Source organism: Candidatus Defluviilinea gracilis, assembly GCF_057138825.1.
In genome coordinates this window covers 57,672-111,506 of sequence record NZ_DBNHEF010000068.1, presented here as the reverse complement: position 1 = coordinate 111,506, position 53,835 = coordinate 57,672, and the positions used below count along the sequence as shown (strand labels likewise).

Genomic DNA, 53,835 nt, shown 5'->3' with positions numbered 1-53,835 from the left:
CCTTTTTTTCAAACACAAAGGACACGACGGTCACAAAGGAAAACCCAAGGAATCTAGGCTCTTTTTTGCCTTTGTGTACTTTGTGCCCTTCGTGGTGAAGCTCTTTCCCGTTAATTACGGGAGACCCGGAACTATTCAACTACTCGACTATTCAACTACTTAACTACCATGGATTTCTTTTTTGCCGAAGACAATTTGAAACGCATGACGCCTGCGGAGACGCGGATCACGTCGCTCGCGGCGGAGCCGTACCCCGATGGCTATCGCGCGCGAGTGAACATCGAAGTTACGCCGTTTCAAAAGAGACCGCACATCGAAGTGGCGTTGAAAGACGCGAACGGCGGCGAGGTTGCCTCTGCAAGCATCGTCGAGCCGATGGGATGGAAACTCGAGCTCACCATGCACATCCGCGCTGAGGAGTTGAAGAATCCATACACGCTGGAGGCAAAGTTATATTATCCCGACGGACCTGCGCAAGAACCGGTCAAATTTTCCTTCGACGTAAAACCGCCTCAGCCCGGTTCTAGTTAATCGACATTTTCAATGCGCAAACCTTTTACCAGACTAACTCTCATTATCCCCCTGCTCCTGATTCTTTCATCGTGCTTGCAACCTGGCGAGGATCCGTCCACTCCGCAGGCGTTTTCGCAAACCCCTTCCACAGCCGATTCCGCCCTGCCGATCTCTAGCGGCGCGCGCGAGACGCTCATCTTTTCGATCGAGGAAGACGGCTACGCCCACCTCTTTGCATTCATCCCGAACCAGATGCCGCTCACACGTTTGACCGGCGATAAGTGGGACGACATCACGCCTGCCATCAGCCCGGATGGAACGCGGATCGCGTTCGCGTCCAACCGCAGTGGATACTGGGACCTCTATCTCTTCGACGCCTCCAACGGGGAAGTGACCCGGCTCACCGACACACCGGAATATGAGGGCGCGCCAACCTGGTCGCCGGACGGCTCATTCCTCGCTTTCGAAGCCTACCTCGAGGATAGTCTTGAGGTCGTGATTGGGCCGGCGGGGAATCCGCGAGAGGGCGCAATCTTGTTGACTTCCTCCGCAACCGCAGACCATTCGCCGGCGTGGTCGCCGGGCGGGCGGCAGATCGTATTCGTGTCGGATGGCGAGATCATCCTTGCCGACCTGGATAAAACCGACAACACGCGTTACGCCAACTTAAGCAACACAGCAGACGCGGCGGAATCGCATCCGGTCTGGTCGCAGGATGGGACTCGGTTGATGTGGGCGGCATCCAGCCAGAATGTGGGGAGAAGCGGGATTTACCTCTGGGATTCAACGCGCAACGCGCCCGCCGTCTGGGTCGCTGACGGGAATTATCCCGCATGGAATCCATCGGGAGACAATTTCATCACCACGTTTAACACGCCAAATGAAACCTATCTGGCGAATTATTCGCTGGATGGAAACCTGCTCGAACCGCTGGCAACCTTCCCCAGTTCGTTACGAGGCTTCGACTGGGCAAACCTGATCCTGGCAGAGCCTTTGCCGGCGATCGTTCAACAAACTGCGGGAATCACCCCCGCCCCGCTTTGGGTGTCGAACATTGCCGCGTCCTCCGAAGGCGCGGGGCGCGATTCACTCGTGAGTTTGAACAACGTGCAAGCGCCGTACCCGCAATTGAGCGACCGGGTGGACGAGGCATTCAACGCTTTGCGCGAGCGCGTCATTCTCGAATCGGGCTGGGATGCGCTCGCCAGCCTCGAGAACGCGTATGTTCCGATCACCACAGCGCTCGACCCGGGCTTCGAGGAATCGTGGCTATATACTGGGCGCGCTTTCGCCATCAATTCGTTGATGACCAACGCCGGCTGGATGGTTGCCGCGCGCGAAGATTACGGCGCGCAAACGTATTGGCGATTGTACATCCGAGCGCAGGCGCAGGATGGTTCGCTCGGCGAGCCGCTCCGCGCAAACCCGTGGGACCTCTCGGCGCGATATAACCTCGACCCGAAAGTGTACGAACAAGGCGGCAAGTACAGCGCCGTGCCTGCGGGGTATTGGGTGGATGTGACCGCGCTCGCCCTCCAGTACGGCTGGCAACGCGTCCCGGCGCTCCCCAACTGGCGGACGTTTTATCGAGGCGCGCGTTTCACCGAATTCGCGCTTACTGACGGGCTTGATTTTTATTCGGCGCTTTTGCAACTATATCCGCCCGATGTGTTGCTCACGCCCACGCGTTTGCTCCCGCCCACATTCACGCCGACCGTCACCTCCACCTTCACGCCGACCATCACGTTGACGCGCACGCCGCGGATTACGCAAACCACATCGTTGACGCCGACCATCACGCGAACGACCGCGCCAACCACCACGCCGATTCCAACCAACACAATAATGCCCACGGTCACGCCGCCGACGATCATTCCATGAGGAAGGTATTGAATGTAGGGTTCGCGTGGTCTCGCCTGTTTGGCTACAGTTCCTCCAAGAACAAGAGGATAGGTTTTATTTTCGGGTTGGCGATTCTAAGTTTGCTCGCCTCTTGCGTTCCCGCAACGCCGGGCAACGCGAGCCAGACCCCAACGGGGGTGATTGCCGGGGATGCGAATCAGCTACCTAGCGAGTCGGAAGCGACGCCGCGTCCCACGATCGAACCGTTTCGATTCATCCTGCCAACGCCCGGAGCAGAGCCGGTTTCGGGGTGGCGTCCGCCTCTGTACCCGATACCCTGGTCTGTTTCGCCGTATGATCATTTTTACTTCGCGCGCCCCATCGCGGCGGATAACGTCAACTGGCCCCTGGCGGAATATCGCTATGGCGGCGTGTTCTTCGCGCCGAATATTGTGCACACCGGCGTGGATATCGATGCGGCGGAGGGCGCTCCCATTCTCGCGGCAGGGGCGGGGACGGTTGTTTCGGCGGGTTGGGGCTTGTATACCGAAGTGCCCGGCAACGAGTCGGATCCGTATGGGCTGGCGGTGGTAGTTCGTCACGATTTTGGCTACAAGGGTCAATCGTTGTTCACAATTTACGCGCACATGAGCGCGATCTCGGCTGTTGAAGGTCAACACGTGGACACCGGCGATGTGATCGGCTTGGTCGGCGATACCGGCGCGACGACGGGACCGCATTTACATTTTGAGATCCGCTTGGGGAAAAACTCCTTCTACAACACATTCAACCCGGAGTTGTGGATGGCTCCGCCACAGGGTTGGGGCGTGTTGGTGGGTCGTATCACAGACGAAAAAGGCAAGTTGTTGAATCAATATTCCGTTGAGGTGCGGCCATTGCCCTCTGAAACGCCGTTGCGAAAAGTTCTCACCTACGCCGAAGGTTCGGTCAACGCCGATCCGTATTATCAAGAAAATTTGGTATTAAGCGACCTGCCCGCAGGGGTGTACAAAATCCTGATGGAATACAAAGAGAAGGATATGCAGTTCTTTGTGGAAATCTTCCCGGGGCAGGTCACTTACTTCACGTTTACAGACAAGGACGGGTTTCAACTAACCCCGCCGCCCGTGCCGACGCTGGATTTTCTGCCGGGGACGGCTACCGCCGTACCTTGACGCACAGAACATCTGTGCTATACTCTCGGCTACACAACATTAAGACTCTTACACTGTATTGGAGAAACACACCATGTCCCCTCGAAAATCTAAAACCGCTGTTGAAGAACAGGAACAACCCTCCCGCAATGTGGATGGCGCCAAACGCGCCGTGCTCGATAAAGCGCTCGGAGACATCCTCAAACGCTACGGCGATGGTTCCATCATCCGTCTCGGCGAAGCGCAACACATGCAAACCGAGACCTTCCCCACCGGCTCGCTCTCGCTTGACATTGCCCTCGGCGTGGGCGGCATCCCGCGTGGGCGTGTGATCGAAATCTATGGGCCCGAATCTTCCGGCAAGACCACCATCTGCCAGCACATCATAGCCGAAGTGCAAAAACTGGGCGGCACCGCCGCCTTCATCGACATGGAACACGCCCTCGACCCGGTCTACGCCGCGCGCGTGGGAGTGGATATCGACAACCTGCTCGTTTCACAACCCGATACCGGCGAACAAGCCCTCGAAATCACCGAAACCCTCGTCCGCTCGGGCGGCGTGGATATTGTCGTTGTAGACTCGGTTGCCGCGCTCGTGCCCCGCTCCGAAATCGAAGGCGACATGGGCGACGCCACCATGGGCGTGCAAGCAAGGCTCATGTCGCAGGCGCTCCGCAAACTTTCCGGTGCCATCAACCAGACCAAAACCGCCGTCGTTTTCACCAACCAACTCCGCTCGAAGATTGGCGTGATGTTCGGCAACCCCGAAACCACCACAGGCGGCAACGCCCTCAAGTTTTACGCCTCCGTGCGCCTCGATGTCCGCCGCATCCAAGCCATCAAGGTGGGCGAGGAAGTCATCGGTAACCGTACCCGCGTCAAAGTGGTCAAGAACAAAGTCGCGCCTCCGTTCCGCACCGCCGAATTCGACATCATGTTCAACGAAGGCATCTCGCGCGCCGGCGACATCCTCGACCTGGCAACCAAATTCGAGATCGTCCAGAAACGCGGCGCGTTCTTCTCCTATGGCGATCAACGCCTCGGTCAGGGGCGCGAAAACGCGAAAGACTTCCTCCGCTCGAACCCCGCGCTCATGGCTGAGATCGACGGCGTCATCCGCCAGAAAGCCTTAAGCGGCGAGATCGCCATGCCGCTCGAAATCGGCGGCGGCGAGGATGGCGGCGGATCCGACGAAGAAGCATAAATAATTCATGGGCGGACCGTTGTGTCCGCCTTTTTTATTTTTGACATGCTCCGCTTCATTTCGAAATTCATCCTGATTCTCCTCCCCGGCGTTTTCCTCGCCTCAGCCTGCTCGCCTGCGGATACGCCCACCCCGTTCATTCCGCCAACATCCCAGTCCCTGCTCATCGAACCCACGTTCATCATCCAACCCACACAAAATATCGTGACGGCACAATCTACGCCGTTGCCAACCATCGCCCCAACATCAGAAGCGGAAACCTGCGTCAACGATCTCACCTATATCGAAGACTTGACCATACCCGACAACACCTTCGTCACCTACGGCGCAGTCATCGACAAGCAATGGCTGGTGCAAAACAGCGGCACCTGCGACTGGGACTCAACGTATCGCTTCATCCACATCGGCGGCGCAGACTTGGGCGCCCAAACGGAAGCGTCGCTGTTCCCCGCCCGCGCCGGCATGAACGCCACCATTCAAATCATATTCACCGCGCCATTCACCGATGGAGAGTATGAATCCGCGTGGCAGGCATTCGACCCTGGCGGTCTCGCCTTTGGCGACCCGATCTATATCCGTGTGAATGTTGTTGCGCCATGAGAAAGCGATGCGCCAGCCGTTGAACTGCCGACGCATGATCAATAGGACTTACGCCGTTGAATCTGTTGCGTCGTAGTTGCACTGCGGCGACGGCAGTACAACTGCCCGCCAACCGCGTAAGTCCTGATCAAAATGCCATTATGTTCTTCTCCAGTTCAACTGCGGGAAGAACAGGAGAGAACGCATGCCCCCCCGAACCGACTTCCCCATCGTATTCGAACAATTGAAAAATATTCTCAAACCCTACGCGCCCAAACTCACCGTAAAAATGGATAACCAGAATGTGTTCTATCTCGATGGACCCTACAGCCAGAAATGGAAGAAGGAACTGTACTTCGCGTCCACCCACATCAAGAAAAATTATGTTTCCTTCTATCTCATGCCTGTTTACATGTACCCCGATCTATTGAAAGACATCAGTCCCGCGTTGAAAAAGCGAATGCAAGGGAAATCCTGTTTCAACTTCAAACGGGTCGAACCTGAGTTGTTTAAAGAACTCGCCGCGCTAACAAAGAGGGGCTTCGAACGATTCATGAAAGACGTATCGGTCTCGTGAATGGGTAACTCATGAACAGAACTCGGAGATTTTTGAAATCTCCGAGTTCTGTATAACGGGGCAAGGTCAAACTTTCTCACGATTGAACTGCGTTTCATACAACTGCGCATACAGCCCATTCAACGCAATCAACTCCTCATGTGTGCCGCGCTCGACGATCTTTCCTCGATCCATCACTAAAATCAAATCAGCCGCCAAGATTGTGGAGAGGCGATGGGCAATGACAATGCTTGTGCGTCCCGCCATCACGCGCTTCAACGCTTCTTGAATGAGCGATTCGGATTCGGAATCGAGATGGCTTGTCGCTTCATCCAAAACCAGAATACGCGGGTCTTTGAGGATGACGCGGGCGAGGGCGATGCGTTGTTTTTCGCCGCCGCTGAGACGGTAGCCGCGCTCACCCACAATGGTGTCGTAGCCGTCGGGCAGGTCCATGATGAATTGATGGATGTTGGCGGCGCGCGCGGCGGATTCAATTTCAGATTGAGTCGCGTCAATTTTTGCGTACGTCAAGTTCGTGCGGATGGTGTCGTGGAAGAGATACGTCTCCTGCGTCACCATGCCGATCGCGTTCGCTAACGAATCGAGCGTCACATCTTTGAGGTCGCGCCCGTCAATGCGGATGACCCCGTCGGTTGGATCGTAGAGGCGCGGGATGAGATAGGTGGTGGTTGTTTTGCCCGCGCCAGAGGGACCGACGAGGGCGATCAACTGTCCAGGATGGGCGACGAAGGAGATTCGCTCGAGGGCTACATCGCGGGCTTGAGAGGGCGAGTCAGTTTCCCCGTCGGATAAAGAACCGCTTCTCTCCTCCCGATGATTGGTCGCAGACCCTCGACCATTTCCGCCCTTCGACATTTGTCGTCCATCATCCGCAGTCTTCTTATCCGCCAACGACAAGACCGCGCCGACATCTTCGTGGCGTCCGTAACGTTTTACATCCTTCAACAATTTGGAGGGGTCAATGTGATAGTCGAACGAGACGTTGTCGAATTCGAGTTCGCCGCGCACATCACGCAGAGGCGTCGCATTTTGTTTTTCGACGATGTCCTGCGGCAGGTCAATGACTTCGAACACGCGCTCGAACGAAACCATGCTGGTCGAAAATTCGACGGGCGCGCCCGCGAGACCTTGAAGCGTGCCGTAGAGTTGACCGAGATACGAACCGAACGCAACGATGGTGCCGACAGTGAACGTGCCCGCGATGACGTACCAGCCGCCGAGACCATAAACGAGCGCAGTGCCAACCGCAGTGATGAGACCGAAGATGACGAAGAACGTCGAGCCGACGACGGCGCGGCGGATGCCGATGTCGCGCACGCTCGCGGCGCGTTGACGGAAACGATTCTCCTCTTCGCGCGTGCGCCCAAAGAGTTTGACGAGAAGCGCGCCGCCGATATTGAGGGTCTCGTTCATGTGCGCGTTCATCTGCGCGTTGGTATCCATGGCTTGACGCGCAATATCGCGCAAGGTGTTACCGAGTCGTTGCGCGGTGATGATGAACAACGGAAGAATGACGATGCTGATCAGAGTTAATCGCCACTCCATCGTGAGCATAACCGCGAGCAATGCAATCGCTTCAATTAAGTTCGTCACGATGTTGACGATGGTATTGCTGATGGCATTCTGCGCGCCGACCACGTCGTTGTTGAGGCGGGACATCAATTCGCCCGATTTTGTGTTGGTGAAAAATCGCAGTGACATGTGTTGCAAGCGCGAGAATAACGTTGAACGCAGATCGTAGATCACACCTTCGCCGACGGCTGAGTTCAAACGACGCTGAAAGACGTTAACGACGCCCGTCAGCGCGGGGATCGCCAGCAACGCCACGCCCAGCCAGACGAGTCGATTCACATCCTTGGCGGGAATCACTACGTCAATCATATTGCGGAAAATCAGCGGCGTCAGCAGGGACAGACCTGTGGTGAGGAGGATCGTGACGAGCATCCCTGCGATGTGCCACCAGTATCCGCGCGCATACGAGAGAACGCGCAGTAAAAGTTGTTTGGTTACTTTGGGCTTTTCGTCGCCCGAACGCATGTAGGAAAACCAGCCGTAGCCGTGCATAGGAACTCCTGGGAGGTGGTAATTGGTGATTGGTGATTGGTAATTGGTGGTCGAGTAGCCCCGAATGGTTTTAAGAGGGGCGTATCGAGACTAGAGATTGGAGACTGGAGACTTTTCCAACCTTTGAGAATTGGAGGATTAGAGAATTGTTCGACTATAAGACGAGAGGACTAAATTGGCAACTGGACGAAGGGGGAGGTTAATGAAAGTCTGATGCGATGCAGAGGATGTATAATCGCATCAAGATCTTCGAAAAACCTGGAGGCGCAATGACCGCAAATAATTTATCTTCCGCGACAACTGGCAAGATGGCGATCACAACAGGTATCATATACATCCTCGCGGCTGTTCTTCTGATCATCTTCTTCGCGGTGGGGCAGCCGTTCGGAACGCTGAACGATATCTTCAACGGCTTGGCAGGAATTTTCAGCGGAATTTTGGCATGGATGTTGTTTGTTGAACACCGTGCAACATCGCCTTCACTGTTTCGAGTGGGAATCGTCCTTGCGTGGGTAGGTGTTATCACCGTGGTAATTGGCTCTGTGCTTGTGATCTCACAGATCACAGGCTGGGTTCTTGCAGGGCTGTACTCCTCGGCAGGCAGCGCGTTGATCGGTCTGTGGGTACTGGTATTCAGTTATTCGATGCTGAAAAATAACTTCTTGAATCGCAACCTGAATATTTGGGGGCTAGTCGCGGGCGTACTGATGGTTACTGGATTAGCCGTACTTCCCGGGATATTTTCAGGTTTCGACTCGGAAACGACTGTCCCCTGGTATCTCTACGTTGCTGGTTTGAACGCGCTTGGAGGGATTATGTATATTATCTGGTGCATCAGGCTGGGACGCGCGTTGTTGCGCAAGTAAAATTCGAGTCTGTCGGACTACTTGAGCACTTCCCTCAATTGCAGATCGGAGAAGGCGACATCCAGAGTTGATTTCTCGGTCGGGACGACAGCCAGATAGAGTTTGCCGCGCTTGAATTGATCGTCTTTGAATGAAGTTGCCAGCACCCCGTTCAAGTAGACGCGGAACTGCCCTCCGTCGCAGAGGACGCGCAAACGGTTCGTCTCGTTCATCCCTGCTCGCAGGGCGGTGTGATTCGCCCACGGCAGTAAATCTTCCCATTTCAGTTCGTTCTTCTCATCTTTTTTATAATAGCCAATGGTGTACGATCCCAACACGGAGACCAACACTGCATACCCACCGTTATCAGAGAAGCGCGCATAAAACCCCGCGCGGATGATGTTCTCGTCGCCGCCAGTGAATTTCATGTTGATGCTGGCGTCGAAGTCATCCAAGAACCCCGAACTTTTCAACACATAATAGGAATTGGGACTGGGTTTGTAACTTCCGCGCAACTCGGAGGGACTGCCTTTGTAGAAGGTGAGCAGTTCCTCGTTGATCACTTCCCAGCCTGGCATGGTTTTACTGCTGAAATCCGCGCCGAGGATCAAATCTCCCATGTCGGGTTCGGGCGTGAGGGTCTTCGGCACGCGGAAACTGGTGCCGCAAAATTCACACGAGACCAAGTCCGATGCTTTGATGGCTTTTTGAGGGAGCGCCGCTCCGCAGTTGGGGCAGTTGAGTGCTTGCATAGGTTGCTGGATTGTAAAGCAGAATTGGCATGTGGACAACGTAGAGTAAGTGGCAAGTTGGGTCAACTGGATGAAAGGAGAGGTTAATGAAAGTCTGATAGTGCCATAGGTGGGGATATAATATTCACAAGCAGATTGCGCGTGAAATGAATCAGCGAAAGAATTTGCTTGCTTACTTGCTTGGAGGAAAATTTATGACCGCACAAACTGAGACGAAAGAACGTATTGTTTGCGAGACTTGCGAGCGCTTGACATGGAACCAAATAATCTTTAGTCAAGAGTTTCAGTTCATGGTTTATGATGGTGAAGCATATTTGGGTGACGAAAAATCAACTTGGCAAATTCTCCAATGTCTTGGCTGTGGTTCTGTTACAGCAAGAGAAATGGCTGACCTCAAATTCGGCGATAATGAAACTCACTACGAGAGGCTTTATCCTAAACGTACTGATCATAAAGTGAAATTTTACGTCAAATTATCTGGAAAAATGCGCCGTTTATACAATGAGACATCGGATGCTTTCAATAGCCAGAACTTCATACTCTGCGCTGCTGGATTAAGGGCTTTGCTAGAAAGCGTTTGTTTAGATAAAAGAATAACCGAGGGCCCAAATGAACATGGTCAAATCGTAAAGACGTTGGACGGTAAAATTAATAGTTTATCCAAAATTATTCCACCAGAGATTGTAAAGAACTTGCATAGTTTCCGTTTTCTTGGCAATCAAGCGCTTCATGAATTAGAAATACCAATCGAATCAGATTTAAGGATTGCTTTGGATGTCATTGAAGATATTATGAACGTTGTTTACGAGTTGAATTTCAAGTCAAAGTATTTGTTTCAGAGAACATCTAAGAAAAAAATGAGGCGTCGCAGGGATTAGAAGATACCATCATCTGAACGGGCTTCGTAGGAATAGCCGTGGATTCTGCATATGCCTGTCAGGGTATCTACGGGCAGGGATGAGACTGCAAATTCAGGTGACTGTGACTTTTGAAATGACAGCCATCTTTTGGCTATGTCTGAAACTGAACAAGTGGAGAGGTCGAGGAAAGTAGGACACAAGAGGAGTATAATTTACCGAATAAGTTAATTTTCGGATTAATTCGTTGGGAGAATTTCAATGTCAAAATTCTTGTTTGAAGAAAGCCATTTTTTGGTTGATCCTAATCAATGTTTTCTGATAATGCCGTTTAACCCTGAACTTCGTAACGTTTACGATGCCATAGAAGGAATCGTGGTTGACAAATGTGGATTAAAATGTGTTCGTCCTGATAAACTTTCTGGCTCTAATCGCATTACAAGCGATATATGGAAATTCGTAAACGAGTCGAGATTTGTTATTGCTGACTTAACAGATCGAAATCCAAACGTGTTTTATGAAGTTGGAATTGCGCACGCGCGAAACAAGCCTGTTATTTTTATTACACAGAATCCATCCTTAGAAGTGCCTTTCGACGTAAGAGAAATACGCCATATACCCTATGACCTACAAAATCTTGGCAAGATTGCCAGTGAATTACCTAGCTATATTAAGGAAGCATTAACCACTATCCCTGCAAACTGGAATAAAAATTTCCTTCCCCCAAACCAGTCTGGCTCTTACGTAAAGATTACATCGCTTGAGGTACCAGAAACCGTATCGCAAGGGCAGCCATTTGAGATAACAATTATTGCTAAAAATTATGGGGCACATGCAAAGCAAGGTTATTTTTCTGCCTCTTTTCCATCCATGGTTGATAAGGTAGAGATAATAGAAAGCAGTGAGTCTATTCAAACACAAACAGGAACTAAAGGTGGTCGATGGAGTGGAGGAAGAGTAGTATTAAAATATCCAATTGCTGAGGGCTACAAATATTCAAACGACTCATATAGTTGGGCTAATGGGGAAGAGTTTTTTATGAAAGTTCGTGCTTACTCAAACAAAAGTGGTTTACTAAGATATTTTGTGAATGCATGTGCACAGGATATGTTGTCTGGTCAATGGCAATATGATCCGAGCGATAAAGACAGATTTGATGTTGATCAACGTAATGAGACTGTGTACTCAGGCATAATTCAAGTAATCTAGCACTATTTATTCGCAATAAAAGCGCCTCGATAGATGTTGTCTTTCTCTACATGTTTGAAGTAATCCCCTCCTGGAAGTCCTCCTTCCCCACCGCCCATGCAGGGATTTTGATCACGCGGAACATCTCCATCCCGCTCACCCGCACGGGATTCAAATCCCGTGCTACACATACGAAGCCGACTGAAGTCGGCAAGCCCGCTTGAGCGGACTTTGTATGAATAGCCCGACGATTCATCGTCGGGCGGGCATGACAAAGAGACCTCTCAAATGTTCAACATAACCCCTAACTGGAAATCAACCTTCCCCAACGCCCACGCAGGGATATTGGTCATGCGGAACATCTCCAACCTCTCGCACCCGCACGGGATTCAAATCCCGTGCTACACATACGAAGCCGACTGAAGTCGGCTAGTCCGCTTGAGCGGACTTCGTAAAAATAGCCCGATGATTAATCGTCGGGCGGGCATGTTGAAATCCAGGTGACTGTCACGTCGGACGTGACAGTCACCTTTTTATCGACATGACAGCCAACTTTTAAAAGATATAATCGGGCAACCTCAATTCAACGGAGACCCCCATGCCCAACAAAACGCCCGCCATCATCTCTGCCGTAATAACTTTCATTCTGTTGATCATCATCAGCGCGATGCTTTCATTCGGTCAACTCATCGCGCTCAACGGGTTCAGCGAACGCGTCGGCACGATCTCACTCGCCACATCATTGATCTGTCAGGGCATCGGCAACATCCTCGCGATCATCGTCGCGTGGCGGCTGACGATCCGCTTCATCACAAAATCGAATTGGAGCAACATCGCCGCAACGCTCGTCTCCGCGCTGGCTGGCACACTCACGGGCGCAGGTCTAGCCTTCATCGCGATCATCGTCTCGATCTTCCTCGCCGAGCAAATCCGATGAACCAGCGCGAGATCATCCAAAAGACCGCCGACTACATCAAGCAGAAATTTTCGGACGACTCGTCGGGGCACGATTGGTGGCACATCTATCGCGTCTGGCAAACCGCCCTCCGCATTTGCGAGATCGAACAAGCGGATGCCTTCATCGTCCAACTCGCGGCTCTGCTTCACGATCTGGATGATTGGAAGTTCAACGCTTCGGAAGATGAAACCCCGCTTCGCGCGCAGGGTTGGCTGGATTCGCTTTCCCTCGACCCCTCCACCACTGACGCGGTGTGCCGCATCATCAAGCACATCTCCTACAAGGGTGCAAACGTCGAAAACAAAATGGACTCGCTCGAAGGCTTCATCGTCCAAGACGCCGACAGACTCGACGCCATCGGCGCGATCGGCATCGCCCGCGCCTTCGCGTACGGCGGATACAAAAATCGTCCGTTGTATGATCCCGCGTCCTCCCCACAACTGCATCAGACCTTCGAGCAATACAAAAACAGCAACAGCGACACGATCAACCACTTCCATGAAAAATTATTGTTGCTGAAAGACAAAATGAACACCGCCACCGCCAAACGCATCGCAGAGCAACGTCACGAAGTGATGGTGCAATTCTTGAATCAATTCATGGACGAGATACGGAATGCGGACTTCAGTCCGCTACCATAAAATTTCAGTCCGCTGACATAACAAACTTTTGTTAGCCAGAAAAGCAGACTGAAGTCTGCGCTCCGAAATTTGCACAAATTTTCATGCTCACCTCTCACCTCCTCCGCGCCTACGCATGGATGCAATCCCGCCACCCTGACATCTTATGGCGCGGAGACGCCTCCCGCCGCGAGATCGCCCTCACCTTCGACGATGGTCCGCATCCGCGCGATACGCCTGAGGTGTTGGATGTGCTGGCAAAGCACGCAGTCCGCGCGACATTCTTTTTGATCGGGAAAGACGTTGAGAAGAATCAAAGTCTCGCGAAGCAAATCCACACGGGCGGGCATGAGATTGGAATCCATTGCTATCGTCATGTTCCATTTCCGTTTGAGAAGCCCGATGTGTTACGCAAGCAATTGGAGAAAACGAAAACGCTGATCTCGCAAGCGTGCGGAATCCCACCGATAGAAATACGCGACGTCCGCCCGCCGTATGGAGCGTTCACCTCCAAAACAAAATCCCTGCTCGCCGAGTGGGGCTATCGCCTCGTGATGTGGAATTGCATCCCGCCGCATTTCACCCAACCGCTATCGTGGACAATTCAACAAATCCTGAACGCGTCCATCTCAGGCTCGATCATCGTCCTGCACGACGGGCACGGACACGGCTCGAAAGCCGCGCAGATCGTCGAAACCATCGTGCCGACAATAAAATCGCAGGGGTTCGAATTTGTTACGATCAAGCACATGCAATATAAGACAAGGAGGTGAAACATGCGTCGCCGCGCCAAAGCCGAAAGGGAGATCAAGGCTGGGGTTGGCGCGGCAGGTCAACCCGTCGGAAATGAAGCGGCGTGGGGTCGTCGAAGATTTATCAATCATTGCGTGTTTAGAATTTATGTTCTATAATCAGCGCAACGCAAAGTTTCACTCAAGGAGTTGACACGATGATGACCTCTCTCGAAAAAGCAGTCCAGACTCAAGTAGCCAACATCCAAAAGAAAACGGGGATGACTCTCAAAGAGTTATCCGCGCTCGCCAAGAAGAGCGGGCTGACCAAACACGGCGAACTGCGCGACATGTTCAAGGAGAAGCTCGGTCTTGGTCACGGCGACGCGAACACGCTCGTGCATGAAATTCTGAAATCGGACGGCTCGCACATGGCAGAGGGCAAAAGCGCCGATGCCGTGTTGGATGAAATTTACACGGGTGCGAAGGCGAGCTTCCGCCCCATTCATGAAAAGTTGATGAAGGCGATCGGAGAATTTGGAGAATTCGAAATCGCCCCGAAGAAGGGCTATGTGAGTCTGCGGCGCAAAAAACAATTCGCGATGATCGGACCGAAGACCAACACGCGTTTCGAAGTGGGTATCAACGCCAAAGACTTCAAAAAGAACAAACGCCTACAAGCGCAACCGTCAGGGAGCATGTGCAATTACATCGTCGCGCTTACCGACGCGAAAGAAGTGGACGCCGAATTGGTCGCGTGGATTAAATCTGCTTATGAAGGCGCGGGATAAATAATCGCACAAGAGTCATGAAATTATTGCTTACTTCTGCGGGCATCAGGAATACCAGCATTCAAAACACACTCGTTGAATTACTGGGCAAACCAATTGCCGACTCCAATGCTCTCTGCATCCCCACTGCGGGATATGGTCACCCTCAAGTCAATCCTGGCATGGCATGGCGCTTCATCAGCGGACAAGAGCCCAGAACCCCCATGTGCGAATTGGGCTGGAAGTCATTGGGAGTCCTTGAACTCACCGCGTTGCCCAGCATTGACAAAGAACGCTGGGTCTCGTGGGTGCAAGAGACAGATGTTCTGCTGGTGAATGGAGGCGATCCTTTATATCTGTGCCATTGGATGAAACAGTCTGGGCTGGCGGAACTTCTTCCGTCACTGCGCGAGACCGTTTGGGTTGGGTTGAGCGGAGGAAGCATGGTGATGTCCCCGCGCATCGGAGCGGATTTCGTCAATTGGAAAGCGCCCACTGGCGGCGATGAAACGTTGGGAGTTGTGGACTTCTCGATCTTTCCGCATCTGGATCATCCAGACCTGCCTGAAAACACCATGGCAGATGCAGAAAAATGGGCGGCAGGCATGTCTGTGCCGTGCTACGCGATTGACGATGAAACCGCCATCAAGGTGGTGGACGGAACTGCCGAGGTTGTTTCTGAGGGACACTGGAAATTGTTTGCGCGCTGATCGGGATTCTCAAGTTCGATTCTCTAACTTTCACCCAAATAATCGTCTGCCAGCTTAAAAAGCGGCTGTCTTTTTGTAACTTTTTCGCGTTCGGGGGATAATATCTATGTAACGGCATGGTCACTAATTTTCATGAACTGTACCAGAAGTACTCACAGGATGTGTACCGCTTTGCCTATTGGGTATGCGGCAACTCGCAGGACGCCGAGGACATTACCGCCGAAACCTTTGTCCGCGCGTTGACCTCCTCCGCAGAAATCCGATCCGAGACCGTCAAAGGCTACCTGCTGACCATCGCAAAAAATCTGGCATACAAAAAATCGAGGCGCGAGAAAAGGTTGATTTCATTAGACGAAGAGAACATCGAATCTGATTCGCGCCCAGCCCAACAGGCGGAAGATTCGGCAAGCGTGCGAACCGCCATGCGTTTTATCCAAACGCTTCCAGATGCGGATCGTATGGCATTGATATTAAGGATTGGACACAACCTGCCCTACGAGGAGATCGCCGCCATGTTGAATATTTCGCTTACCGCGGCAAAAGTCAAAGTACACCGCGCGAGAATCAAATTGACTGAATACGTGCAAGAACAAGAGGAACCGCAACCATGAAAATCACACGCGACATCATCACCGACCTGTTACCCGTCTATCTTGCGGACGAAGCGAGCGCAGACACCCGCGCCCTCGTCGAGGATTTTTTCAAGCAAGATCCTGAATTTGCGAAACTGGCGCTCAAGCGGGAACATCCGCTTGAACAGCCGCCGATCAATCTAACAAAGGAAAACGAAATGAAAACACTTGAAAGAACGAAAAAACTCCTGACCAAACGATCATGGTATATGGGCTTCGCGATCTTCTTCACCTTATTGCCCTTGTCTATCAGAGGAGACGAACAAGGCATATATTGGATGTGGGCAGGCACGCCTATGATCCCCATTGCAAGCATTGTGGTCGCCGTCATCATGTGGATTTCCTACGCGAGAACGAACCACAAATTGAACGGCTCCGACCTGTAGGCAAGAGCGGTCGCCTTTCCCTACCCCTCTTCTTCAAGGAGAGGGGACACCGCCTCCGCTTCATCCTCAGACTTCGAGTTGGCGCGGCTGACGAAGAACAGCGCGGGCGTCAACAGCAGTCCCGACGCGGCAAGCGACGCGACAGCGGAACTCGCCGCGGCGATCACTGCGACGATGGGTCCGCCCAGCATCTGCCCAATCGCATCCACCTGACCGAACATCGAGTGAACTGTCGCGCGGACTTTTGAATCCAGTTTCTGGTTCACCCACGCGGTTTGCAGAGGAATGCGAACGTCGCGCAACGCGTCGAGGACGAGGTATAACGCGAGACTGAGGAAGAGCAGAGGAGAGAGGGCAAACCCCAACATGGCAACGGAGATCAGCGCGGTAACAACAAACATCGCGCGTCCGATCGCGATTGGGTTGGTTGAGTCGACTCGTTTTTCGACAACGTGAACCGCGAAGATGGTCAGAAGCGCGCCTGCCGCGCGAAGAACGGCAAAGAACGCCACTTGATTGTTTCCAAACAAAATCGGCAGGCTGAATTGATCCAACAAATGTTTTACCCACAGACGGTCGAAGCCCTCGCTGTAGATCCCGTAGAATAACCCAACGCCGACAATGCTCATCAAACGCGGCTTGGAGCGGACCGCCTCCGCGCCCTGTTTGAAGGTATGCCACATGTGTTGCCAGGTGTTGCGGTCTTCGCGCGGGGTGGGATGAAAATTTTTCTCGGGCATGATGAAGATCAGGATCACGCCGATCGACAGTACGCCCCCCGCGCCGACGAGGATGGGCATGGCAACATTGTTCACGCCAACCAGCGCGGCAAGCGTCATGCCGATCAACGACGCGTATAAACCAACGCGCATGCCGCGCAGAAATAATTTATTGGCATCCTCTTCGCCGATCTCATCAGTGATCCACGCTTGTGTTGCGCCGCTGGTGAAGGTGTAGCCCAACCCCCAAATGATCTGCGCGAGTAGAATCGGGATGAACGCGGGGAAGAGTCCCTCCACGAGAAAGCCGATGCCCATCAACACATAGCCGATGATGATCGAAAGCCTGCGCGAATACACGTCTGCCACGATGCCTGTCGGCACTTCAAACACAAATGCTGAAATTTCCAGCGCCGTGCCGACGAGGATCAATTGAACAGGTGTCAGCCCCGCAATGGTCGCTTCATACAATGATGTGACGACGAACATCATCGAGAAGCACGCGGAGGCGGCGAACTCGATAAAGAGGTAGACGCGGGATGGGGAGATGCGATTCACAAAAACAGAGATTGGAGATTAGAGACTGGGGATTCGAGACTAGAGAATGGATTTGAGTTGCTTCAATACGGATTCGACTTCCGTGAATTGGATGCCCTTCATGCCGAGTCTTTCGCAGGCTTCGATGTTTGCGGGCATGTCGTCCACGAACACCGCTTCGTTCGGCTTGACTTGCAGTTGATCCAATGCGATGCGGTAGATCTTCTCGTCTGGCTTTGCCACTTTCACTTCGGCCGAGATGACGATGGAGTCGAACACGTCGGCGAATTTTTCGCGTTCCATATAGGCGCGCAAACCGTCCCACGCGTTCGAGATGGCGCCCACTTTGCGCTTCGGCTTGAGCGACCGCATAAACTCCAGCAAGTTTCGGTCGATGATGTCGCCGCCGAAAAATTCCTCCCGCACGCGCATAACCTCGTTGGCAGGCAGTTTGAGAGCCTTCATCACATTCAGCCAGTGTTCCTGTTCGGTGATCTCCCCCACCGAGGCGCGCGCCGCCGAACTGTTCGACCCTCCGCCGAAGACGAGCTTCTCGATGTCTTCGTAATCCATGCCAAATTGCTCAGCGAGCCTTTGGCGCGGCGCCTGATGCTCAGTGCGGACGATCACTCCGCCGAGGTCAAAGAATACAGCGCGGATGGTCATTTCTTTTTTGCCGCCGATGTCTTCGCAGGATTTTTTTTCTCGGCTACTTGTTTCTTTGCGACAGTCGGCTGAGGATTCGATTCGGCTGGGGAAACAGGAGCAGGCTCAGGCGCGGGAAGAGGCGCCTCATTCTGCGGGTGAGCCTGCATCTCCGCCTCGAACTGTTTCAACGCCTCGCGCCAGTTCGGGAAGAATATCTCCATGCGTTTGCGCTCGACACGTGTGGCGCGCCGACAGCGCGGACAGTGCGCGTCGTAGTGAGTCAGTTTATGCGCGTCCATTTCCTGCAGGGCGTCGAGCATTTGCACGCGGCTGAGGGTGTAGGGTGTTTGGCAAAACGAACATTTGATGTTCATGGTGTCTCCTTGTGGGGAAATAAACCTGACAGGTTTTCTCAAGAACCGAGTCGGGAGTGTGGACTGCGAAGCAGAATTACTTGATCGAGCATGGCTTCGCGGAAACCTGTCAGGTTTTATATTGATTAAGTATAGCCTATTCTTGCATTTCAAACTCGCGTCCGGGGCGCAGTTCTTTTTCAACGATGATATCTTCGACATCCACTTTCATGCCGACCTTTTGATAGAGCCGCGTCGCGCCGGTGGGATTCGACGCATCGACCGCCAAGCCGACGCGCGTCGTGCCGCGTGTGTAGAATTCATTGAACGAGTGAAGCAGAAGCGCCTCCGCCAATCCGCGCTTGCGCCATGGACGCCGAACGCCAAGCGCTCCCACCCAGCCAATCCCGTTGCGGACGCGGGTTTGCGAGAAGCCCGCGATCTGGTCGTCATCCCACGCCACATGCCACAGCGAGGGATCAAAATCTTCACGCCTTATTTTTCGCATCTGCCAGTTATTGAAGTTGCCCGGCGTGTGACCCCAGTGATCTTCAAAGGCTTCCTCCTGGGCTTGAAAAAGGAGATAAGCGTGCGCGTCCACATCGAATGGCATCAATTCGATTCCATCGGGAAATGTCTTGACCTGCGGCGCTTCGGCGAGATCGATCTCCATCATCCAGTGATAACGGATAATTTGATAGCCCTCGCCTTCGAACATTCCGCGCACATTTTGATCATGGGCATTGGTTCCCGCGCGGATGTACACGCGCGCGTCGGGGTCGGCAAGTTGCATTTCACGGCGGGCGCGTTCATCGAGCGCGCGCAACATCGCCGCGCCGATCCCGCGTCCGCGAAAATCGGGATGCACATATCCATCGGCATTGAAGTAGGCATGCGCGTGGCGGCTGACGAATTCTTCGTATCCCACCACGCGCCCGTCGGCGGTTATCGCTACCCAAGCATCGGTTTCGAGGGTGAAGCCTTCCGATTTCCATTCAGTTTCCAGTTCTTCTTGCGTCATGATCGAAACTTCGTCGCCATCGGCGGTCAGCACATCGCGGATCAGACCGGTCACCGCGACGGCATCGCTCCATTGCGCCGGGCGCAGACGGAGAGCGGGGTCGAGCAATATTGATTCAGTTTGCAGTTTTGTTTCCATGTTTAACCATGCCTTCATAGAGTAAGCCGCTGATGAACAGTAGGTTTCAGCGACCTGTCAAGTTTCATGTTACTTCAACCACAGCCAATTCCTTACCGGGGCGGAATTCTTTTTCGTATTGATTGAACTGACGCTGGACTCGCATGCCCGCGCGTTCGTACAGTTTCAACGCGCCGGTGAGACTGCTCGCATCCACGCCGAGACCTGCGCGTTTTTTGCCGTCGGCATGGAACGCGGCGAAGGCATGTTTGAGTAAGGCGTAGCCAAGTCCATGCTTGCGCCATGCGCGGCGCACGCCGAGTTCGCCCACCCAACCCGATTCGGCATCCTCCGCGTCTTCGCGGCGGCAAATGCAGATGCCAGCCATTCGATCTCCGTCCATAGCGACGAACCACATCGCCGGGCTGTAGCCGGGATCTTCGACCATGTTATGTTTATATTCGGCAAAGCCTTTTTCAAACGGTTGTTCGATAAACCCAAAGTGGTCGTTGAAGGTATCTACGAACGTTCGATAGACTTCCTCCATTTCGGTTTCAGGATCGAACGGGCGGATGATGATCCCATCCGGTAATGGCGGCACAACAGGCGGTGAATCCAAATCTGTGACCATGCGATAGAACGAGCGGATATGTTTCCATCCGAGTCCCTCCATGAGCGCAACACCGGTTTCGTTGTGCGCCTCTGTGCCTGTGCGCGGCGCGACGCGCAACTCTGTCGCGCATTTTTCTAATGCGATGTGCGCATGATCCTCAGCCCATGAGTTTAGATGACTCCCGATTCCCTTTCCCCAGTGACCGGGGTGCACGATCCCAAAGATCCAGGGGTGAACGGGCGGAAGTTGAGTCATCCAACATTCGATGAACCCAGCGAGAGTCCCATCTTCCGCAAAGATCATACGCATATCGGTCTCGGGATTGAATCCTTCGTTTTGCCAATCGAGGCGGAGCAATTCAGGGTCGTTCAAGTCCACGCTCCCATTCAGGCGCATGGAATGAAGGTTCAACAGATCAAAAGCGATCTTGTAATCGTCAATATATCCGCCGCGCGCGGTGTAGCCCGCAGGGAGCGGCAGAATGTTTTGTTTTTCAAGAATTGCGTTCATTGTTTTTTTCCTTTTGTTTACCGATCTACGCTACTCAACCTTCGCGCTTGCTCGCAATGCAATATTCTCCTAACCTTGAAACGCAAGATAAATCTTGCGCTACTGTTCCGCGAGCCATTCTTCGCGCAAGACGCCCATGAACAACATGTCCCAGCGCCTGCCTTCCTTGTTCAGAAATTTCCGCATTCGTCCTTCGTGGCGGAAGCCCGCTTTTTCATAGGAGCGGATCGCGCGCGGGTTGTACTCGAACACCGCCAGCGTCACTCGGCGCAGGTTGACTTCGAGAAATGCATATTGCAAAAGCAGTCGCATCATCTCGGTGCCATAGCCCTTGCCCCAGTTCTCGCGCTCGCCGATGGTCAAGCCGACGAACGCATCTCCGCCCGCCCAGTTGACCACATGCAGGATCATCTCGCCGATCAGGGCATCGTCTTGCAAACGCCGCACGCCGAAGAAATAGATGCTCGCGTCGAGTTCATCCATGTCTTTCTCAATGTGCTTTGTCACACCGGTTGCAGAGGGCATCCGCGCGGGACCGGTATCCATCAACCGCCAATATTCCGAATCGCGCGTCCATCGTGAGAAGGCTTTGCCCATCTCTTCAGGGTCGTATGCCGCGAGACGCACCAACTTGCCAACGATAAGATCGTTCATTCGTCCGCCTTTTGCATCGCCAGCCATTCGTCGCGCAGGATGCCCATCCACAACGAATCGTGACGCGTCCCTTCGCGCTGAACGTCCCGGCGCGTGCGCCCTTCGAGCCGGAACCCGGCTTTCTCATAAGCCTTCAACGCGCGCGGGTTATAGTCCATCAAGCCGAGCGAGACGCGCTGCGCTCCCAATTCCATGAACGCATAACGCACAGCCAGTTTCATCGCCTCTGTGCCGAAACCCCTGCCCCAATACTCGCGCTCGCCGATGCCGATACCAACCCACACTTCGCGGTGGATCAGGTCGCACCATAAAACGAAAAACCCGATCAGCTTATCGTCTTCCAATGCGCGGATCGAAAAATAGTACCGCTCAGGTTTGAAGCCATTCTCAGCGGCTTTCTCGACCCACTCTTTTACTTTGCGCGCCGAATACATCTCAGCCGGGTCGGCATCTGCCAACCGGTGGAATTCCGAATCGCGCTGCCAATTCGCCTGAATCTTCGAACGCGACTCGGGGTCTTCCGACGTTAAGCGGACAAGTTGCCCGCGAAATAGATCGTTCATCTTATTCTCCTTCGCTTCTTTCTACGGGGAAGCCTGCTTCGCCCATTCATCCTTCAACAAGCCCATCACCAACAAATCCCAACGGCGGGCATCGCGCTCCAGAGATTTTCTCCGGCGCACTTCTTCCACAAAGCCGAACTTTTTCGCCAGCGCCAGTCCCCCCTCGTTGTACTCCGGAATGTACGCAGTGACGCGGAACATGTTCAACTCCGAAAACGCAAAGCGGAGGAGCATTTGCGCCGCTTGTGCGCCGAATCCTTTGCGGCGGTCATCGGGCGCGCCAATGCCGAGGCGGATGGTGCAGTTCCCGTTCGCCCACTCGATACGGTGGATCATCGCTTTGCCGATCAAGCGGTCATCCTCCCGCGCGCGGATCATGAAGTGATAAAAGTCCTTATCGTCCTCCATATCCTTCTCGAGCTTTTCGTAACGCTTCTTCACGATCGCCGCCGACATGGGACGCGCCGGCTCGCTCTCGTACAAGCGCAAGAACGAAGCGTCATGCGTCCACTTGGATTCGACCTCGGGGTCTTTCTCAAAGTCAATGGGGCCGAAGCGAATATCTTTTCCTTCGAATAGTTGTGTAGCAATGCCAGACATGATTTTCTCCATTTCCCCTCTCCCACAGGGAGAGAGCCAGGGTGAGGGAAATAAAAACAGCCACGGGGACGCCGTGGCTGTCGAATACGTAAAAAGTATCCTAACGATGAGCAGGCGCAATCCCGGGTCGGGTAAATTCTTGTTGACCAACAGTGAACTTGCTGAAGAACATGGGTCGCGCCTCCTTCCTTGAAAATTTTGTACGGGCGCGAGTGTAACATGCCGGCAGATTCCCCGTCAAGACACTAGAAAGGCAAAATCTAAATGGTAGCCTGGAAAACCGACACAAATACAATTCCTCTCCACACCGTATTGATCGTTTCCGATCAGCAGAATTCAGTCGCGGCGTGGGATGCCCTCTTCAGCCAGCGGAATTGTATTGTGCTCAGCGAATCAAGCCCGCGATATGCGATTCAAGCCGCCCGTCTGGTTGCCCCGTCTCTTGTGTTGGTGGATATCCAACTTACGCGGGACGAGCGAGTCGAACTCCTTGGAGAGTTGCGCAAAGCCAGCCGCGGTCCTATTATCGTGCTTGTTTCGGCAAACACCGCCCAATTGGCGATCGAAGCCAACGAGTCGGCGGCAGATGAGTACCTGCTCAAACCGGTCAACCCGGCCGTGCTGGTTGTCAAAGCCATGGCATGGCTTGCTCAAGCCCGTTAGCATAAACAGGTATTACGCCTGGCGTTTCTCTCCCTCCTCCTTCTAAGTCCAACACTCCCGTGAACATTCACGGGAGTGTTGGATTCGATCATGGGTTGTTGATGTTGATCAACCCCTGTTGAAGTTTATCGAGCATGTCCTGCGCATCCTTTTGCTTTCCGGGGCTGAGCAGGTTGGGGTCCACGTCGCTCAGCCCCAAGGGAGATTGAACCGTGACGCCTCCCTGCCCCGCTACAAGTTGGGACCAGGCGTTTTGAATTGCCTGGATCACATCCGGCTGAATCGTCATCACCCAGCCGCCGGGGCGCTCGTCTGGGGTGGCTGTGCCGATGAGTAGCGCGCCGGTCGTGCCGATGTATGTCAGCAGGTCTGGGTCTGCCACATCCGGGTAAACGAAAAGCGTGTCCACCTCTCGTTGGAGGATGAGGTAATCGGCGTATGGACCATAGCGCGCGGGGTCTTCATCCGTCGGAATTTCCACGAACTGCGGGTAGCACGATTGCAGGTTTTCCACGAGGCAGAAGGAGGGGAAGAAGATCGGGCGGCATAATCCGCAATGAAACGCCATGCCGTTGCGAAAGGCAACTGCGGCTTGTTGCGCGTCGGCGTTCCCTTTGGGCATGATCATACCGATGCGATAATCTTCGGTGAGGAGCGCGGCAGTATAACCAGCCAGAAAGGCGGCGAGGCCGGTCTGACCTTCACCCCCCAACGCGCTGATGTTGCCGCCGGGCAGAATGCCCGGGATGTTGATCGAGAGGAATTGCACTTGTGGCGCGGCGGCGGCTAAAACCGCAATACCGGGATCGGGCGGAAGCGCAATCACGATCTTTAGCCCTGGTTCCGTTAGGTCTGCTTCTGTGATGGAATCACGCACCTGGAAGCGATATCCTGAACTTTGCGTAAGATCGTATACCGTAGTTTGGTAGAGGTTCGATGTTTCGGGGTCAAGGTTTGCCGGCAGGATGAGCACCGCCAGTGGAATGGTCGGTGTTGCGGTAAGAGTCGGCGGGATGACCGGTGTTTCTGAAGGCAGTGGTGTGGATGTAGCGGATGGCTCATTCGCTCCACAGGCATTCAGAAGGAAGATCAGCAGTAAAGCGGCTCTTTGGAAGATGTTTCGCACAAGGTCTCTCCGGTGTTGGAATGAACAGATTATACACGTTGCAATAAAAGGAATATGGTCGCGCAATAACGCCGGATACGAGAATGTCGGACTCTGCCAAATCGGGGTGAATTTTCGTACTACAATTCAAGGAACCTTCTCGCCTGACAAGACGTCGATTAATTGATCGACTGCTTGTCTTTTGAGCGAATCCCATTTAAAGGAGACAGTATCATGAAATACCGTTGGGTTCCATTGTTGATCGTCAACGTATTCTTGCTGGTGAGTTGCGGAGGAGGGAGCGCTGGCGAACCCGCCTTAGACGCGCCGCAGGAGCCGCAACCCGTCCCCACTCAAGAGGTTGCTTCAACTCCGGACAGCGTCCTTCCCCAACCGACCCCTCAAGAAAAAATCGACTTTTCCAACGCGCCGGTAGAGAAATTTGTCGGCATCGCGAAAAACGATCTTGCCCGCTCTTTGGGAATCACGGTCGAGCAAGTGGAGCTGGTAAACACCCAAGCCGTCACCTGGCTCAATTCCGCGTTGGGATGCCCCGCGCCCGGTAAAATGTATGCGCAAGGACAGGTGCCCGGTTATCGAATCGATTTGTCTGCCAATGGGCAGGAATATACGTATCACACCGATCTAAACGGCAATTTTGTGCTCTGCCCCGCCATAGATCAAGAAGAAGGTTTGCCAATCGGACCAACCACCGGACCGAATATTGGCGTACCGATCCCATAAGCGCATCAGGCTGATTAAGAAATTGCGCCCCGAATGAATTCATTCGGGGCGCAATCTTTAACTCTGAACTTGCTGTTATCTTACTTTGGCGCGACGAGCACGTATGCCCAGCCGTTCCATTCACTGACGACCGTGATGGTAACGCCAACGCCAGGCAACGGAACGCTCGACCAGCCGTTGTTGCCGATGGAGGAATCGGGAGCTTCCCAATACCCCAACGTATCGTCGAAGCGGGAATTACCCGGGTAGCCGCCATAGCACTTCTTGACGGAGTTGACGTTCAAACAAATCCGGTCGACACGGTTGACGCCGAATGTCGAGTCGAATGCCTGAACGCGCGGGCGCCATGCCGTTCCATCGGGGCGCAGCATCATATTGGAATGCGCGTCGACCGGCAGGTAGAAGCCGCCGCATGTGCCGGCAGAGCAATAGTCGCCGACGTTGTTATCCGCGAAGGAGTAGTCGAGATACCAGATCAACAAGCCGTCTTGATACGGATAGTGCTCAACCCAATTTCCCTTATTCGGATCATTGAGGAAGCCGAAGTTGTAGGGACCCGTCTTCAGAGACTTGTCGTACCCAATATACTTGCGGTATTCAGCGATGTAGTAGTTGGCGTAGGACTGCGTTACGGTGCCGTTTGTGAGCGAGAAACCGCTGTACGTCCAACCCGGATCGGTCTCGCCGCCATCGACAGGAAGACCGGTCACACTGATTTCATCCACCGAGAAGCCGGTCGTTGCGACAGCGCTGTCAGTCCAATAGCGGAATCCAAGGGTCACGGTCTGGCCGGCATACGCTGAAAGATCGGCGGTCAGATCCACCCATCCGCCGGATGCGCCGGTGATGCCTTCACCAAAGTTCTGACCATTCGGATCGTCATTTGTGGAAAGGTTGGTGGCTACGTTTGTGCCATTGACAGTGAGGTACGCGTAGTCCCATTCCGTCTCGATGTCATAATTCACTTTGGCAGAAAGAGACACAGCGCCGGCGGGCAAGGTCACATCGCGGGTCATGCTATTGTCGAGATCATTCCCAGCGCCGGAGAAATAGTAGTAACTTCCGGCAAAGGGATCGCCGATGAAGCTTTCCACTTCCTTGTCGGGCAAAAGCACGAGAAGCTGTTGCGGGTCGGCAGAGTTAAACTCAGCGGGACCCATCTTCAAGAAGGCTGTCTCGTCGTAGTTTACAACCGCGGCATTCGACCAGCCCAAGTACAGCTTTTCGTATGCGCTCATGTGAATCGGTTTGGTGCCGATACCGTCAGCCGCCTTGCCAGAAGCGCCATAGGAACCACTGGACATAAGAGTCCAGAAGCCCGTGGAGTTCTCAGCGCCGCCGGTGTTACCGGATGTATCGTAGAGATCGGGAAGTCCAAGGTCGTGCGCAAACTCGTGAGCAAATACGCCTACGCCACCGTTCTCAGGTTCAACCGTGTAATCCCCAATCCAGTAACTAGATCCGCCAACTTGAAGACCACCCAATTTATTAAACGCAGGTCCTGCGCTTCCCTGGAGGGTATAGTAGGCATACCAGCGGTGGCTCCAAATGGCATTGGTGCCTTGCGCGCCGCCACCGGTCTCCTCGCCCTCGCCAGCGTGAACAGCCTGGAAGTGGTCGATATAACCATCAGGTTCGTTGAAGTTGGCATCGCCATCGTAATCATAGCGATCCCAGACATCGAATTGACTCAGGTAGGCATCGATCTCGGCGGGGGTTTTGCCAGCGGCAATCTGGTTGTTATACCAGGTTGAGGCGGAATCGCGAATGAAAAGCCAGGTTGTCGCGCAGACAATGCTTCCGCAATAATTTGCGCCGTAGCGAGCCTCGTTATAAGGCACGGTGACCCAATCTTCCACGGTGCCGTTAACCGCATACCGGCCGGACGACTGCTCGATGTAGAAATTGCGCATCGAGTTGGCGCCTGGGGTGGTATCAAAAAGCATTTTGTTGTACATGCTTTGGCTGAAATCGGCTGTCCAGATCGTGGTGTTATCCACCGCGCGATCGGGCTCGGGAATTTCATTGTGAAGAGGTCCGGCTACATCGCCGTAGGAGGAGTGGATCTGAGTGCCGAACTGACCCAGCAGGGTCCAGATCGTATCTTCACCTTCACGCTCCAACTCGACATAGCGGTCTCTATAGAATGGGTAGACGTGTTCGCCCCCATCCAAATAAATACTACCATCCCCCGCCTTACCATGGAACTTCGCTTCCAAGCCCCTCAATGTGGCGGCGTATTGCCGTTCACCAAGCGGATGCGGCGCATTATCGACATCCGAGCCGAGCATCGGGTCGGCTGGAACGGGAGGCGCCGCGCTTGCGATAGGGACGACTGCGATCACTAAAAGCGCCGCAATCATTGTTACATGAAACCACTTTGCTTTCATAACTATTACTCCTCTTATAGTTTGACTTGCAGACTGTGGATTGAATTGTGACTTATTCGATATGGAAAAGGAGACACCTCCTTAATTAAATATCCGCCATACATACAATGGCGGTCTGGCGGTCTTCCAACTCCTACGCAGAAAGGTGGAAGATCCATGACTTTGCGTCCCCACCTCACGGTGGGTTTGCCTTTTTGACAGATTAATAATAAATTAACTCATTGCAAAAAGCAAGTAATGTGTAACCTTTTGCTCGGATGAAATGATGCCCATAAGTCATAGCAATCTTTTATTCTGGAGCGCCTCCAAATGCGCGGAGATTTTGAGATACTTCTCTTTGCATTCTCAGCGCTTCATGAAAGTTCAGGAAACAGTTCGATTTGCCGGGTTACCGGCATTGACGCGGCGCCACAACGCCAGAATTCGGCTTCATGGTCGACGAGGGGGATCGCATTTGGATTTTTTGTCCGCTAATCCTTCTCGGAAAAATTCGCGCAGGTTGGCGAAGAGTAGCGGATTCGCAGACAAAGCGTCATGTTGCGAACATGGAGATTTTCTAATGCGATTGCCCCGCGTGGTCGACTGGGGATCCATTCGGTATAATGCCGCATATGGTCAAACGACTGATCGACAACCTTGACATCATCATCCCGATTGGGATCGCCATACTGTCCATCGTCGGGATGCTCTCTGTCGTATTAATTTTTTTCCTCGGAAAACCGCAGGCGGAAATTTCAGCCGAAGCAACGGCGACGCCTTTTCAATTCCTGTTCCTTGGAACTCTCACTTCGACTAAAGAGCCTACCTCAGCCACCCAACTCCAGAAGGATAAAACCCCCACAATCCCTACACTGCCTACTATCGAAACGAGGCAATCCTCAGACCAGACAATTACGCCTTCGCCTCAACCGCGCTCCGTTTCAGCAGGAACACTTACATCAACATCCGCATCACCTATTACTTTCACGCCGGGCGGGGTTGGCACGCCCACAACTAATGCGACAACATCCTCCGCGATCAAAATTGACGATTTCGACGATTTCATTCTTTACGACGGCGGGTGGATCAGCGAAACAGTCGACGCGGCATATGAAGAAACCCTTTCCATCTCCATCCTCATCGACGACACGGCAACCTTTACTTTCACGGGAACTCAATTCATCATTGGGTATGTGGCAGACCCCCAGTTGGGAACCATGACCATCGCCATCGATGGGAATACTCAAACCCTTAACCAATCCACTGGGTCAGAATGGTCATCCCCCAAATTATCACCGGGCGAACATTCCGTTACCCTCACCCACGCCTCCGGTGAAATTATCTATCTCGATTACATCACCATACTGGGTTCGCCTTGACGCCCAAAGGTATAATTCGACCTTATGTCTAAACGCTTCTTGATCATCTCCATCCTCCTCGCGGCATTGGTCACGGCGATCGCAACCGCCTACTTCATATACCGACCCAATGCCGAACGAGTGATCAAATTCCGCGCATGGATGGACAACCCCGCTTCGCATCCCAAGTGGAAGCTGACGGCCGGTTCCCAATGCGGGCCCGCCCCTTTCCTCTTCCCCACCGACGGGTTTGCCGGCTTCCTATGGGGCGATTCCTTTGGGATTCGTCACACCCACCAAGGCATCGATATCTTCGGCGGGACCGAGGTGGGCATTACGCGCGTGATTTCGGCATACCCCGGCTACCTCACGCGCCTGCCGGAGTGGAAATCTGCCGTGATCGTGCGCGTGCCCAGTGACCCGCTGAACCCCGGCGCGCAGATCTGGCTTTACTACACCCACATGGCTGATCGTTTCGGCAATTCTTTCATTGCGGAAGAATTTCCCGCCGGCGTTTCCGAAATCCCTGTGGAGGCTGGGACATTCCTCGGCTATCAGGGTGATTACTCCGGCGACCCGAACAACCCCGTTGGCATCCACTTGCATTTTTCGATCGTGGAAGACGATGGGACGGGGCAATTTAAAAATGAAATTGAGATCGAAAACACGCTGGACCCGTCGCCCTATTTGGGGTTGCCGTTGAACGCCAAAGAAAACCCCGATCAGGCGCCGGTGTGCGGTTCGTGATTTTTCTTCACAGTGCGGTTGCTCGCCGGAACGCGGCGCATCGAATATATTCAGGATGTGGAATCAGCCTGCTCATGCCGAATCAGATTGAACTGGGGAGTGAAGCGGTTTGTGCGTCCAATATAAAACAGCCGAGGGTATCGTCGGAACCATGTTCGCGTCGTTGGAGGAATGAGGAATAATGAAGGAACTTTTTGATTATCGGGAAAAACTTCTTGCGCGCCTGCTCGAGGCGGCTAAGCAATTCCGCAGTGAATGTCTTGCGGTGAAGGATCCCTTCGCCCCATTGCTGGAAGGCGGCTGGAACGCGCATCAAACTGCCGCGCACATACGCGATGTGGACGCGCAGGCGTATGGCTTGCGAGCGCGCCGCGCGGCGTTGGAGGATAACCCCGAGTTTCAAAATTTTGACGGGGACGCGTATGCCGCGGAGCATTACAACGCGAACGAATCACTGGCAGGCTTGTTGAATGGATTTGTAGCGAGCGTGGAAGCGCTGGTTGAATTTTTGCGGCAACTCCCATCTGCCGCATGGGCGCGCGAATCGCGTCACGTAGAATTAGGGAATGGTTTTACTTTGCAGACCTGGGTGGAACGCGATCTCGCGCACATTGAGGAACATTTGGCGAGTCTGATGAACGGGAAATGACTTTTACCACAGTGGGAAACCGATGAAGCGGAAGAGGGACAGGAAGAACGGTTCGTACATTTGCAAGCCGACCAGGGCGACGATCGCCCCCAACACCGCGCCGGCGAGGATATCCGAAACATAATGCACGCCCATTGCCACGCGAGCCAACGCGACCAATGGCGCCCACAGCCATAAGAGTATGGCAAGCCAGGCGGGACCAAACCACGCGGCGACAACCGCGATGAAGAACGAACGCGCCGCATGCCCGGATGGGAATGAATGCGGATCGGTGTTTCGATAGATGCTTCCCCACTCGCCCTCAGGGCGGCTCCTGCGCACAGTGAATTTGATTCCCATCACCAGCGCCGCCAGCCCCCCGATGCCGACGAACTGAATGACCGCCCATTCTTTCCAAAACGAATTGCCCAATGACCATAAGATTGCCATGGCGATCCACCAAAACCATGAATCGCCGGAGTGCGCGAAGAAGACTGCTACAGCGCGCAATGCGCCTGGCTTTTCAGCCACGCGCATTTGATCGGAAAGACGGGCATCCCTTTCAAGGATGGTTCGGAGGCTCATGCGCGCTTGGCTTTGGGCTTGAGCCGCGCGGTTTTTGAGACAGTCGTCTTCTTCTTGGGCGCGGCGGGTTTCTTTTTCGTTGTTCTCTTCGCCATGGTCCGCGCCTTTGAGGCGGCTTTGCGTTGGGTCTTCGCCAGGTCGGCGCGCAGGAGTTCGAGTTGATGCGGCTTGTCCACATCCATTGCGGCTTCGGCGTAGGGCCAGATGATGGCTCGCCCTTTGATGCCGATGCGCTCGCTGATCCGTCGAACGGCGTCTTCGATGGTGAGTTGTCGCATGAAGAGGGAGAGTAGCAAACCCAGCCCCAGTTTGCTCGCCTGTTTGAGCGGGCTTTTCCGCGCGCCGAGCAGGTCTTCCCAGGTATCCAAATGTTCGGTCGCCATACGGACGTGAGTCACGTTGACGTCTGCGCCGCATACTTCCATATTTTTGAGTTTGGTGTAGGTGCGGTTCGAGCCGGGGAAGCGCGCTTCCATCACATCTTTCAGGCAAATGCCATAATACAGATCGTCTTGCGTTTCCATGGCGGTCTCCACGAGCCAGTCCACCATGTGCGCTTTGAGCGCGGGGATGTCGGAGGACACGATCAGCACGTATTTGCTTTTCTTATCCAACTCAACCGATTTGTTGATGCCTGCCACGATGTTGGAGAGCATGCGTCCCTGGTTGGTGAGGAAATGCAGCGGTTTCTTGCATGTCAGCTCGTTTTTAGGTGAAAGCCCCACAAGGATGACGTTCTTGACGCGTTGCGATTCGCTGAGCGCGTCGAGCACCCATTGCACCATGGGTTTGCCGGCAATATCCACAAGCGCTTTGGCATCGCCCTTCAGGTAGGTGTAGAGCGGGTCTTCCGGGTTGGGTATACCGCCCGCGATCACGACTGCATCCATAAATTCTCCTCCGATTTGCGATTTTGAATTTACGCAGAACGTCCCGAAGGTTCTCGTGAATCAGGTTGGGTTTTTACCAAAACCTTCGGAACGGCGCGTAACATCAGTTAGTTCAATTTTTGTAACTGCGGTTCCAAGCCTAGCTGGTCGATGAGGGCGTTCAATTCGTCGTTCGTCAAGACGCGCCCTTTGCCCGCCACAGCAATGAGCGCCGCTTCGAGCATGTTGGCGCCAAAGGAGCGCCCTTCGATATTGAGCGTGGTGGTGACGAGATATTTCACGCCGCGTTTTTTGAGGAATTCCACATCGGCGGGCGTGGTGGTATTGGTGACGATGATCTTCCCGCGCATGTCTTCCGGCATGTGTTGTTTGACGTATAGAAAATCGCCGCCGGTGACGGTGTTGCCCTGGTAATAGGTTTCGTATTTGGGCGTGACCTTTTCCTGTTTTTCGCCGGTTGGGTAGAGCATACTGAGGGGCATGCGCCCGACGACCGGCATGAGTAGTTTTGCGGTGGTTTTGAGCGCGCTCATGGTGTGAATGGCGAGGGGAATATCCAGGCCGAACATCAGGTCGCCGAAAACGCATTGGTAGCCGGCGTTGATGAATGATTCGGTCATGCCATAGCGGGTGATGCCAGCCACGAGGAAAGCCGTTTTGGGTTGGATCTCGTCGCCGACCTTCTTTTCGAGCCATTGCATGACGCGCGCTTCGAGAGTGTCTTTCACCCCGCTTCCATCCACGTAGGGCGTGCGTTTCACATCCCGCACGAGTTTGAGCGCGCCGTGGAGGGGATAAAACTTCCAGGGGGTGTGCACGCCGAGGTCGATGCCGCCCACGCCGAACGCGTCCACAGTACCGTCCATGTCGCGGAACATTTGACGCGCTTTGTCTTCGTTGCCATCTGTGCCGATGCGTTCGATACGAACGGTTTCGCCCAGCAGGCTAATCTCGACGGTTTTGTTACGGGTGGCTGAACCCAGGCTGATACTGACGGCGCGCTTCATGGAGAGTCCTCCTCAGGATGAGATGACTGATTATAGTCTGAATCAGTTGTCCCCTGCGCGGGAAGCGTGAAGTAAAACGTCGAGCCGTTGCCCGGTTGCGATTCCACCCAGATCTCACCGCCGTGAAATTCGACGATCCGTTTGACGAGGGCAAGGCCGATGCCAGTGCCGTCTGATTTGGGGTCGAGTTTGTTGAATAAGCCGAAGATGCGTTCGTGATGCTCGGGCTCGATTCCCATGCCGTTATCGCGCACAAAAAAAATGGGCATGCCATGTTGCCAACCCGCCACCCCGATCTCGATGATGGGCGTCGGTTGTTCGCCCATGAATTTTGCGGCGTTCCCGACCAGGTTTTGAACGACTTCGAAGATGCGCTGACGATCGCCTTGCGCGTTGGGCAGGTTGTTTTGCGCGCGCACCTCCACCCCGCGTTGATGGATCTGCCCGTGCGATAAGTTCAACACATCAGCCACCAGTTGCTGCATATTGACCAGCGTCGGTTCGTTCATGAGCCTGCCCACTCTCGAAAGTTCGAGCAGGTCGTTGAGTAACTGTTGCATTTTGTCGGTCGCATCCACAATGCGCTGGATGTCGGCTTCCAATCGTTCGGTGTTCCCGGTGAGGGCGTCTTGCTTGAGGTAGCCGAGAAAGCCTCGAATGGTGAAGAGCGGAGATTTGAGATCGTGCGATACGGTGTAGGTGAACCGTTCGAGTTCGGCGTTTTTCGATTCCAATTCGCTGATCAGTTTTCTGCGCTGGTGGAGTTCGCGCTGGAGGGCGGTTTCGTCCAGTTGCCGTTTGATGGCTGTGCCGAGAATATTCCCCGCGACCAGCAACGCGTCGATCTCTGTATTGGTCCATTCTCGCTCGTTGTCCACATCGTCGAATCCGATGGCGCCCCACCATGTGCCAGCCACAAACACCGGAAAGTCCAGGAGCGCTTTCATCCCGCGCCCAAGCAAGGCGTTCATTTGGGTTGCAGTGAGGCGTTTGGCATCGCCAATATAGGGTTGCCCCGCGATCATGGCTTCATACCAATTTTCAAAACCAATTTCGCGCACGGGAATGTTTTGGTATGCCGGGATATGAAGGCCGCTCGATAGCGGAGGCGCGGCCCATTCAAATTGCATCGAAGTGACCAGGGTGCCGTCTGGTAGTTCATGGTTTTCGAACACAAAGACATGGGAGGCATTGACCGTGACGCCCAATTTTTCGAGAACGGCATCGATCTCGTTCCGCCAGTCGGACGATTTCAGGAACCGGTTCGCCGCATCGGCGACCGCTTCGAGGATCGATTCACGGTGACGCAATCTGGCTTCGATTTGTTTCCGTTCCACCAACTCTTTTTGCAGGGCGCGCTCGTCCGCTTGGCGGCGGATGGCGTTACTCAGCAAATTAGCCACCACGCGCAGCGTATCCACTTCAAAATGAGTCCATTCGCGCGCGTTGTCGTAGACGTCGAAACCGACTGTGCCCCACCAGCGCCCTTCCACCACGAGAGGCACTTCTGCATGGGCTTTCATGCCGATATTTTCAAAACGGGGTTTATCTGCGGGCGAATAGGTATTCAAATTACCGGCGTAGGCTTCACCGCGTTGCAGGTGTTCGTTGGCGCTACCCGGCAGAATCTGGATGATATGCGCCTCAGTGTATGAACCGTAATCGGTTGCGGTGGGGAATCCCGGGGCGGTCCATTCGCGGAACAACTTTGCCCGCTCCAAGCCATCGGGACCGGTGAAGTTTTCAAATAAGTAGGCATGCGTGGCATTCATTGCCCTGCCCAGCCGCTCCAAGACAACTTCGATCACATCCTTCCAATTGGAAGAAGTAAGGAACTGTTCGGCGGCAAACATCACCGCTTCGAGCACAAATTCGCGTTGGCGAAGGTTCACTTCGATCAGAGTCCGTTCAGATAACTCAGTTTGCAAATTGGAAAACAAGCGGGAGTTTTCGAGGGCAATACCGATATGCTCGCCCAAGGTCGAGATTAATTTGAAGTCGGCTTCTGTTAATTTCACTCCTTGCGTGCTTTCCACGTTGAGTATCCCCACAAAGGTTCCCTGATCGAATAGCGGTATGCAAATTTCAGAGATGACGCCTTCCACCGCCTGCCGGTACAAGGAATTTGTGGAGACATCCTCAATAAATTCGGGAACGCCAGTCCGCGCGACCTTGCCGATCACGCCTTCCTCGAGGGTAATGGTTGTATAGGGAGTCTCATACCCCACCTGATGTTGCATGATCAATACCCCATCTTGTAGTAAATACAGGCTGACCTGTGTGTACCCGAATGATTCGGCGATCGATTCGACAACATTGAAGATCACCCCGCGTCGATCGATCGATTGCGCCATGGCATTGCGCACCCGGCCGATCAGGGCAAGTTCCTGCGCCTGTTTTTTAGCGGTTTCATAAAGCAGACGATACCGCTGTTCCTCCTCGATCAATGCCCGCTCGGCGCGCTGACGCTCCAATAATTCGGATTGCAAGTCGGAAAACAAACGGGAATTTTCAAGCGCAATGGCAACTTGATCGGCAAAAATGACCGCCAGTTCGGCATGGTGGCGCGTAAATTGATTCGTCTCGCATCCATCCAGGGCGATCACTCCGAAAATTTCCCCGCGCGCCTTCAGCGGTATCGCCAGCCATGAATGAATGTAATTATGCGGCGGGATTTGAAAATCCTTCATTTGGTTCTGCACATCGAGTTTCAACAAATAAGGAACAGCGCCCTTCAAAATCGGAAGGACGGCATTATCATCGTCGATCTCAAACTTATAGTTCCCAACCAGCAACTCGGCAGGCAGGTTCCGCCCCGCGATAAATTTTTGCTCGCGCCCATCGATCCTCCAAATCGACGCGCTATCGTATGGCACGACCCGTTTAATTTGATCGAGGATCTTCTCGATGATTTCCGAAAACTCCAGCGAGCCGACGATGCCCGCCAAACTTTCACGCAGGGTTTCCGATTCTTGATTCTTAACCTCCAACTCGTGGATCAAGTTTTCATCATCATATTCAAGATGCTGGGGCAAGGTTGTAGCGCGGAAAATCAGGAGCGCCGACGCCTCGGAATATGCCGCGATGCGCATTTCATATCCGCGAGGCTCCGGCGCGCCGGGTAATTGAAAGTCCAATGGGCGGGCAAGTTTGTCATCCAACACAAGGCGAACAGCAGACAAGGCGGCTGAACAAACTTGGGGCGGCAAAAAATCACGGAGGTTTCCTCCCACGCGTTGCGCCTCATCAAAAGGCGGTTGCGCATTTCGAGCGGGGAGGCATGCCAGCACCTCGCCGTCTGCGGAAACTTCAAGGAGCGTATCCGGCAACACGCGCAACAGATCGCGATGGTGTTCCGCCAGCAGAGACTCTTGAACCGTTTTCTTTTTTGATTTCATGAGTTTGATGCGCGCAAAAAGGCGCAGTCAGCATTATAGTGGAATCCCGCCAGAATCGCTTCCCAATTTCGTTGAAATATCAGGGAGCGCAAATAGCCTTGAAGGGTTCCCGGGTCGTCACAATATTCGGCTCCAGCGTTTGGACGATCATGGCGTAATCTCTCGCGCTTCGCACCTGATAAAAATCCTGCGCGCGTTTTACGCCTCCCTCCTCAAACTGGATGGACATCTCCTGCGATGTATCGCCCGTGCTTTCCTCCTTCCACATCCAAACCACATTGGACGGACCGTATGCCGCGATCTCCACAGTGATGGTGACCAGGCGGGGGAACGAGTCGCATGCCACGTTCATCGCCGCCGGGTCGATGCTCACGAGTACGGCTGATACAGTGACCGGAGGCGCTGTCGCCACTGGCACCGCCTCGGTGTTGCCCTCCGTATCGGTGAAGTCGGAGGACAGCCAGCAGATTGTCGATGGATCGCTCGGGTTCCGAACCTGCCACCATGCAAGGTCGGGGCTTTTACCGATCACTTCGGCAAATTTCCCGGGGTTCAGTTCTCCCACAACCGAATAGGCAATGCCCGGACCAAAGCGGCAATTCACGATGTGCTCCTTGGGATAGGCAACCACAAGCCTTAGGGACAATGTCGGCGTGGGGGTGGGCAATGCGTAGGTTAGGAAGGTTTCGATCGGGACGATCGAAGGCGTGGAATTGTCCGCAGGCGGCGTATCCGGTTTCAATGGAGGAAGAGGCGTTTGTGTCCCCGATGGTAAATTGCACGAAGCGGAAATCAACATGAGAACGGCGGCGTATCCTATTATTCTCCTCATTCATCCTCCTTTGTGTCATCATCTTAGCGCGAGAAAAATGCGACCGCAATAGGTCTTATGGTCTGGCAGGAATGTGATACAATGGTTTTAGAACATTTTTTCTGTTTTGAAAGGAAGCCCACATGAGCAAACGAGTCCTGATATTGGTTGGAACGACCAAGGGCGGGTTTATTTTCGAGAGCGATGAGAAACGCAAGAAATGGGAGATGAGCGACATTCTGTTCAAAGGTTGGAATGTGATGCACATGCAAATGGACCCGCGCGACCAGCGGCTGTACGCGGCGACGAGTCACTTTGTATATGGTCCAACCATCCATCACTCGGACGACCTCGGCAACACGTGGACGCAAGCGAAGGAGTCGCCTGCCCTGTCGCGAGGGTCGAAGTCGGGCAGACCAGCCAGCACGATGGATGAAGCGTTCATTTCCGAAGGCGGCGAGAGCATCAAAGAAAAACCTGAGAAGATGATCAAAGTATGGAATATCAAGCCCGGGCGCGCGAGCGAGCCGAATGTGTTGTATGCGGGGGCGCAACCCGCTTCGTTGTTTGTGTCGAAAGATCGCGGCGATACGTGGACTTTGAATGAAAGTCTGTACGATCATCCTCAACGCGGAGAATGGGGACCGGGCGCGGGCGGGTTGACCCTGCACACGATTCTGCTCGACCCAACAAACGATCAGCGCATGTACATTGCCGTGTCAGCCGCAGGATGTTATCGCACCGACGATGGCGGCGTGACGTGGAAACCGTATAACAAAAATGTGCGCGCCGATTTTATGCCCGATAAATATCCGGAGTTCGGTCAATGCGTGCATAAAATGACGATGCACCCGGCAACGCCGAATGTGTTGTATCAGCAAAATCACTGCGGCGTGTATCGCAGTGACAACTTCGGCGAAGATTGGGTTGACATCGGCGAGGGCAAGTTGCCGACGCCTTTTGGTTTTGCGATTGGCGTGCATCCGACGGATCCGCGCACGATTTACACCGTGCCGGAAGAAAGCCAGGAATATCACATCAGCGTGGATGGGCAGTTTGCGGTCTGGCGTAGCCGCGACGCGGGCAATTCGTGGGAAAAACTCACAAAGGGATTACCCGAACGCGCTCACGTGGATGTTCTGCGCGAAGCGATGGGACTCGATTCGTTCGAGGATGCCGGGGTGTACGTCGGCACGAACACGGGTCAACTGTTTTACACGCGCGATTCGGGCGACAATTGGGAATTGCTGGCAGATTTCCTGCCGCCGATCCAATCGGTGGAAGCGGCGGTGGTTGGATGAAAACGTAGGACGAGATGCGCAAAGCGTCTCGTCCTACGTTTGTGTTGCAATAAACTTCCGAGGACAGGATTTCACTACTAATAGAGCGGGAGTATGTTTTTTTCAATCCATGTTGAATCTCGGTTTTCCAGAATCACGCGATAATATTCGATAAAGTTGGTTTCATCCCCGCTATAATAATGTTCGGCCAGGAATAAAGATTTGACCCCATCAGAGTAAACAAATGCAAAGAATATCGCGGCAATCGCTCGTTCTTGGAAGAATCTTTCCAGATCCTCGCTTGTACATTCTCGCTTTGAGCGGGTCTCATAAAACCAGCATTGGCGCACATCTTGCCTGCCCGATGGAACCCCATAGAGCACATTGCCCCTAATCTCTAATTGCGACAGGACAATCAAGACCGGGCGGCTATAACTAATGTCTCGAACTGCAATGCGCGCGACGAATTCTTCCACAGTTTCGTTTTCAAATTGGACGAGAGGGTCCCGGAGTGGGGGAATTCCGATGAATACTTCAGAAGTGGATTGTGGTTGAATCGGCGTGGCGGTAGGGTCAAGTACAACAGTTGGCGCAGGCTCACGGACGCAACTTGGTATGATCAACACGCAAACCAAAGATATGACTGCTATGGACCGATTAACAAACATCGTTCACCTGCCAATTCCGAACTGATACCTTCGCGCTTCACAATTAACATAATAATTCCTTTTGCTTACCACTACATTAAAATCGGTGGTGAAGGTTTTGTTAGAGCCGGCATCATACTCTTCTTTTTCTTTCGCAACCAGCGGAGTTATAATCGCCGAGCAATCGTAAATCGAAAATCTGAAATCGTAAATCGGAGAATCATGCATATCCTCGTAACCAACGACGACGGCGTCCAAGCGCCGGGACTGCTCGCCCTCGCGCAGGAAGTTCGCAAACTTGGCAAAGTGACCGTGTTCGCGCCTGATAAAAATTGGTCTGCATCGGGACATGTGAAAACGCTGGATCGTCCATTGCGCGTGCGCGAAACGACTCTTGCAGATGGAACATCCGCGTTCATGTCTGACGGCGCGCCGTCGGATTGTGTCGCGTTGCCATTGCTTGGGTTTCTCGAAGAAAAAGTTGATCTGGTCGTTTCAGGGATCAATCCCTACTCGAACATCGGTCACGATGTAACTTACTCTGGGACTGTGACCGCCGCGATGGAAGCGGTGATCACTGGCGTGAAGGGAATCGCGTTCTCGCTGGCTTCGCAAGATAAACCTGCGAACACCGTCACCGACTACAGCCACGCCGCGCAAGTGGCACGAGTAGTGACTCAAAAGGTCATCGAGCAGGGACTGGCGGAGGGCGTGGTGTTGAATGTCAACATCCCCTATTTGAGTTTTGATGCGATCAACGGATATGCCATCACGCGGCAGGGAATGCGCGTGTACCGCGACGCGCTCGATAAGCGCATTGACCCGCGCGGGCGTCCCTATTATTGGATCGGCGGCGACGAGCCGACAGGTGTCAATGAAGAGGGAACGGATGTCGGCGCGTTGGCAAGCGGATACGTTTCCATCACGCCGTTGCAATTGGACTTGACGAATTACAAGGCGATGGATGTGTTGAGGAAGTGGGAGTTTTGAGAGCAGTGATCGAGTGAACAGTGAGCAGTGATCAGTAAACCATGTCCTTCCTCAAAAAGCTCTTCTCCAGCGAACCTGCCAAGCCTGAGAAAAAATATCTCACCTTCCATGTGAAATGCAATCGTTGCGGCGAGACTCTCGAATGCCGCGTGGACTTGGACAACGACCTCAGCCTCAACGATGAAGGCAACGGCTACTTTGCCCGCAAGGGATTGATGGGAAGCAATCTGTGCTTTCAACAGATCGAAGTGGAATTAACCTTCGACTCGGCGCGTCAATTACTGGAGAAAACCATCACTGGCGGTCAATTCACCAATCTCTAGTCTCCAATTCTCTAATCCTCTTTTCCTCAATTACCAATTACTACTTACCATGCGCTTTGCCTCCCCTCCCAACCAACAAGCCTATTACGAACAAGTGTGGACTCTTGTGCGGCAAATCCCGCGTGGGAAGGTTGCCTCATACGGACAGATCGCGCTGATGCTCCCTCCGCCGAACGGGGTGGAGTTCGAGGCGTACAAGGCGTTCGGTCCGCGTTGGGTGGGCGGCGCGATGGCGAACTGTCCCGACGATGTGCCGTGGCAGAGAGTCATCAATTCGCAGGGAAAGATCAGCGAACGCGCGGGCGCGGAGAGGCAACGTCAACGTTTGGAGGAGGAGGGTATTATGTTCGTGAAAGACAAGGTGGATATGAAGAAGTACGGCTGGGGCGGGCTGGACGAGACAGACGCGCCGAAGCAGGGGAATTTATTTTAGGAGGCGGAAACATATTCCATTGCAAGGACAGCGACTTTGCTGTAACCATGCGACTGATCGCAAAGTGAACTTTGCGGCACGGGCTCCAATATTTAACTTGACAAGCAGGGCAAGATTCGTACAATAGCCGCCAGCATGAAACCGATCAATAGTTTTCAACATTGCTTGTGTCTATGGCGGGGTTCGTAACCACTGCCTCAGACGTTTCCGCAAGCAGTCAACTCGTCAGGCAGTGAACGCCCCCGCGCATCCATTATGCCGCGCAGGAATTGTTCGCTGTCCTTTTGTTTAAGTTGACTGCTTTTAATTTTAACGAGACCCTACCAAAAAGAGGAAAACATCATGTCGTACGCCTATCCTGAATTTCTTGTGGAGACCGACTGGGTCGCCGAACACGTGAACGATGCGAACGTCCGCATCCTCGAATCGGATGAAGACCCGTTATTGTACGCGGTGGGGCACATCCCCGGCGCCGCGCAAGTAGATTGGTTCAGCACGCTCCAACATCCGTTGCGCCGCGATTTTCTCACCAAAGAAAAGTTCGAGGAGACTCTCTCGAGCCTCGGCATTGCCAACGACACCACCGTCGTTTTTTATGGCGATAAATCCAACTGGTTCGCATGCTACGCGCTGTGGCTGTTCCAATATTACGGACACGAGAATGTGAAGATCATGAACGGCGGGCGCCTCAAGTGGGAGAAGGAGAACCGGCCGCTGGTGAAGGAAATCGCCTCCTATGGGAAAACAGCCTACCGCGCGAAAGAAGCGGATCGGTCCATCCGCGCCTTCCGCGATGAGGTGTTGAAACAGTCCAACGAGAAGAAGCCGCTTGTAGACGTGCGTTCGCCGAAGGAATATTCGGGCGAGTTGATCTCGATGCCGAATTACCCGCAAGAGGGCGCCACACGCGGCGGACACATCCCCGGCGCGGTGAGCATTCCGTGGGCGACCGCCGTGAATGAAGCGGACAGCACGTTTAAGACCCCCGAAGAATTGCGCGCGTTGTATGAAGGGAAGAATATCAAAGCGGACGGCGAGGTGATCGCGTATTGCCGCATCGGCGAACGCTCTTCGCTGACGTGGTTCGTGTTGAAATACCTGCTCGGGTATCCCGCTGTAAAAAACTACGACGGCTCATGGACGGAGTGGGGCAACCTCGTCGACGCGCCGATCGAAAAATAAAATCCTATGAAACACAAAGGACACAAAGGTTTTTTTCCTTCGTGTTCTTTGTGTCCTTCGTGGTGAACATATGCCCATCCCCCTCACCCTCCAAGAGATCGTAGACGATTTCGCTTCGATGACGCGCGAAGAAAAACTGGAAACGCTGATCGGGTACGCCGAGGCCTTCCCGCCCCTGCCCGACCGTTACACAGCGCAACGCGATCGCATGGAAACCGTGCCCGAATGTATGACCGCTGTGTTCCTGGTCGCTGAGAAACAGCCCGATGATACGATCCTTTTTTACTTCGACATTCCGCCGCAATCGCCCACCGTGCGCGGACTGGCTTCGATTCTTCGCGACGGGTTGAACGGCTCCACCCTGGGAGAGATTCTCAGCGTCCCCGCCGATTTCTACCTGCCGATGAATCTACAAGAGGCGGTTTCGCAACAACGCTTGAACGGATTCGTGGGAGTGCTGGCTCACATGAAGCACGCGGCTGTGCATCCGCAATCGGGGTGAAGATAAATCGCCGAGGTAAGCGCAGGGTACGTTGACCCGAAAAGGCATGAAGTATTTGTGAAAGTTGCGATTCCTACAAAAGGAACAAACCGCCGTCGAACTGATAATTCGGCGGCGGTTTGTTGAATTAGAGATGGCTCATGGTATGAGCAATGTGGCGTACATCGAAAAGCGGAAGGTATCCGCCGTGTTCGACGAGGAGAACGCGGCAGGCAGGGACCCGAAGGGGTAGGCATAATAACGACCCGAACCCGCCACAGTCAACCTCCCTGCCAGTGTGTTGTTCTGCGGCAGGAATGCCAGCCAGTAGGTTCCCGCCGGTAGGGATGGTTGAGTCAACACAGTTCGGGTATTCCACCCCGCGACCGGCGTGAAGGCGGCTGTTTCCGCCAGCAAAGCCCCCGGGGCATTCCCCGAATCACTGTAGATGCCAAGCCGCAACTGCCCTCCTGTGGTAGACACATAATAACTCAGGCTTTGGATGGTCGCGCCCTGCGTCAGCGTAACCTGCTGTGCCACCAACTGATTCCCCAACCCTCCATATGGGATGCTCAGCACGTTCGTTTCACCTATGATAACTGTGTCTTCCCCCCAGGTGGGGGTACTCGTGGGCGTAGGGGTAAACGTTGAAGTGACAGGCGGGGTCAAGGTTGCTGTGGGAGTTCGCGTTGAGGTGCTTGTGATGGCTGGCGTGAATGTTGGTGTCGGCGTAGTCGGAGGGTCTACGCTTCGATAAAGAATAACCAACCCCATACTATCGGCAAATACCAGATCGGGCAGTTGGTCTCCATTGAGATCGCCAATCGCCAGATCGTCGGTATTTAAATTCGGCAAGGGGTATAACGCCTCAACGCCCATCACGCCATTTATCTCTTGCAAAAAGACGCCAGCCCGCAACCAACCATTGTGCGCGACAATTACGTCTTCCAAACCGTCAGAGTTAACATCAGCAATATCAACTGCTTCGGGAATATCATAAGCCGGGTAGGAAACAGATGGCTGAAGGTTCCCATTGGCATCTTGCGCAAAAACCGCAATGTTCGAACTTGGGCTGTTGCCTCCATAACTGAGCGTAATATCCAACCGTCCATCGCCGGTTACGTCTCCAATCGCAATTCCCTTACTGAGGCAGGGTGATGCGCATGCCGCAATGGAGTAATTCGAGGCTGTAGTCAGCGATCCATTCGTATTTTGGAGATACACCATGAGGTTGCTGTTCACATACCCCTGTCCGTTCATCTTGACGACATCGTTCAAGCCATCGCCATTGACATCTCCGATGGCTAGATCGTCAAACCCGGCGGCTACAGATGGATAGGTTGTCATGGCATTGAGCGCGCCATCCGGCTGTTGGATAAAGACGCCAATGGTCGCATGGGTGTGATGAGCGACTACAATATCGTTTAGTCCATCATTATTCACATCATCGATCGCGACCGCGTCAGGTCCCGAATTCGTGGCATAGGTTATGCGATCGGCGAATTCGCCGGCGCTATTTTGGGCAAAAAGGCTGATCGTATTATCTGAAAAATTTACTGTGACAACATCATCCCAGCCGTCATTGTTCACATCTCCAACAGCCATATGCTCCGCTCTGTTGCCACCCGGATACGCGCGAGGTTGAGAGAGATTGCCATTGACATCCTGGGTAAAGATCAACAGACTGGAGGGGACGCCGGAAACATTCATTCGCACCGAAAGGGCAACATCCTGCCTATCGTCATGGTTGAAGTCTCCAACGCCTACCGCGTAGGAACTCTTCCCGCAGTTATACTGTTTGTATGGCAGAAAGAGGGTGGCGGAGCCGGAACCATTTCCAATAACGCAACTGATACCCGAGGTAGATGTGGCAGTCGGTGTGGCAGTGGGCGATGCTATTGTCAACGTGGCATACAGCGAAAAGTGGAACGCGCCGCTGGAAGGAGCGGTCGAGTATGAAGCGGGCAATGCTCCAAAGGTGTAGCCATAGTAACGTCCCACACCCGAATAGGAAATGCGCCCAGCGAACGAACTACTCTGCGGCAGGAACGCCAGCCAGTACGTGCCGGCGGGTAGGAGTGTGGGAGTGATGACGGGTTGTGTGTTCCAACCGGTCACCGGGGTAAACGCGGAAGTTTCCGCAACCAGCGTCCCGGGGTTCGAGCCGTTGTTGTTGTAGATGCCGAGGCGCAGTTGTCCGCTCGCTGTCGAGACGTAATAACTCAGGCTTTGAATTGTCGCGCTTTGCGAGAGGGTCACTTGCTGGGCTATCAGTTGGTTGCCGATGCCTGAATAGGCGCTGGTGAGTACGCTCGTCTCGCCCACCTGAATGGTTGCAGGGGTGGAAGTCATGGTGGGCAATGCAGTGGTTGGGATGAAAGTTGACGTTGGAGTCCGTGTTGTCGTGCGAGTTGCCGTCGGTGTGGGTGTAATTGCCGATGTGGTCGTAGGCGTGGACGTGAAAAGCGGGAGCGGAGTGCTGATCGTCGCCGTAGGCGTTATTGTTGGTGTTCGAGTTGCTGTGGCTGTGCGTGCTGCAGTGCGCGTCGGTGTTGGTGTAAGGGTATTGCTGTTCGTTGGCGTGCGTGTGACTGTTGGCGAGGGCGTGAAAGTTGGCGTAACCGTGGAGGTGTTGGTCGGAACAGAGGCGAGTGTCAACGTGGCATACAGCGAAAAGTGGAACGCGCCGCTGGATGCGGAGGTTGAATAGGAGGGAGGCAACGCTCCAAAGGCGTAGCCATAGTAACGTCCCACACCCGAATAGGAAATGCGCCCGGCGAACGAACTACTCTGCGGCAAGAAAGCCAGCCAGTACGTGCCGGCAGGTAGGAGTGTGGGAGTGATGACGGGTTGTGTGTTCCAACCTGTCACCGGGGTAAACGCGGAAGTTTCCGCAACCAGCGTCCCGGGGTTCGAGCCGTTATTGTTGTAGATGCCAAGGCGCAGTTGTCCGCTCGCTGTCGAGACGTAATAACTCAGGCTTTGAATAGTGGCGCTTTGCGAGAGGGTTACTTGTTGCGCCACAAGTTGATTGCCGATGCCGGAATAGGAGTTGGTGAGAATGCTCGTCTCGCCGATCGTGATTGGGGGAACGGGCGTGGAGGTTGGGGAGGAGTTCGGGGTAGCTGAGACTTCTGTTGTCGTGGGGGTTGGCACGGTGGGAGTGCGCGTTGGAGTTTTTGTGATTATTGGTGTTGAGGTAGGGATCGTTGGTGTGACGCCTAGAGTGGGTGTAGTCGTATCGGTTGGCGCCGGTGTTGGAGTTGATGGGGGTGAAACCAGGTCGCCGATGTAGCGGGCAATGGCAATGTCATAATTAGAGCCGTTATACCGATATCCAGCTACCACGATCTTGCCATCCGCCTGGATACTGACCGAGTTTGCAATGTCATCCCGATTCATATCGAAATCGGTAATCACGAGACCATCCGAGTCGAATGTAGAATCGATCAGACCATTAGGATGAAAACGAGCTATCGCAAAATCATAATCACGGTTCGAATAGCCGGCAATAACAATTTTTCCATTTGACTGCAATACAAGATCGCTGGCGGTTGGAGAATTCAACATTCCAGGATAAGCAGTTGAAGTCTTTCCATCCAAATCAAAAGATGGATCTAGCGCCCCGGTATTGGAATATCGAGCCACCAAGAAACGATCTTCACTATAGCCTCCCAAAACGATCTTACCATCGGGCTGAAGCGCAACAAAACCGCCTCGCTCAGAGCCTACCCCAAAATCAGTGATTACTTTTCCATCTACATCGAAGCCGGGGTCCAGATTCCCGGCGCTGTCAAAACGTAAGAGGGCAAGATCCGTATCGCTCCCATTATACGCTCTGCCGCCGATTAAGATTTTCCCATCAGGTTGGATGGCGATCGAAGAGGCAAACTCATCGCTCCCAGTCCCTACCTCAGTAGAGACCATGCCATCACCGTCGAACGTCGGATCAAGCGATCCATCCGAGGTATAGCGCAGTAATACGATGTCGTTATCATTTATGCCTACATTTTTATAGCCGGTAAGGACAATTTTTCCATCCGTCTGAACGGCGACGCTGGTCGCCAATTCGTGACTACTGTTAAGATCGGTGACAGCTTTTCCGTCTGCGCTGAAACTCGAGTCCAGCGATCCATCGGTGTTATAGCGCGCCACAGCGATTTTTGCTCCACCATTGAAGGGTCCGATTTCAGAATATCCGACTACCACAATTTTCCAGTCAGGCTGAATGGCCATTGCCATCGGAACCTCGCTTGCTCCGAAATCTGTTGTGACAATGCCATCAAAATCGAAACTTGCGTCCAGCGAGCCATCGGGGTTATATCGTGCCACAAAAAAGTCATCGCCGTTGGAAGTACCGAAACTGCCTACGACAAGGATATTACCATCTGGCTGGATTGCAACCGCGCGCGCTTCATCGTGATAATTCCCAATCGCCGTGGTCACCAACCCATCGCCATCGAAGGTCGAATCTAAACTGCCATTTCCTGAAGTCCCTGTCGTAAACTCCCACCAATCCCCGTTGTTTGCATAGGTCGTTCCCGTTGTATTATTCGCCCTCACCTGCCAGTAGAAAGTTGTATTCGATGGTAAATCCTGCAAAGCGGCGTTGGTGTCATACGTTCCCAGCCAATACTTTCCGGTCCAGTTGGTATCGCAAGAGTTGTTATCGACCGTATCAAAGCAATACTCGTAATCCACTGCCCCGAGGCTGGAGTTCCACTGTAAGAAAAGACCGGTAGGCGATATGAGAGCCGCATCTGCCGGGCTTGCTTTGCTGAAAGTATCCGGCGGCAGGAGGAGCGTCAGGGAAGCCTCTGCGCTAAACTCGCGCCCGGTGTTCAATTCGCCCTTGAACGTGGTCTTCAACACCACCGCGTAATCACGGATTTCATGCGCCTTCTCCGCGACCGCTTTAGGCAAATAGATTAGTTCATTCCAATCGGTTGTTCCTGCTGAATTAAGCGGGATGTTGGCTCTAAATGGTCCAAAGGATTCGCTGACCGGCACATCATACTGGGTGAAAAACTGATACGTTCGGCTTGTGATTTTGCCTGATAGATGACCCAATTCAGAAATGCGATACGGAACAAGTCTGCTTTCCCCGCTTCCCATACCCACCGGGTAACGGGGAGTCTCGACACTGACTTTCGAGAAGGTGGCGCTGTCATCGGCAAAGGCGTTTGTATTGCCTGCCGCTTGACTCGGGTTCACCCTCATCAACCCCACAAGGAATGCAACGATCAAGAAAGCTCGCGCAACAAATCCGATTCTAGATAGATTGAACATGGTTGTCTCCTCTGGAGGGAAATCCTCCCTGCTTTAACTGATCCACCGTATTGCCAGAAATTTATTTTATGGCGCAATGCTGATCATAGTCAAGAGATGGATGTCACAGTTTTGTTACACGGAGAGGGGAAGCAAAACATCAAATGAAATACTACTTACCTGAGAGTTTATAACGTTCGCAGTTGGCGGGCAGTTGTACTGCCGTCGTCATAGCGCAACTTCGACGAAACAGGTTCAACTGCGTAACTCTTACAGGTTTAAAAGTACCCGCGCCGAACGCAAGCGGGAGGTAAATGCTGATAATTTTTTTCGTCTTTTCTGAAAACTCTACGTTCAACATCATTTTTCCACGTCCCCAAAAAGAAACTGTCGGGCGATGAGATGAATATCACGGCGCAAGGTTGCCCGACGATGAAAACCGTCCATGAATGAAAAGCCGCGCATCAACGAATGGAGGAAGAATTCGTGAATGGATTACCCGGCATACGCGCCCCGTTACAAACTTTGCGCTGTACTACGAAAAGCGCCTAACACAAAGATTTATCTATACAACTTGAATTTTCCCCCCATTTATGCTATCAATAGGAAAATTTTCCCCAAGGATCTTGAATGCACCGAGAACGCGTATCTGAAAATGTATATTGGTTCCAAAGCGAAGTGTATGCGCAGGTGACGGCAGGCGTCATCGCCGGGCCGCAGTGGGCGGTGGTGATCGACACCCTCGCCCTGCCCGACGAAACCCTGAGCATCCGCGAATTCATCGAACACGAATTGAACGTCCCCGTCCGCTATGTGATCAACACCCACTACCACGCCGACCACGCCTGGGGCAACTGCTTCTTCCCCGGCGCCACCATCGTCGCGCACGAACACTGCCGCGCCATGCTCGAAGAACGCGGCATCCCCTCGCTCGAAGCCGCCAAACGGCAAAACCCCGCCATGCGACAAGTCAAGATCGCCCTGCCGCACATGACCTTCAAAGCCGGCGAACTCACCCTGCGCGTCGGCAAGAAGAACCTGATCCTCTCCACGACGCCCGGTCACAGCGGTGATGGCATCTCGGTGCTGGTGGAGGAAGACCGCATCCTCTTCGCAGGGGATGCCTTTATGCCCATCCCCTACATCGTCGACGGCGACGCGGACGACATTATGACCTCCATCAAACACATCGGGCGCATGGGGCTGGAAAACATCGTCCAAGGTCACGGCGATGTTATTCTGCGCGGCGAGATCGACGCGGCGGTCAAGGAAAACCTCAATTACCTGACAACCATCAAAAGATCGGTGAAATCCGCATCGAAGCGTAAGAACGCCGAAGAACTCATCGAACAGATCAGTATCGAGTCATGCGGCAAGAGCCGCGTTTACCTCGGCGGGCTTGCCGAACAACTACACCGCAGAAATTTACAAGCCCTGCTCCAATCCATGAGTTAACAGACGCCATAAAGCGCGATTGATCTTGCGAGGGAGCGTCTAAAATCGAACCCATCCACGATCATGTTACCCTGAGAGAGTGTTTCTTAGCGCCTTTTTGCTCTCACAGGGTCTGTGACCCTGTGAAATGCGGCGGTCACAGACCGCCTTAGAGCGTAACCGCGTAACGCGAGACTGCGAAGCGTCTCGCGTGTTAGGCTACCCTTGCGCAAGAGCGACATAAATGACGCATTACGAGAACCGACTTGACCTCAACTGCGTAACATCAGTTTCTTAAGACACAGATAACATGGATTTCACGGAGAAAACCATATAAAAATCCGTGTTTGGCCGTGTAATCCGTCAAACTTGTACTGCGACTGAAAGAAGCGTCGAAGTATCCGTGTACTGAAGAAACAGTGTCTGAGTGAAAGCGAGGGGGCTCTGAGTTAAGGGCAATGTGAATCTTGCCATACATGCGCGCCGAGTCTCCCCTCTCGCTACTTTCCAATCACCCCGCTTGCCGACAACTCGTCAAGTTCTTCCGCTGAGAAAAACTCCCCAAGGACTTCACGCGTCTGCTCACCCAGTTTCGGAACTGGACGTTCCCCGCCTCGCGCGAACACAAACGGAGAATTCAACCCCACCGCCCTGCCATCCACTTCGCGGACAAACCCGCGAGCCCTCACCTGCGGATGAGCCAGCATCTCTTCGAACGACAAGACCGGCTCGACGCACCCATCCGTGTTTGAAAATGCTTCCAACCATTCAGCCAGCGACCTCGCCTTGAAGATCGCCGCCACTTCATCTTTAATTGCCCGGTCGAATTGACGTTTGACCAGTTCATCCCTGCCGGTCACCCGGCAGAAATCGTTCCAGAAGGGGGGTTCGAGCGCGGCGAGGGTTAGGAACTTCCCATCCGCAGTTTCATAAATGTTATAGCAAGCCAGCCCGCCCTGCAGAGGGAGCGTGCCCCCGGCAAATGGAACACCGCTGAAGTGAGCCGCACCCGCCTGGGGAATCGTCAACGCGAGCATCCCATCGAACAACGCCAGATCGAGATATGCGCCATTCCCTGAGGTTTGCTTTCCGATCACCGCGCTTAAAATGGCAAGCCCCGCCAGCATCGCGCCGCTTAAATCAGCAATGGTCACGCCGAAGGGAATCGGCGCCTGCCCCTCTTTCGCGTTCAATGCCAGCGCGCCGCTGATCGCCGCATAGTTCAGGTCGTGTCCCGCGCGTCGGCTTAACGGACCCTCCTGCCCATACCCCGAGAGGGAACAATAGACCAAGTTTGGTTTCACCGCTTTGAGCGATTCGTACCCGATCTTATATCGCTCAACAACCCCGGGACGAAACCCTTCGATCACCACATCGGCAGTTTCTACAAGTTTCATGAACGCGTCGCGCCCACGCGGGTTGCGATAGTTGACCGCGACGCTTTTCTTTCCCTGATTGATCATTTCGAACAAGCCGCCCAATCCCATTTCGGCGGGAGCCAGCCGCGCATAATCGCCCGCGGTTGGCGTTTCCACTTTGATCACCTCCGCGCCGAGGTCGGCGAGTAGTTGCGTCAGGAACGGACCCGGCAACAGGCGCGTGAGATCGAGGATGCGAATTCCCTTGAGGGGCTGAATCATAAATGTCTCCGGTTCATCTTGTACAAGAAGAGCCTTTGTTTGCCGCGGTCATCAGGGACGCGAGAGGTAGTCTATTTGTCCGGGCGCAAAATGAATTTTGCGGTACGAACCGCATGATGAATAGCCCCCGCAAAAACATGCGCGGGCTATTTTGAATCGCGCGATGCCCCGGCGGCTTTTTCTTTGCGCGCGCGCAACCAACCGGCGAGGCTGATGCTGATCACGCGTTCGTTGCCGGCAAATATTTTTTGGATGTTTGGTCTCAACGCCCAGATCAACAAGATCTCGGCGATCAACCCGTAGAGCACATTGGTCCACGGCATCAAGCCCAGCGAGGCGCGCACAGCGAACACCACGATAATGCCCAAGCCCACCGTCAGCGTTGCCACCGATGCCATGCCCAGCGTGAACAGCACAAACGCGCCGATCACAAATACGATGGGGAACGTCCAACTCCACAAGCCGACTGCGCCACCCAACGCCGGCATTGCCCCCGCCCCGCCGCGCAATCGGAAACGCCCGTTGGCATCGCGCTCGGCGAGAAAGATCGAATAGTTATGCCCAAGGATCGCCGCCAGCCCCGCCAGCACATGCGCCAGGCTCGCCTCTGGAGTGATCGAACGCGCAACCCACACGGCAACAGCGGCTTTGACAATGTCGAGGATCGCGGTGGCAAACCCGATCCCGAACCCCGCCGCGCGAAATGCGTTCGTCCCGCCGGTGCGCCCGCTTTCAACCTCTCGCAAATCTTTGCCGGTTTTCAATTTGACGAGAATCAACCCCACAGGTATCGAGCCTAGCAGATATCCGACGAGCACCGCAACAATATCGAGCGCAATTTGCATTTCACTTCCTCCAAGCATAGTCTACAACAAAAAACACGTAATCATCTTGCGAGTTTCTCTATTTCACAAGCTCAGCGCGGACCCGATCACCTACCCCCGCGACCCTGAAGCCGCGCCTACGCTGGGCGAGGCAGTTGCAGGTCCGGTCAGAGGCGAGTGGGAGAGTCTGCGCGCGAATGATCTCACCGAATGAAGACCGCCAAGCCCCAACAGATCATGATGGCAAGGGCAGGTTCGAGCGCGGCGCGGCGCGAGGGAAGTTCTTCGCGCAAGCTGATCGCTAAATTCGTCAGCCCATACATGGGACCGATCATCATCAACCCAAATTGGATCGGCGAGATGGGCCAATAATGAAACCCCGCGGCGAGTTGCACGCATACAAATGCAATACCCAGCGACCAGGCAAATTCCCATCGCCCCTCCAAGCGGAGGTAAAGAATTCTCAGGCTGGCAAACCCGGCAAAGAGAAACAACGCCGGCAGGGTAAAGAAGAGCCGCAAGTCGCCATAACGCAACGCGACGGCGAGGATAAAAAATAACGCGTAGGAGATAGCGGTTAAACCTGCCAGGGCAGTGGTGTAGTATGGCGCGCCCAGATCGACAACAATGTATTCGGCGATAAAAGCGAAGATGAGGAAAATTCCGCTCACACTAAAGCCGATCCACCAGGGGGTTCCATCGGGGAGCAGGGACAGGGGAATGCTGATGGCGAGCGTTGTCAGCGTGGGCAAAATCCACCACTGATACGTGGGTCTGCCATTGAGGGCAGGATGCCCGCGCAGGAGCCAGTCCATGCCTGTGGCGGTGAGCCCGGCGGTGAGCAGGCTCATGATAATGGGAATATTCAGCGGGATGGAAAGGAAGAAGCCCGGTAGTTGCAAGTTGAGGTCGAACTCAGGGGATTGAATGATACGCGCCAACGCCAACGCGAGCAACACGGTGGAGGTTAGCACGCCGATACGGTTCGAATCGGGAAAGTACGAGCGCTCGTTCATGTTCTTCATTTTAACCCGTGCCGCGGAAGCGTGCCAGCGCGCGAATCGGTATGGTAGAATCAATTGCTTATGAACGTGGAAAATGCGGAAAAACTTCCCCCGGTGCCCGGCGTGTTTCAATCTTTAAGGCTCGGCTTTGATGTGGTCTCATCGCACGTATGGTTGATCTTCCTGCCGATCGCCTTGGACGTATTTCTCTGGCTGGGTCCGCGCTTGAGCGCCGGGCAGGTGTATTCGTCGATGTTGGCGAACATGCTGGCGGTGTTCAAAGACCGTCCCCTGCCCGAAACAGAGACCAGGGCGCTGAACGATTTTGTGGAAGCGATCAATCGCATCAACTGGTTTAGCTGGTTGCGAACGTTACCGGTCGGGATTTCCAGTTTGGATTCATTCATCATCCCGGAGACTCTAACCGCGACGACCCCATTGGGGACACAATCGGTCATCCAATTAGGATCGATCTTCAGCCTGTTCGGCTGGACTTGCCTCATCATCCTCGCCGGCTGGGTGGGTGGAGGTTTATACTTCCGCCTTGTATCCATCACCACACTTGGCAAGGAAGAAGCGGGCATAAGCGTGGGGCGGGCGCTGATCCAAACAGTATTGCTGTCGATCGTGTTGAACATCGGTTTTTTCATCGTCTTCCTGCCCGTTTCGATGATCGTTGGAGCGGTTGGGTTGCTCAGCCCGGTATTGAGCACAGCCATCATGTTTATCCTTGCGCTGCTTTCCTACTGGGTGATCGTGCCGTTGTTCTTCACCCCGCATGGGATCTTTACCCGCCGGCAAAATGCGTTCCATTCGATGTACTCCAGCCTGCGGGTTTCGCGCTTCACGTTTCCTACCAGCGCCTTGTTTGTGTTGACCGTGTTCGTAGTGGCAAGCGGGTTGAACTTCTTGTGGAGAGTGCCCCCCAGCGACACGTGGATGAAACTGGTCGGCATCTTTGGTCATGCGTTCATTAGCACCATGCTTCTCTCAGCCAGTTTTGCGTATTATCGCAATATCAACGAGTGGTTGCGGGTGGTTCTCGAACAACTTCAGCAAAAACAAAACATGCCTACGCAACAGGCATGACTTCTTTATAGTAGGACTACGCAATTGAACCTGTTGCGCCGTAGTTGCGCTGCGGCGGCGGCAGTACAACCGCCCGCCAACTGCGCAAGTCCTGTATAGTAGACGTTATCGGAAATAATTTTTCGGACGCGGATTGACGCGGAAAACGCGGATTTTTTCTTCTTTATCAGCGTTCATCGGCGTTTATCCGCGTCCTACAAAAGAACTTGGGCTTA

The 53,835-nt window shown here is 53.7% G+C and carries 55 protein-coding genes and 1 riboswitch; of the genes, 33 read left to right on the top strand and 22 right to left on the bottom strand.

What is annotated here, in order from left to right; translation table 11 throughout:
• Nucleotides 1–168 precede the first annotated feature (168 nt).
• From AC16KF_RS11475 to AC16KF_RS11450, 6 genes are all read left to right on the top strand, one after another.
• Entirely contained in the window at nucleotides 169–531 is a 363-nt protein-coding gene (locus tag AC16KF_RS11475; RefSeq protein ID WP_484037453.1) for a hypothetical protein, read from the top strand.
• 12 nt (nucleotides 532–543) lie between these two features.
• Nucleotides 544–2,394: a TolB family protein gene (locus AC16KF_RS11470; RefSeq protein WP_484037452.1), complete on the top strand. Its 1,851-nt coding sequence runs from the start codon at nucleotides 544–546 to the stop codon at nucleotides 2,392–2,394.
• Nucleotides 2,391–3,530, top strand: a complete 1,140-nt coding sequence (locus tag AC16KF_RS11465) for a M23 family metallopeptidase (RefSeq protein WP_484037451.1) — start codon at nucleotides 2,391–2,393, stop codon at nucleotides 3,528–3,530. Before AC16KF_RS11470 ends, AC16KF_RS11465 begins: the two co-directional genes overlap by 4 nt.
• Before the next feature lie 73 nt (nucleotides 3,531–3,603).
• Nucleotides 3,604–4,713 (top strand): recombinase RecA, encoded by a 1,110-nt coding sequence (gene recA / locus AC16KF_RS11460; protein ID WP_484037450.1) that lies wholly within the window; start codon nucleotides 3,604–3,606, stop codon nucleotides 4,711–4,713.
• A gap of 45 nt (nucleotides 4,714–4,758) precedes the next feature.
• Nucleotides 4,759–5,313 carry an NBR1-Ig-like domain-containing protein gene (locus AC16KF_RS11455; protein WP_484037449.1) on the top strand — a complete coding sequence of 185 codons (555 nt, stop codon included), beginning with the start codon at nucleotides 4,759–4,761 and terminating at the stop codon, nucleotides 5,311–5,313.
• A 184-nt stretch (nucleotides 5,314–5,497) separates the two neighbouring features.
• Nucleotides 5,498–5,869, top strand: coding sequence for a hypothetical protein (locus AC16KF_RS11450; protein ID WP_484037448.1), 372 nt, complete (start codon nucleotides 5,498–5,500; stop codon nucleotides 5,867–5,869).
• Between the two features lie 66 nt (nucleotides 5,870–5,935).
• Here the strand turns inward: AC16KF_RS11450 and AC16KF_RS11445 are convergent, their stop codons facing one another.
• On the bottom strand, nucleotides 5,936–7,936 hold the full coding sequence (locus AC16KF_RS11445) for an ABC transporter ATP-binding protein (protein WP_484037447.1): 2,001 nt from the start codon (nucleotides 7,934–7,936) through the stop codon (nucleotides 5,936–5,938).
• Nucleotides 7,937–8,205: 269 nt separating this feature from the next.
• Between AC16KF_RS11445 and AC16KF_RS11440 the strand changes: the two genes are divergently transcribed.
• Nucleotides 8,206–8,802 carry a hypothetical protein gene (locus tag AC16KF_RS11440; protein ID WP_484037446.1) on the top strand — a complete coding sequence of 199 codons (597 nt, stop codon included), beginning with the start codon at nucleotides 8,206–8,208 and terminating at the stop codon, nucleotides 8,800–8,802.
• Between the two features lie 17 nt (nucleotides 8,803–8,819).
• On the opposite strand, the gene AC16KF_RS11435 is transcribed toward AC16KF_RS11440, so the two are convergent.
• Complete coding sequence (locus tag AC16KF_RS11435; protein WP_484037445.1) at nucleotides 8,820–9,533, bottom strand: hypothetical protein; 714 nt, start codon at nucleotides 9,531–9,533, stop codon at nucleotides 8,820–8,822.
• Nucleotides 9,534–9,727: 194 nt separating this feature from the next.
• Here AC16KF_RS11435 and AC16KF_RS11430 point away from each other — a divergent pair, with 194 nt between their 5' ends.
• The 12 genes from AC16KF_RS11430 to AC16KF_RS11375 all read left to right on the top strand — a co-directional run bounded on the left by AC16KF_RS11430 (nucleotide 9,728) and on the right by AC16KF_RS11375 (nucleotide 16,385).
• Nucleotides 9,728–10,411 carry a DUF4145 domain-containing protein gene (locus tag AC16KF_RS11430; RefSeq protein ID WP_484037444.1) on the top strand — a complete coding sequence of 228 codons (684 nt, stop codon included), beginning with the start codon at nucleotides 9,728–9,730 and terminating at the stop codon, nucleotides 10,409–10,411.
• Between the two features lie 240 nt (nucleotides 10,412–10,651).
• Complete coding sequence (locus tag AC16KF_RS11425; RefSeq protein WP_484037443.1) at nucleotides 10,652–11,599, top strand: hypothetical protein; 948 nt, start codon at nucleotides 10,652–10,654, stop codon at nucleotides 11,597–11,599.
• A gap of 50 nt (nucleotides 11,600–11,649) precedes the next feature.
• Nucleotides 11,650–11,802, top strand: a complete 153-nt coding sequence (locus AC16KF_RS11420; protein WP_484037442.1) for a hypothetical protein — start codon at nucleotides 11,650–11,652, stop codon at nucleotides 11,800–11,802.
• A 64-nt stretch (nucleotides 11,803–11,866) separates the two neighbouring features.
• The gene (locus AC16KF_RS11415) at nucleotides 11,867–12,001 is read left to right on the top strand and encodes a hypothetical protein (protein WP_484037441.1); all 135 of its coding nucleotides are present in this window, start codon (nucleotides 11,867–11,869) and stop codon (nucleotides 11,999–12,001) included.
• A 175-nt stretch (nucleotides 12,002–12,176) separates the two neighbouring features.
• Nucleotides 12,177–12,515, top strand: coding sequence for a hypothetical protein (locus tag AC16KF_RS11410; RefSeq protein WP_484037440.1), 339 nt, complete (start codon nucleotides 12,177–12,179; stop codon nucleotides 12,513–12,515).
• Nucleotides 12,512–13,177 carry an HD domain-containing protein gene (locus tag AC16KF_RS11405; RefSeq protein WP_484037439.1) on the top strand — a complete coding sequence of 222 codons (666 nt, stop codon included), beginning with the start codon at nucleotides 12,512–12,514 and terminating at the stop codon, nucleotides 13,175–13,177. The genes AC16KF_RS11410 and AC16KF_RS11405 overlap by 4 nt, the downstream gene beginning before the upstream one ends.
• Before the next feature lie 83 nt (nucleotides 13,178–13,260).
• Nucleotides 13,261–13,929, top strand: coding sequence for a polysaccharide deacetylase family protein (locus tag AC16KF_RS11400; RefSeq protein WP_484037438.1), 669 nt, complete (start codon nucleotides 13,261–13,263; stop codon nucleotides 13,927–13,929).
• A gap of 3 nt (nucleotides 13,930–13,932) precedes the next feature.
• Nucleotides 13,933–14,067, top strand: coding sequence for a hypothetical protein (locus AC16KF_RS11395; protein WP_484037437.1), 135 nt, complete (start codon nucleotides 13,933–13,935; stop codon nucleotides 14,065–14,067).
• Nucleotides 14,068–14,105: 38 nt separating this feature from the next.
• Complete coding sequence (locus tag AC16KF_RS11390) at nucleotides 14,106–14,678, top strand: DUF5655 domain-containing protein (protein ID WP_484037436.1); 573 nt, start codon at nucleotides 14,106–14,108, stop codon at nucleotides 14,676–14,678.
• Nucleotides 14,679–14,695: 17 nt separating this feature from the next.
• Complete coding sequence (locus AC16KF_RS11385; RefSeq protein WP_484037435.1) at nucleotides 14,696–15,367, top strand: Type 1 glutamine amidotransferase-like domain-containing protein; 672 nt, start codon at nucleotides 14,696–14,698, stop codon at nucleotides 15,365–15,367.
• Between the two features lie 116 nt (nucleotides 15,368–15,483).
• Entirely contained in the window at nucleotides 15,484–15,978 is a 495-nt protein-coding gene (locus AC16KF_RS11380; protein WP_484037434.1) for an RNA polymerase sigma factor, read from the top strand.
• Nucleotides 15,975–16,385 carry a hypothetical protein gene (locus AC16KF_RS11375; protein ID WP_484037433.1) on the top strand — a complete coding sequence of 137 codons (411 nt, stop codon included), beginning with the start codon at nucleotides 15,975–15,977 and terminating at the stop codon, nucleotides 16,383–16,385. Before AC16KF_RS11380 ends, AC16KF_RS11375 begins: the two co-directional genes overlap by 4 nt.
• Before the next feature lie 20 nt (nucleotides 16,386–16,405).
• On the opposite strand, the gene AC16KF_RS11370 is transcribed toward AC16KF_RS11375, so the two are convergent.
• From AC16KF_RS11370 to AC16KF_RS11335, 8 genes are all read right to left on the bottom strand, one after another.
• Nucleotides 16,406–17,662 carry an MFS transporter gene (locus AC16KF_RS11370; protein ID WP_484037432.1) on the bottom strand — a complete coding sequence of 419 codons (1,257 nt, stop codon included), beginning with the start codon at nucleotides 17,660–17,662 and terminating at the stop codon, nucleotides 16,406–16,408.
• 39 nt (nucleotides 17,663–17,701) lie between these two features.
• Complete coding sequence (locus AC16KF_RS11365; protein WP_484037431.1) at nucleotides 17,702–18,307, bottom strand: HAD family hydrolase; 606 nt, start codon at nucleotides 18,305–18,307, stop codon at nucleotides 17,702–17,704.
• The gene (locus tag AC16KF_RS11360) at nucleotides 18,304–18,663 is read right to left on the bottom strand and encodes a hypothetical protein (protein WP_484037430.1); all 360 of its coding nucleotides are present in this window, start codon (nucleotides 18,661–18,663) and stop codon (nucleotides 18,304–18,306) included. The genes AC16KF_RS11365 and AC16KF_RS11360 overlap by 4 nt, the downstream gene beginning before the upstream one ends.
• Before the next feature lie 136 nt (nucleotides 18,664–18,799).
• Nucleotides 18,800–19,801, bottom strand: coding sequence for a GNAT family N-acetyltransferase (locus tag AC16KF_RS11355; protein WP_484037429.1), 1,002 nt, complete (start codon nucleotides 19,799–19,801; stop codon nucleotides 18,800–18,802).
• A 64-nt stretch (nucleotides 19,802–19,865) separates the two neighbouring features.
• Nucleotides 19,866–20,903 carry a GNAT family N-acetyltransferase gene (locus tag AC16KF_RS11350; protein WP_484037428.1) on the bottom strand — a complete coding sequence of 346 codons (1,038 nt, stop codon included), beginning with the start codon at nucleotides 20,901–20,903 and terminating at the stop codon, nucleotides 19,866–19,868.
• 99 nt (nucleotides 20,904–21,002) lie between these two features.
• Nucleotides 21,003–21,557, bottom strand: a complete 555-nt coding sequence (locus tag AC16KF_RS11345) for a GNAT family N-acetyltransferase (RefSeq protein ID WP_484037427.1) — start codon at nucleotides 21,555–21,557, stop codon at nucleotides 21,003–21,005.
• Nucleotides 21,554–22,120 (bottom strand): GNAT family N-acetyltransferase, encoded by a 567-nt coding sequence (locus tag AC16KF_RS11340; protein WP_484037426.1) that lies wholly within the window; start codon nucleotides 22,118–22,120, stop codon nucleotides 21,554–21,556. Before AC16KF_RS11340 ends, AC16KF_RS11345 begins: the two co-directional genes overlap by 4 nt.
• A gap of 21 nt (nucleotides 22,121–22,141) precedes the next feature.
• A complete protein-coding gene (locus AC16KF_RS11335; RefSeq protein WP_484037425.1) occupies nucleotides 22,142–22,720 on the bottom strand; it encodes a GNAT family N-acetyltransferase in 579 nt (192 codons plus the stop codon).
• A 264-nt stretch (nucleotides 22,721–22,984) separates the two neighbouring features.
• Here AC16KF_RS11335 and AC16KF_RS11330 point away from each other — a divergent pair, with 264 nt between their 5' ends.
• The gene (locus AC16KF_RS11330; protein WP_484037424.1) at nucleotides 22,985–23,383 is read left to right on the top strand and encodes a response regulator; all 399 of its coding nucleotides are present in this window, start codon (nucleotides 22,985–22,987) and stop codon (nucleotides 23,381–23,383) included.
• An 88-nt stretch (nucleotides 23,384–23,471) separates the two neighbouring features.
• Here the strand turns inward: AC16KF_RS11330 and AC16KF_RS11325 are convergent, their stop codons facing one another.
• Nucleotides 23,472–24,509, bottom strand: a complete 1,038-nt coding sequence (locus tag AC16KF_RS11325; protein WP_484037423.1) for a hypothetical protein — start codon at nucleotides 24,507–24,509, stop codon at nucleotides 23,472–23,474.
• Nucleotides 24,510–24,722: 213 nt separating this feature from the next.
• Between AC16KF_RS11325 and AC16KF_RS11320 the strand changes: the two genes are divergently transcribed.
• A complete protein-coding gene (locus tag AC16KF_RS11320; protein WP_484037422.1) occupies nucleotides 24,723–25,232 on the top strand; it encodes a hypothetical protein in 510 nt (169 codons plus the stop codon).
• 80 nt (nucleotides 25,233–25,312) lie between these two features.
• Here the strand turns inward: AC16KF_RS11320 and AC16KF_RS11315 are convergent, their stop codons facing one another.
• Entirely contained in the window at nucleotides 25,313–27,622 is a 2,310-nt protein-coding gene (locus AC16KF_RS11315) for an immune inhibitor A domain-containing protein (protein WP_484037421.1), read from the bottom strand.
• Nucleotides 27,623–27,728: 106 nt separating this feature from the next.
• A riboswitch (cyclic di-GMP riboswitch) is annotated at nucleotides 27,729–27,823 on the bottom strand.
• A 410-nt stretch (nucleotides 27,824–28,233) separates the two neighbouring features.
• On the opposite strand from AC16KF_RS11315, the gene AC16KF_RS11310 reads away from it, so the two are divergent.
• The 3 genes from AC16KF_RS11310 (at nucleotide 28,234) to AC16KF_RS11300 (ending at nucleotide 30,355) form a co-directional block, all read left to right on the top strand.
• The gene (locus AC16KF_RS11310; protein ID WP_484037420.1) at nucleotides 28,234–28,980 is read left to right on the top strand and encodes a hypothetical protein; all 747 of its coding nucleotides are present in this window, start codon (nucleotides 28,234–28,236) and stop codon (nucleotides 28,978–28,980) included.
• Between the two features lie 24 nt (nucleotides 28,981–29,004).
• A complete protein-coding gene (locus tag AC16KF_RS11305) occupies nucleotides 29,005–29,706 on the top strand; it encodes a M23 family metallopeptidase (RefSeq protein WP_484037419.1) in 702 nt (233 codons plus the stop codon).
• Between the two features lie 181 nt (nucleotides 29,707–29,887).
• Nucleotides 29,888–30,355: a DinB family protein gene (locus tag AC16KF_RS11300; RefSeq protein WP_484037418.1), complete on the top strand. Its 468-nt coding sequence runs from the start codon at nucleotides 29,888–29,890 to the stop codon at nucleotides 30,353–30,355.
• Nucleotides 30,356–30,358: 3 nt separating this feature from the next.
• Here the strand turns inward: AC16KF_RS11300 and AC16KF_RS11295 are convergent, their stop codons facing one another.
• The 5 genes from AC16KF_RS11295 to AC16KF_RS11275 all read right to left on the bottom strand — a co-directional run bounded on the left by AC16KF_RS11295 (nucleotide 30,359) and on the right by AC16KF_RS11275 (nucleotide 37,046).
• Complete coding sequence (locus tag AC16KF_RS11295; protein ID WP_484037417.1) at nucleotides 30,359–30,919, bottom strand: phosphatase PAP2 family protein; 561 nt, start codon at nucleotides 30,917–30,919, stop codon at nucleotides 30,359–30,361.
• Nucleotides 30,916–31,809 carry an NTP transferase domain-containing protein gene (locus AC16KF_RS11290; RefSeq protein WP_484037416.1) on the bottom strand — a complete coding sequence of 298 codons (894 nt, stop codon included), beginning with the start codon at nucleotides 31,807–31,809 and terminating at the stop codon, nucleotides 30,916–30,918. The genes AC16KF_RS11295 and AC16KF_RS11290 overlap by 4 nt, the downstream gene beginning before the upstream one ends.
• A 107-nt stretch (nucleotides 31,810–31,916) precedes the next feature.
• Nucleotides 31,917–32,816 (bottom strand): quinate 5-dehydrogenase, encoded by a 900-nt coding sequence (locus AC16KF_RS11285; protein ID WP_484037415.1) that lies wholly within the window; start codon nucleotides 32,814–32,816, stop codon nucleotides 31,917–31,919.
• On the bottom strand, nucleotides 32,813–36,214 hold the full coding sequence (locus AC16KF_RS11280) for a GAF domain-containing protein (RefSeq protein ID WP_484037414.1): 3,402 nt from the start codon (nucleotides 36,212–36,214) through the stop codon (nucleotides 32,813–32,815). The genes AC16KF_RS11285 and AC16KF_RS11280 overlap by 4 nt, the downstream gene beginning before the upstream one ends.
• 79 nt (nucleotides 36,215–36,293) lie before the next feature.
• Nucleotides 36,294–37,046, bottom strand: coding sequence for an SH3 domain-containing protein (locus AC16KF_RS11275; RefSeq protein ID WP_484037413.1), 753 nt, complete (start codon nucleotides 37,044–37,046; stop codon nucleotides 36,294–36,296).
• Nucleotides 37,047–37,168: 122 nt separating this feature from the next.
• On the opposite strand from AC16KF_RS11275, the gene AC16KF_RS11270 reads away from it, so the two are divergent.
• Nucleotides 37,169–38,326: a WD40/YVTN/BNR-like repeat-containing protein gene (locus AC16KF_RS11270; protein ID WP_484037412.1), complete on the top strand. Its 1,158-nt coding sequence runs from the start codon at nucleotides 37,169–37,171 to the stop codon at nucleotides 38,324–38,326.
• 77 nt (nucleotides 38,327–38,403) lie between these two features.
• Here the strand turns inward: AC16KF_RS11270 and AC16KF_RS11265 are convergent, their stop codons facing one another.
• A complete protein-coding gene (locus tag AC16KF_RS11265) occupies nucleotides 38,404–38,781 on the bottom strand; it encodes a hypothetical protein (RefSeq protein ID WP_484037411.1) in 378 nt (125 codons plus the stop codon).
• Between the two features lie 393 nt (nucleotides 38,782–39,174).
• Between AC16KF_RS11265 and surE the strand changes: the two genes are divergently transcribed.
• The 5 genes from surE (at nucleotide 39,175) to AC16KF_RS11240 (ending at nucleotide 42,382) form a co-directional block, all read left to right on the top strand.
• Nucleotides 39,175–39,942 (top strand): 5'/3'-nucleotidase SurE, encoded by a 768-nt coding sequence (gene surE, locus AC16KF_RS11260; protein ID WP_484037410.1) that lies wholly within the window; start codon nucleotides 39,175–39,177, stop codon nucleotides 39,940–39,942.
• Nucleotides 39,943–39,983: 41 nt separating this feature from the next.
• The gene (locus tag AC16KF_RS11255) at nucleotides 39,984–40,265 is read left to right on the top strand and encodes a hypothetical protein (RefSeq protein WP_484037409.1); all 282 of its coding nucleotides are present in this window, start codon (nucleotides 39,984–39,986) and stop codon (nucleotides 40,263–40,265) included.
• Between the two features lie 49 nt (nucleotides 40,266–40,314).
• Nucleotides 40,315–40,698 carry an MGMT family protein gene (locus AC16KF_RS11250; RefSeq protein WP_484037408.1) on the top strand — a complete coding sequence of 128 codons (384 nt, stop codon included), beginning with the start codon at nucleotides 40,315–40,317 and terminating at the stop codon, nucleotides 40,696–40,698.
• A 339-nt stretch (nucleotides 40,699–41,037) separates the two neighbouring features.
• Entirely contained in the window at nucleotides 41,038–41,880 is an 843-nt protein-coding gene (locus tag AC16KF_RS11245; RefSeq protein WP_484037455.1) for a sulfurtransferase, read from the top strand.
• 70 nt (nucleotides 41,881–41,950) lie between these two features.
• Nucleotides 41,951–42,382, top strand: coding sequence for a SufE family protein (locus tag AC16KF_RS11240; RefSeq protein ID WP_484037407.1), 432 nt, complete (start codon nucleotides 41,951–41,953; stop codon nucleotides 42,380–42,382).
• Nucleotides 42,383–42,520: 138 nt separating this feature from the next.
• On the opposite strand, the gene AC16KF_RS11235 is transcribed toward AC16KF_RS11240, so the two are convergent.
• On the bottom strand, nucleotides 42,521–47,650 hold the full coding sequence (locus AC16KF_RS11235) for an FG-GAP-like repeat-containing protein (RefSeq protein ID WP_484037406.1): 5,130 nt from the start codon (nucleotides 47,648–47,650) through the stop codon (nucleotides 42,521–42,523).
• 609 nt (nucleotides 47,651–48,259) lie between these two features.
• Between AC16KF_RS11235 and AC16KF_RS11230 the strand changes: the two genes are divergently transcribed.
• The gene (locus AC16KF_RS11230; protein ID WP_484037405.1) at nucleotides 48,260–49,084 is read left to right on the top strand and encodes an MBL fold metallo-hydrolase; all 825 of its coding nucleotides are present in this window, start codon (nucleotides 48,260–48,262) and stop codon (nucleotides 49,082–49,084) included.
• A 479-nt stretch (nucleotides 49,085–49,563) separates the two neighbouring features.
• On the opposite strand, the gene AC16KF_RS11225 is transcribed toward AC16KF_RS11230, so the two are convergent.
• Together AC16KF_RS11225 and AC16KF_RS11220 are read right to left on the bottom strand one after the other, a co-directional pair.
• On the bottom strand, nucleotides 49,564–50,703 hold the full coding sequence (locus AC16KF_RS11225; protein ID WP_484037404.1) for a CaiB/BaiF CoA transferase family protein: 1,140 nt from the start codon (nucleotides 50,701–50,703) through the stop codon (nucleotides 49,564–49,566).
• A 146-nt stretch (nucleotides 50,704–50,849) separates the two neighbouring features.
• Entirely contained in the window at nucleotides 50,850–51,548 is a 699-nt protein-coding gene (locus AC16KF_RS11220) for a glycerol-3-phosphate acyltransferase (protein WP_484037403.1), read from the bottom strand.
• A gap of 46 nt (nucleotides 51,549–51,594) precedes the next feature.
• Between AC16KF_RS11220 and AC16KF_RS11215 the strand changes: the two genes are divergently transcribed.
• Nucleotides 51,595–51,741, top strand: a complete 147-nt coding sequence (locus AC16KF_RS11215) for a hypothetical protein (protein ID WP_484037402.1) — start codon at nucleotides 51,595–51,597, stop codon at nucleotides 51,739–51,741.
• Here the strand turns inward: AC16KF_RS11215 and AC16KF_RS11210 are convergent.
• Nucleotides 51,731–52,552 carry a DUF5656 family protein gene (locus tag AC16KF_RS11210; protein WP_484037401.1) on the bottom strand — a complete coding sequence of 274 codons (822 nt, stop codon included), beginning with the start codon at nucleotides 52,550–52,552 and terminating at the stop codon, nucleotides 51,731–51,733. The two genes, AC16KF_RS11215 and AC16KF_RS11210, sit on opposite strands and share 11 nt — an antisense overlap.
• 60 nt (nucleotides 52,553–52,612) lie before the next feature.
• On the opposite strand from AC16KF_RS11210, the gene AC16KF_RS11205 reads away from it, so the two are divergent.
• Nucleotides 52,613–53,620, top strand: coding sequence for a hypothetical protein (locus AC16KF_RS11205; protein WP_484037400.1), 1,008 nt, complete (start codon nucleotides 52,613–52,615; stop codon nucleotides 53,618–53,620).
• The last annotated feature ends 215 nt before the right edge of the window (nucleotides 53,621–53,835 follow it).

Excerpts from the sequence above, each read along its gene's own strand:
- AC16KF_RS11475 (WP_484037453.1), top strand. The coding sequence starts at position 169 with ATGGATTTCTTTTTTGCCGAAGACAATTTGAAACGCATGACGCCTGCG.
- AC16KF_RS11470 (WP_484037452.1), top strand. The coding sequence starts at position 544 with ATGCGCAAACCTTTTACCAGACTAACTCTCATTATCCCCCTGCTCCTG.
- AC16KF_RS11465 (WP_484037451.1), top strand. The coding sequence starts at position 2,391 with ATGAGGAAGGTATTGAATGTAGGGTTCGCGTGGTCTCGCCTGTTTGGC.
- recA (WP_484037450.1), top strand. The coding sequence starts at position 3,604 with ATGTCCCCTCGAAAATCTAAAACCGCTGTTGAAGAACAGGAACAACCC.
- AC16KF_RS11455 (WP_484037449.1), top strand. The coding sequence starts at position 4,759 with ATGCTCCGCTTCATTTCGAAATTCATCCTGATTCTCCTCCCCGGCGTT.
- AC16KF_RS11450 (WP_484037448.1), top strand. The coding sequence starts at position 5,498 with ATGCCCCCCCGAACCGACTTCCCCATCGTATTCGAACAATTGAAAAAT.
- AC16KF_RS11445 (WP_484037447.1), bottom strand. The coding sequence starts at position 7,936 with ATGCACGGCTACGGCTGGTTTTCCTACATGCGTTCGGGCGACGAAAAG.
- AC16KF_RS11440 (WP_484037446.1), top strand. The coding sequence starts at position 8,206 with ATGACCGCAAATAATTTATCTTCCGCGACAACTGGCAAGATGGCGATC.
- AC16KF_RS11435 (WP_484037445.1), bottom strand. The coding sequence starts at position 9,533 with ATGCAAGCACTCAACTGCCCCAACTGCGGAGCGGCGCTCCCTCAAAAA.
- AC16KF_RS11430 (WP_484037444.1), top strand. The coding sequence starts at position 9,728 with ATGACCGCACAAACTGAGACGAAAGAACGTATTGTTTGCGAGACTTGC.
- AC16KF_RS11425 (WP_484037443.1), top strand. The coding sequence starts at position 10,652 with ATGTCAAAATTCTTGTTTGAAGAAAGCCATTTTTTGGTTGATCCTAAT.
- AC16KF_RS11420 (WP_484037442.1), top strand. The coding sequence starts at position 11,650 with ATGTTTGAAGTAATCCCCTCCTGGAAGTCCTCCTTCCCCACCGCCCAT.
- AC16KF_RS11415 (WP_484037441.1), top strand. The coding sequence starts at position 11,867 with ATGTTCAACATAACCCCTAACTGGAAATCAACCTTCCCCAACGCCCAC.
- AC16KF_RS11410 (WP_484037440.1), top strand. The coding sequence starts at position 12,177 with ATGCCCAACAAAACGCCCGCCATCATCTCTGCCGTAATAACTTTCATT.
- AC16KF_RS11405 (WP_484037439.1), top strand. The coding sequence starts at position 12,512 with ATGAACCAGCGCGAGATCATCCAAAAGACCGCCGACTACATCAAGCAG.
- AC16KF_RS11400 (WP_484037438.1), top strand. The coding sequence starts at position 13,261 with ATGCTCACCTCTCACCTCCTCCGCGCCTACGCATGGATGCAATCCCGC.
- AC16KF_RS11395 (WP_484037437.1), top strand. The coding sequence starts at position 13,933 with ATGCGTCGCCGCGCCAAAGCCGAAAGGGAGATCAAGGCTGGGGTTGGC.
- AC16KF_RS11390 (WP_484037436.1), top strand. The coding sequence starts at position 14,106 with ATGATGACCTCTCTCGAAAAAGCAGTCCAGACTCAAGTAGCCAACATC.
- AC16KF_RS11385 (WP_484037435.1), top strand. The coding sequence starts at position 14,696 with ATGAAATTATTGCTTACTTCTGCGGGCATCAGGAATACCAGCATTCAA.
- AC16KF_RS11380 (WP_484037434.1), top strand. The coding sequence starts at position 15,484 with ATGGTCACTAATTTTCATGAACTGTACCAGAAGTACTCACAGGATGTG.
- AC16KF_RS11375 (WP_484037433.1), top strand. The coding sequence starts at position 15,975 with ATGAAAATCACACGCGACATCATCACCGACCTGTTACCCGTCTATCTT.
- AC16KF_RS11365 (WP_484037431.1), bottom strand. The coding sequence starts at position 18,307 with ATGACCATCCGCGCTGTATTCTTTGACCTCGGCGGAGTGATCGTCCGC.
- AC16KF_RS11360 (WP_484037430.1), bottom strand. The coding sequence starts at position 18,663 with ATGAACATCAAATGTTCGTTTTGCCAAACACCCTACACCCTCAGCCGC.
- AC16KF_RS11355 (WP_484037429.1), bottom strand. The coding sequence starts at position 19,801 with ATGGAAACAAAACTGCAAACTGAATCAATATTGCTCGACCCCGCTCTC.
- AC16KF_RS11350 (WP_484037428.1), bottom strand. The coding sequence starts at position 20,903 with ATGAACGCAATTCTTGAAAAACAAAACATTCTGCCGCTCCCTGCGGGC.
- AC16KF_RS11345 (WP_484037427.1), bottom strand. The coding sequence starts at position 21,557 with ATGAACGATCTTATCGTTGGCAAGTTGGTGCGTCTCGCGGCATACGAC.
- AC16KF_RS11340 (WP_484037426.1), bottom strand. The coding sequence starts at position 22,120 with ATGAACGATCTATTTCGCGGGCAACTTGTCCGCTTAACGTCGGAAGAC.
- AC16KF_RS11335 (WP_484037425.1), bottom strand. The coding sequence starts at position 22,720 with ATGTCTGGCATTGCTACACAACTATTCGAAGGAAAAGATATTCGCTTC.
- AC16KF_RS11330 (WP_484037424.1), top strand. The coding sequence starts at position 22,985 with ATGGTAGCCTGGAAAACCGACACAAATACAATTCCTCTCCACACCGTA.
- AC16KF_RS11320 (WP_484037422.1), top strand. The coding sequence starts at position 24,723 with ATGAAATACCGTTGGGTTCCATTGTTGATCGTCAACGTATTCTTGCTG.
- AC16KF_RS11315 (WP_484037421.1), bottom strand. The coding sequence starts at position 27,622 with ATGAAAGCAAAGTGGTTTCATGTAACAATGATTGCGGCGCTTTTAGTG.
- AC16KF_RS11310 (WP_484037420.1), top strand. The coding sequence starts at position 28,234 with ATGGTCAAACGACTGATCGACAACCTTGACATCATCATCCCGATTGGG.
- AC16KF_RS11305 (WP_484037419.1), top strand. The coding sequence starts at position 29,005 with ATGTCTAAACGCTTCTTGATCATCTCCATCCTCCTCGCGGCATTGGTC.
- AC16KF_RS11300 (WP_484037418.1), top strand. The coding sequence starts at position 29,888 with ATGAAGGAACTTTTTGATTATCGGGAAAAACTTCTTGCGCGCCTGCTC.
- AC16KF_RS11295 (WP_484037417.1), bottom strand. The coding sequence starts at position 30,919 with ATGAGCCTCCGAACCATCCTTGAAAGGGATGCCCGTCTTTCCGATCAA.
- AC16KF_RS11290 (WP_484037416.1), bottom strand. The coding sequence starts at position 31,809 with ATGGATGCAGTCGTGATCGCGGGCGGTATACCCAACCCGGAAGACCCG.
- AC16KF_RS11285 (WP_484037415.1), bottom strand. The coding sequence starts at position 32,816 with ATGAAGCGCGCCGTCAGTATCAGCCTGGGTTCAGCCACCCGTAACAAA.
- AC16KF_RS11280 (WP_484037414.1), bottom strand. The coding sequence starts at position 36,214 with ATGAAATCAAAAAAGAAAACGGTTCAAGAGTCTCTGCTGGCGGAACAC.
- AC16KF_RS11275 (WP_484037413.1), bottom strand. The coding sequence starts at position 37,046 with ATGAGGAGAATAATAGGATACGCCGCCGTTCTCATGTTGATTTCCGCT.
- AC16KF_RS11270 (WP_484037412.1), top strand. The coding sequence starts at position 37,169 with ATGAGCAAACGAGTCCTGATATTGGTTGGAACGACCAAGGGCGGGTTT.
- surE (WP_484037410.1), top strand. The coding sequence starts at position 39,175 with ATGCATATCCTCGTAACCAACGACGACGGCGTCCAAGCGCCGGGACTG.
- AC16KF_RS11255 (WP_484037409.1), top strand. The coding sequence starts at position 39,984 with ATGTCCTTCCTCAAAAAGCTCTTCTCCAGCGAACCTGCCAAGCCTGAG.
- AC16KF_RS11250 (WP_484037408.1), top strand. The coding sequence starts at position 40,315 with ATGCGCTTTGCCTCCCCTCCCAACCAACAAGCCTATTACGAACAAGTG.
- AC16KF_RS11240 (WP_484037407.1), top strand. The coding sequence starts at position 41,951 with ATGCCCATCCCCCTCACCCTCCAAGAGATCGTAGACGATTTCGCTTCG.
- AC16KF_RS11235 (WP_484037406.1), bottom strand. The coding sequence starts at position 47,650 with ATGTTCAATCTATCTAGAATCGGATTTGTTGCGCGAGCTTTCTTGATC.
- AC16KF_RS11230 (WP_484037405.1), top strand. The coding sequence starts at position 48,260 with ATGCACCGAGAACGCGTATCTGAAAATGTATATTGGTTCCAAAGCGAA.
- AC16KF_RS11225 (WP_484037404.1), bottom strand. The coding sequence starts at position 50,703 with ATGATTCAGCCCCTCAAGGGAATTCGCATCCTCGATCTCACGCGCCTG.
- AC16KF_RS11220 (WP_484037403.1), bottom strand. The coding sequence starts at position 51,548 with ATGCAAATTGCGCTCGATATTGTTGCGGTGCTCGTCGGATATCTGCTA.
- AC16KF_RS11210 (WP_484037401.1), bottom strand. The coding sequence starts at position 52,552 with ATGAAGAACATGAACGAGCGCTCGTACTTTCCCGATTCGAACCGTATC.
- AC16KF_RS11205 (WP_484037400.1), top strand. The coding sequence starts at position 52,613 with ATGAACGTGGAAAATGCGGAAAAACTTCCCCCGGTGCCCGGCGTGTTT.